Origin of the sequence: Bradyrhizobium sp. th-b2 (assembly GCF_000426785.1) — a bacterium.
GTDB classification, from domain to species: domain Bacteria; phylum Pseudomonadota; class Alphaproteobacteria; order Rhizobiales; family Xanthobacteraceae; genus Bradyrhizobium; species Bradyrhizobium septentrionale.
This window is the reverse complement of sequence record NZ_AUGA01000005.1, coordinates 222,400-277,364: the sequence shown is the minus strand read 5'-3', so window position 1 is coordinate 277,364 and position 54,965 is coordinate 222,400. Positions and strand designations below refer to the sequence as shown.

56 protein-coding genes and 2 pseudogenes (2 of these 58 only partly in view) are annotated in these 54,965 nt (G+C 65.0%); 39 read left to right on the top strand and 19 right to left on the bottom strand.

What is annotated here, in order from left to right:
- Together K359_RS0110860 and K359_RS0110855 are read left to right on the top strand one after the other, a co-directional pair.
- Positions 1-846: the 3' portion of a LysR family transcriptional regulator gene (locus K359_RS0110860; RefSeq protein ID WP_371261144.1), read on the top strand. It extends 69 nt beyond the left edge of the window; the window shows 846 of its 915 coding nt (coding positions 70-915); its start codon lies off the left edge, out of view; it ends in the stop codon at positions 844-846.
- Between the two features lie 204 nt (positions 847-1,050).
- The gene (locus K359_RS0110855) at positions 1,051-1,599 is read left to right on the top strand and encodes a carboxymuconolactone decarboxylase family protein (RefSeq protein ID WP_029079364.1); all 549 of its coding nucleotides are present in this window, start codon (positions 1,051-1,053) and stop codon (positions 1,597-1,599) included.
- Between the two features lie 63 nt (positions 1,600-1,662).
- Here K359_RS0110855 and K359_RS0110850 read toward each other — a convergent pair whose 3' ends face one another.
- Positions 1,663-2,658 (bottom strand): GlxA family transcriptional regulator, encoded by a 996-nt coding sequence (locus K359_RS0110850; protein ID WP_029079363.1) that lies wholly within the window; start codon positions 2,656-2,658, stop codon positions 1,663-1,665.
- Between the two features lie 64 nt (positions 2,659-2,722).
- Here K359_RS0110850 and K359_RS0110845 point away from each other — a divergent pair, with 64 nt between their 5' ends.
- Positions 2,723-3,436 carry a DJ-1/PfpI family protein gene (locus K359_RS0110845; RefSeq protein ID WP_029079362.1) on the top strand — a complete coding sequence of 238 codons (714 nt, stop codon included), beginning with the start codon at positions 2,723-2,725 and terminating at the stop codon, positions 3,434-3,436.
- Here the strand turns inward: K359_RS0110845 and K359_RS51675 are convergent.
- Positions 3,433-3,911 (bottom strand): annotated as a pseudogene (locus K359_RS51675) (hypothetical protein). The gene K359_RS0110845 and the pseudogene K359_RS51675 overlap by 4 nt on opposite strands.
- A 248-nt stretch (positions 3,912-4,159) precedes the next feature.
- Here K359_RS51675 and K359_RS0110835 point away from each other — a divergent pair.
- The 5 genes and pseudogenes from K359_RS0110835 (at position 4,160) to K359_RS0110820 (ending at position 9,781) form a co-directional block, all read left to right on the top strand.
- Entirely contained in the window at positions 4,160-5,224 is a 1,065-nt protein-coding gene (locus K359_RS0110835; protein ID WP_029079361.1) for an amidohydrolase family protein, read from the top strand.
- A 74-nt stretch (positions 5,225-5,298) separates the two neighbouring features.
- Positions 5,299-6,363 (top strand): annotated as a pseudogene (locus K359_RS51670) (amidohydrolase family protein); the annotation flags it as partial.
- Positions 6,364-6,378: 15 nt separating this feature from the next.
- Complete coding sequence (locus K359_RS61165) at positions 6,379-6,792, top strand: Rieske (2Fe-2S) protein (RefSeq protein WP_156928449.1); 414 nt, start codon at positions 6,379-6,381, stop codon at positions 6,790-6,792.
- Positions 6,793-7,026: 234 nt separating this feature from the next.
- The gene (locus K359_RS0110825) at positions 7,027-7,644 is read left to right on the top strand and encodes a glutathione S-transferase family protein (RefSeq protein ID WP_029079360.1); all 618 of its coding nucleotides are present in this window, start codon (positions 7,027-7,029) and stop codon (positions 7,642-7,644) included.
- Between the two features lie 61 nt (positions 7,645-7,705).
- Entirely contained in the window at positions 7,706-9,781 is a 2,076-nt protein-coding gene (locus K359_RS0110820; RefSeq protein WP_029079359.1) for a pyridoxamine 5'-phosphate oxidase family protein, read from the top strand.
- Positions 9,782-9,816: 35 nt separating this feature from the next.
- On the opposite strand, the gene K359_RS0110815 is transcribed toward K359_RS0110820, so the two are convergent.
- Both K359_RS0110815 and K359_RS0110810 read right to left on the bottom strand, forming a co-directional pair.
- A complete protein-coding gene (locus K359_RS0110815) occupies positions 9,817-10,173 on the bottom strand; it encodes a hypothetical protein (RefSeq protein WP_198031134.1) in 357 nt (118 codons plus the stop codon).
- Positions 10,174-10,321: 148 nt separating this feature from the next.
- On the bottom strand, positions 10,322-10,897 hold the full coding sequence (locus K359_RS0110810) for a TetR/AcrR family transcriptional regulator (protein ID WP_029079357.1): 576 nt from the start codon (positions 10,895-10,897) through the stop codon (positions 10,322-10,324).
- Between the two features lie 125 nt (positions 10,898-11,022).
- Here K359_RS0110810 and K359_RS0110805 point away from each other — a divergent pair, with 125 nt between their 5' ends.
- From K359_RS0110805 to K359_RS0110795, 3 genes are all read left to right on the top strand, one after another.
- Positions 11,023-12,000 carry a zinc-dependent alcohol dehydrogenase family protein gene (locus K359_RS0110805; RefSeq protein ID WP_029079356.1) on the top strand — a complete coding sequence of 326 codons (978 nt, stop codon included), beginning with the start codon at positions 11,023-11,025 and terminating at the stop codon, positions 11,998-12,000.
- Positions 12,001-12,216: 216 nt separating this feature from the next.
- Entirely contained in the window at positions 12,217-13,029 is an 813-nt protein-coding gene (locus K359_RS0110800) for a uridine kinase (RefSeq protein ID WP_029079355.1), read from the top strand.
- Positions 13,030-13,042: 13 nt separating this feature from the next.
- Entirely contained in the window at positions 13,043-13,867 is an 825-nt protein-coding gene (locus K359_RS0110795) for a molybdenum storage protein subunit alpha (protein WP_029079354.1), read from the top strand.
- A 148-nt stretch (positions 13,868-14,015) separates the two neighbouring features.
- Here K359_RS0110795 and K359_RS0110790 read toward each other — a convergent pair whose 3' ends face one another.
- Positions 14,016-14,414 (bottom strand): hypothetical protein, encoded by a 399-nt coding sequence (locus tag K359_RS0110790; protein ID WP_245284573.1) that lies wholly within the window; start codon positions 14,412-14,414, stop codon positions 14,016-14,018.
- 210 nt (positions 14,415-14,624) lie between these two features.
- On the opposite strand from K359_RS0110790, the gene K359_RS0110785 reads away from it, so the two are divergent.
- Complete coding sequence (locus tag K359_RS0110785; RefSeq protein ID WP_029079352.1) at positions 14,625-14,996, top strand: cupin domain-containing protein; 372 nt, start codon at positions 14,625-14,627, stop codon at positions 14,994-14,996.
- A gap of 25 nt (positions 14,997-15,021) precedes the next feature.
- Here the strand turns inward: K359_RS0110785 and K359_RS0110780 are convergent, their stop codons facing one another.
- From K359_RS0110780 to K359_RS0110760, 4 genes are all read right to left on the bottom strand, one after another.
- Positions 15,022-15,258, bottom strand: a complete 237-nt coding sequence (locus K359_RS0110780) for a hypothetical protein (protein ID WP_029079351.1) — start codon at positions 15,256-15,258, stop codon at positions 15,022-15,024.
- 298 nt (positions 15,259-15,556) lie between these two features.
- Positions 15,557-16,675 carry an acyl-CoA desaturase gene (locus K359_RS51665; RefSeq protein WP_156928448.1) on the bottom strand — a complete coding sequence of 373 codons (1,119 nt, stop codon included), beginning with the start codon at positions 16,673-16,675 and terminating at the stop codon, positions 15,557-15,559.
- Between the two features lie 236 nt (positions 16,676-16,911).
- On the bottom strand, positions 16,912-17,121 hold the full coding sequence (locus K359_RS0110765; RefSeq protein WP_029079350.1) for a cold-shock protein: 210 nt from the start codon (positions 17,119-17,121) through the stop codon (positions 16,912-16,914).
- Positions 17,122-17,422: 301 nt separating this feature from the next.
- Positions 17,423-18,031, bottom strand: a complete 609-nt coding sequence (locus K359_RS0110760; protein WP_029079349.1) for a TetR/AcrR family transcriptional regulator — start codon at positions 18,029-18,031, stop codon at positions 17,423-17,425.
- Between the two features lie 112 nt (positions 18,032-18,143).
- On the opposite strand from K359_RS0110760, the gene K359_RS0110755 reads away from it, so the two are divergent.
- The 8 genes from K359_RS0110755 (at position 18,144) to K359_RS0110720 (ending at position 24,905) form a co-directional block, all read left to right on the top strand.
- The gene (locus tag K359_RS0110755; protein ID WP_029079348.1) at positions 18,144-18,839 is read left to right on the top strand and encodes a PspA/IM30 family protein; all 696 of its coding nucleotides are present in this window, start codon (positions 18,144-18,146) and stop codon (positions 18,837-18,839) included.
- A gap of 77 nt (positions 18,840-18,916) precedes the next feature.
- Entirely contained in the window at positions 18,917-19,192 is a 276-nt protein-coding gene (locus tag K359_RS0110750) for a YiaA/YiaB family inner membrane protein (protein WP_029079347.1), read from the top strand.
- 182 nt (positions 19,193-19,374) lie between these two features.
- Complete coding sequence (locus K359_RS0110745) at positions 19,375-20,430, top strand: hypothetical protein (protein WP_198031133.1); 1,056 nt, start codon at positions 19,375-19,377, stop codon at positions 20,428-20,430.
- Complete coding sequence (locus K359_RS0110740) at positions 20,427-21,302, top strand: ThiF family adenylyltransferase (RefSeq protein WP_029079345.1); 876 nt, start codon at positions 20,427-20,429, stop codon at positions 21,300-21,302. Before K359_RS0110745 ends, K359_RS0110740 begins: the two co-directional genes overlap by 4 nt.
- Complete coding sequence (locus tag K359_RS0110735) at positions 21,299-22,498, top strand: hypothetical protein (RefSeq protein WP_029079344.1); 1,200 nt, start codon at positions 21,299-21,301, stop codon at positions 22,496-22,498. Before K359_RS0110740 ends, K359_RS0110735 begins: the two co-directional genes overlap by 4 nt.
- Positions 22,495-23,616 (top strand): hypothetical protein, encoded by a 1,122-nt coding sequence (locus K359_RS0110730; protein WP_029079343.1) that lies wholly within the window; start codon positions 22,495-22,497, stop codon positions 23,614-23,616. The genes K359_RS0110735 and K359_RS0110730 overlap by 4 nt, the downstream gene beginning before the upstream one ends.
- The gene (locus K359_RS0110725) at positions 23,613-24,608 is read left to right on the top strand and encodes a hypothetical protein (protein ID WP_029079342.1); all 996 of its coding nucleotides are present in this window, start codon (positions 23,613-23,615) and stop codon (positions 24,606-24,608) included. The genes K359_RS0110730 and K359_RS0110725 overlap by 4 nt, the downstream gene beginning before the upstream one ends.
- A 90-nt stretch (positions 24,609-24,698) precedes the next feature.
- Complete coding sequence (locus K359_RS0110720) at positions 24,699-24,905, top strand: hypothetical protein (protein ID WP_029079341.1); 207 nt, start codon at positions 24,699-24,701, stop codon at positions 24,903-24,905.
- Between the two features lie 152 nt (positions 24,906-25,057).
- Here K359_RS0110720 and K359_RS51660 read toward each other — a convergent pair whose 3' ends face one another.
- Both K359_RS51660 and K359_RS0110710 read right to left on the bottom strand, forming a co-directional pair.
- Complete coding sequence (locus K359_RS51660; protein ID WP_245284572.1) at positions 25,058-25,597, bottom strand: DUF2478 domain-containing protein; 540 nt, start codon at positions 25,595-25,597, stop codon at positions 25,058-25,060.
- A gap of 108 nt (positions 25,598-25,705) precedes the next feature.
- Positions 25,706-27,115: an aldehyde dehydrogenase family protein gene (locus K359_RS0110710; RefSeq protein ID WP_029079340.1), complete on the bottom strand. Its 1,410-nt coding sequence runs from the start codon at positions 27,113-27,115 to the stop codon at positions 25,706-25,708.
- A 335-nt stretch (positions 27,116-27,450) separates the two neighbouring features.
- Here K359_RS0110710 and K359_RS0110705 point away from each other — a divergent pair, with 335 nt between their 5' ends.
- Positions 27,451-27,831: a hypothetical protein gene (locus tag K359_RS0110705; protein ID WP_029079339.1), complete on the top strand. Its 381-nt coding sequence runs from the start codon at positions 27,451-27,453 to the stop codon at positions 27,829-27,831.
- A 230-nt stretch (positions 27,832-28,061) separates the two neighbouring features.
- Here K359_RS0110705 and K359_RS0110700 read toward each other — a convergent pair whose 3' ends face one another.
- Positions 28,062-28,913 (bottom strand): SDR family oxidoreductase, encoded by an 852-nt coding sequence (locus K359_RS0110700; protein ID WP_029079338.1) that lies wholly within the window; start codon positions 28,911-28,913, stop codon positions 28,062-28,064.
- 201 nt (positions 28,914-29,114) lie between these two features.
- On the opposite strand from K359_RS0110700, the gene K359_RS0110695 reads away from it, so the two are divergent.
- The gene (locus K359_RS0110695) at positions 29,115-30,611 is read left to right on the top strand and encodes an aldehyde dehydrogenase family protein (RefSeq protein ID WP_029079337.1); all 1,497 of its coding nucleotides are present in this window, start codon (positions 29,115-29,117) and stop codon (positions 30,609-30,611) included.
- A 467-nt stretch (positions 30,612-31,078) separates the two neighbouring features.
- On the opposite strand, the gene K359_RS0110690 is transcribed toward K359_RS0110695, so the two are convergent.
- Positions 31,079-31,462 (bottom strand): winged helix-turn-helix domain-containing protein, encoded by a 384-nt coding sequence (locus K359_RS0110690; protein ID WP_029079336.1) that lies wholly within the window; start codon positions 31,460-31,462, stop codon positions 31,079-31,081.
- Between the two features lie 102 nt (positions 31,463-31,564).
- Between K359_RS0110690 and K359_RS0110685 the strand changes: the two genes are divergently transcribed.
- Both K359_RS0110685 and K359_RS0110680 read left to right on the top strand, forming a co-directional pair.
- Entirely contained in the window at positions 31,565-32,692 is a 1,128-nt protein-coding gene (locus K359_RS0110685) for an alkene reductase (protein ID WP_029079335.1), read from the top strand.
- A 225-nt stretch (positions 32,693-32,917) separates the two neighbouring features.
- Positions 32,918-33,436, top strand: coding sequence for a GFA family protein (locus tag K359_RS0110680; RefSeq protein WP_029079334.1), 519 nt, complete (start codon positions 32,918-32,920; stop codon positions 33,434-33,436).
- Positions 33,437-33,486: 50 nt separating this feature from the next.
- Here K359_RS0110680 and K359_RS58720 read toward each other — a convergent pair whose 3' ends face one another.
- On the bottom strand, positions 33,487-33,801 hold the full coding sequence (locus K359_RS58720) for a hypothetical protein (RefSeq protein ID WP_084518359.1): 315 nt from the start codon (positions 33,799-33,801) through the stop codon (positions 33,487-33,489).
- 272 nt (positions 33,802-34,073) lie between these two features.
- Between K359_RS58720 and K359_RS0110675 the strand changes: the two genes are divergently transcribed.
- Positions 34,074-35,738: a thiamine pyrophosphate-binding protein gene (locus K359_RS0110675; protein ID WP_029079333.1), complete on the top strand. Its 1,665-nt coding sequence runs from the start codon at positions 34,074-34,076 to the stop codon at positions 35,736-35,738.
- A gap of 274 nt (positions 35,739-36,012) precedes the next feature.
- Here the strand turns inward: K359_RS0110675 and K359_RS0110670 are convergent, their stop codons facing one another.
- Complete coding sequence (locus K359_RS0110670) at positions 36,013-37,398, bottom strand: LLM class flavin-dependent oxidoreductase (protein ID WP_029079332.1); 1,386 nt, start codon at positions 37,396-37,398, stop codon at positions 36,013-36,015.
- A gap of 239 nt (positions 37,399-37,637) precedes the next feature.
- Here K359_RS0110670 and K359_RS0110665 point away from each other — a divergent pair, with 239 nt between their 5' ends.
- Together K359_RS0110665 and K359_RS51655 are read left to right on the top strand one after the other, a co-directional pair.
- Positions 37,638-39,023, top strand: a complete 1,386-nt coding sequence (locus K359_RS0110665) for a M20 family metallopeptidase (RefSeq protein ID WP_035976417.1) — start codon at positions 37,638-37,640, stop codon at positions 39,021-39,023.
- Positions 39,024-39,480: 457 nt separating this feature from the next.
- Complete coding sequence (locus tag K359_RS51655) at positions 39,481-40,326, top strand: IclR family transcriptional regulator (protein WP_051346086.1); 846 nt, start codon at positions 39,481-39,483, stop codon at positions 40,324-40,326.
- A gap of 301 nt (positions 40,327-40,627) precedes the next feature.
- On the opposite strand, the gene K359_RS0110655 is transcribed toward K359_RS51655, so the two are convergent.
- Positions 40,628-41,683: a glutathione S-transferase family protein gene (locus K359_RS0110655; protein ID WP_084518345.1), complete on the bottom strand. Its 1,056-nt coding sequence runs from the start codon at positions 41,681-41,683 to the stop codon at positions 40,628-40,630.
- A 184-nt stretch (positions 41,684-41,867) separates the two neighbouring features.
- On the opposite strand from K359_RS0110655, the gene K359_RS0110645 reads away from it, so the two are divergent.
- The 7 genes from K359_RS0110645 to K359_RS0110615 all read left to right on the top strand — a co-directional run bounded on the left by K359_RS0110645 (position 41,868) and on the right by K359_RS0110615 (position 47,504).
- Positions 41,868-42,284 (top strand): hypothetical protein, encoded by a 417-nt coding sequence (locus tag K359_RS0110645; protein ID WP_029079328.1) that lies wholly within the window; start codon positions 41,868-41,870, stop codon positions 42,282-42,284.
- Entirely contained in the window at positions 42,281-43,144 is an 864-nt protein-coding gene (locus tag K359_RS0110640; RefSeq protein ID WP_198031132.1) for an alpha/beta fold hydrolase, read from the top strand. Before K359_RS0110645 ends, K359_RS0110640 begins: the two co-directional genes overlap by 4 nt.
- Before the next feature lie 30 nt (positions 43,145-43,174).
- Entirely contained in the window at positions 43,175-44,092 is a 918-nt protein-coding gene (locus K359_RS0110635; RefSeq protein WP_029079326.1) for an amino acid ABC transporter substrate-binding protein, read from the top strand.
- Positions 44,093-44,264: 172 nt separating this feature from the next.
- Positions 44,265-44,996 (top strand): amino acid ABC transporter permease, encoded by a 732-nt coding sequence (locus K359_RS0110630; RefSeq protein ID WP_029079325.1) that lies wholly within the window; start codon positions 44,265-44,267, stop codon positions 44,994-44,996.
- Positions 44,997-44,998: 2 nt separating this feature from the next.
- Positions 44,999-45,691 carry an amino acid ABC transporter permease gene (locus K359_RS0110625; protein ID WP_029079324.1) on the top strand — a complete coding sequence of 231 codons (693 nt, stop codon included), beginning with the start codon at positions 44,999-45,001 and terminating at the stop codon, positions 45,689-45,691.
- 19 nt (positions 45,692-45,710) lie between these two features.
- Entirely contained in the window at positions 45,711-46,442 is a 732-nt protein-coding gene (locus K359_RS0110620) for an amino acid ABC transporter ATP-binding protein (protein ID WP_029079323.1), read from the top strand.
- Positions 46,443-46,643: 201 nt separating this feature from the next.
- The gene (locus K359_RS0110615; protein WP_029079322.1) at positions 46,644-47,504 is read left to right on the top strand and encodes a D-amino-acid transaminase; all 861 of its coding nucleotides are present in this window, start codon (positions 46,644-46,646) and stop codon (positions 47,502-47,504) included.
- A gap of 123 nt (positions 47,505-47,627) precedes the next feature.
- Here the strand turns inward: K359_RS0110615 and K359_RS0110610 are convergent, their stop codons facing one another.
- From K359_RS0110610 to K359_RS0110600, 3 genes are all read right to left on the bottom strand, one after another.
- Complete coding sequence (locus K359_RS0110610; protein WP_029079321.1) at positions 47,628-48,086, bottom strand: carboxymuconolactone decarboxylase family protein; 459 nt, start codon at positions 48,084-48,086, stop codon at positions 47,628-47,630.
- Positions 48,087-48,122: 36 nt separating this feature from the next.
- Complete coding sequence (locus tag K359_RS0110605; RefSeq protein ID WP_029079320.1) at positions 48,123-49,739, bottom strand: MDR family MFS transporter; 1,617 nt, start codon at positions 49,737-49,739, stop codon at positions 48,123-48,125.
- 471 nt (positions 49,740-50,210) lie between these two features.
- Positions 50,211-51,359 (bottom strand): HlyD family secretion protein, encoded by a 1,149-nt coding sequence (locus K359_RS0110600; RefSeq protein ID WP_029079319.1) that lies wholly within the window; start codon positions 51,357-51,359, stop codon positions 50,211-50,213.
- Between the two features lie 140 nt (positions 51,360-51,499).
- On the opposite strand from K359_RS0110600, the gene K359_RS0110595 reads away from it, so the two are divergent.
- The 5 genes from K359_RS0110595 to K359_RS0110580 all read left to right on the top strand — a co-directional run.
- Positions 51,500-52,411 carry a LysR family transcriptional regulator gene (locus K359_RS0110595; protein ID WP_029079318.1) on the top strand — a complete coding sequence of 304 codons (912 nt, stop codon included), beginning with the start codon at positions 51,500-51,502 and terminating at the stop codon, positions 52,409-52,411.
- Positions 52,412-52,635: 224 nt separating this feature from the next.
- Positions 52,636-53,220, top strand: a complete 585-nt coding sequence (locus tag K359_RS51650; RefSeq protein WP_245284571.1) for a tripartite tricarboxylate transporter substrate-binding protein — start codon at positions 52,636-52,638, stop codon at positions 53,218-53,220.
- A 123-nt stretch (positions 53,221-53,343) separates the two neighbouring features.
- Positions 53,344-54,603 carry a tyrosine-type recombinase/integrase gene (locus tag K359_RS0110585; protein WP_029079317.1) on the top strand — a complete coding sequence of 420 codons (1,260 nt, stop codon included), beginning with the start codon at positions 53,344-53,346 and terminating at the stop codon, positions 54,601-54,603.
- Positions 54,600-54,731 carry a hypothetical protein gene (locus tag K359_RS65765; RefSeq protein WP_256375144.1) on the top strand — a complete coding sequence of 44 codons (132 nt, stop codon included), beginning with the start codon at positions 54,600-54,602 and terminating at the stop codon, positions 54,729-54,731. The genes K359_RS0110585 and K359_RS65765 overlap by 4 nt, the downstream gene beginning before the upstream one ends.
- Positions 54,732-54,780: 49 nt before the next feature.
- A protein-coding gene (locus K359_RS0110580; RefSeq protein WP_063618920.1) for a hypothetical protein crosses the window boundary here: on the top strand, positions 54,781-54,965 show its 5' portion. It continues 97 nt past the right edge of the window; the window shows 185 of its 282 coding nt (coding positions 1-185); its start codon is at positions 54,781-54,783; its stop codon lies off the right edge, out of view.

Sequence of the window (54,965 nt, the reverse complement as noted above, 5' to 3'; positions counted from 1 at the left end):
CGGCTCGGCATCCAGCAGCCGCCGCTGAGCCAGCAGATCCGCGCGCTGGAGACCGCGATCGGCGCGCCGCTGTTTCGCCGGCAGCCGCGCGGGGTCGAGCTGACCGCCGCCGGCCGCGCCTTCGTCGACAAGGCGCGCGCGATCTTGCGCGACGCCGACCTCGCCGTGGAGGCCGCGCGGCGGGCGAGCCGCGGCCAGGAAGGCCAGCTTGCGATCGGCTTCACCTCTTCGGCCGCCTTCCATCCCTTCGTCACCGGCGTGATGCGTGAAATGCGCGAGCGTGCGCCGGCGATCACGCTCTCGCTCGAGGAGGCCTCGACCGGCGAGCTGATCGAGGCCGTCGAGGCCGACCGTCTCGATGCGGCTTTCGTGCGCTCGCCGAGCGAGCGGCTGGAGAATTTGACGATCACCCATCTGCTCGATGAGGAGATGCTGGTCGCGCTGCCCGACCACCATCCGCGCGCCCGCAAGGACACGCGCCGCCGGATTGCGCTGGCCTCGCTCGCCGACGAGCCGCTGATCCTCTACCGCCGCCCGACCGGGCCGGGTCTCTACGACAGCATCATCGCCGCCTGCCGCGCGGCGGGCTTCAGCCCGAAGGTGGCGCAGGAGGCGACGCGGATGGTGTCGACGCTCAGCCTCGTCGCGGCGGGGCTCGGGATTTCGATCGTGCCGGAATCGATGGCGCGGCTGGAGACCGCAGGCGTGTCCTATCTCCGCCTCGATCGTGCCGCGGGTCTCGTTGCGCCGCTGGCGCTGGCCCGCAAGAAGGGGCCCGCCGGCGGCACGCTGGGTCGCCTGCTCGGCATTGTCACGCGGCGGGTGAGGGATCGCGCCGGGGTTTGACGCAGGCCTGCGTGATGGTGCCGAACGTTAGCGCGGGCCCAGCAATGTCGCCTGAATGGCGCGGAACGTGGGGTGTTTGGCGAACGCTCGCGTCCGGGCAACGCTAGATAGCCTGCATCGAACCCGGTTGCCCGTACGCTGGTCGCAACAGCTCGGTTGCACGCCGAGGCTCGGGTTCAATCAACACAGCGAAAGGCAATTCCGATGGCACGTTTTCCGGTCCATACGCGCGACTCCGCGCCTGAAGCCTCCAGACCCGCGTTGCGCGACGTCGAGGCGCGGTTTGGCATAATCCCCAACCTTGCGGCGGCGATGGCAACGTCGCCCGTGCTCATCCAGAGCTTCATCGGCATCTTCGACAAGGTTCACAGCGGCAGCTTCACCGAGCAGCAGATCCAGACCGTGCTGCTCACCGACGCGGTGACCAATGGCTGCACCTGGGCGGTCGCGCTGCATTCCGCGCTCGGGTTGCAGGCCGGTCTTGCCCCGGCCGATGTCGAGGCGATGCGCGCCGGCCGCTCGCCTGCCGACAAAACACTCGGTGCACTCTCGACGCTGGCGAGGTCGCTGATCGAAAAGCGCGGGCGGCTCGACGATGAGGAGATCGAGCGATTCCTGGCGGCCGGGTTCTACAAGGACCTCGTGCTTGAAGTGATTACCATCGTGGCGGCATCGACCATCACCAACTACACCGGCAGCGTGACCAACCCGCCGCTGGAGGCCGCATTGCAGGCGCATGCCTGGAATGGCTGAGCCGATCTCGTCTGCCGTCAATCAACGCACGCCGGCTGTGAGGCCGGCGCGCTTCTATGATCGCTAGCGCGCAAATCTGGCGCGGTAGTCCTGCGGCGTGGTGGCCAGCAATCGCATAAAGCTGCGGCGCATCGTCTCCTCCGATCCGAAACCGCAGCGCTGTGAAATCCGTTTGATCGGCAGCTGCGTCTCCGAGAGCAGATGCCGCGCCCCCTCGACCCGCAACCGCTCGATCGCGCGCGCCGGCGTCAACCCGGTCGCATCGGCATAGTGCCGGCTGAAGCTGCGCTCGCTCATGCCGGCCTGCCTGGCGAGCGTTGCAAGCGAGAGGTCATCGGCCAGATGGTTGCCGATCCAGTCGTGCAATGCGCTGAACCTGTCGTCGGTTGCTTGCAGCGACAATAGTTCGCTGAACTGTGCCTGCCCACCCGGCCGCTTGAAGAACACCACGAGATAGCGCGCGACGGCGAGTGCCGTCGCGCGGCCGAGATCTTCCTCCACCAGCGCCAGCGCGAGGTCGATCCCCGACGTGACGCCCGCCGAGGTCCAGAACGATCCATCGCGCACGAAGATCGGGTCGGGCTCGACGCGGACAGCGGGAAAGCGCTCGGCGAGTTCTGCGCAAAATTGCCAATGGGTCGCGGCGCGTCGCCCGTCGAGGGCGCCTGTTGCGGCGAGCAGGAACGCGCCGGTGCAGACCGACGCGGTGCGGCGCGCTTGCGTGGTGCGTCTGCGCACCCAGTCGACCAGCACGGCATCCGCCGTTGCGGCGTTGACGCCGTCGCCGCCCGGAATCACCAGCGTGTCGACGGCGGTATCGATCGCGGAAAGCGGATGCACCGCAACGCCGACGCCGGCCGATGCTTCGACGGTGGGACCGTCCTTGCCGACAACGCGGACTTCATAGGGCTCGGCGTTGCCCGCCTTGGCCATCAGCGCGTTGACGGACGCGAACACCTGCAGCGGCCCGGTGACGTCGAGGAGTTGCACCGCCGGATAAGCCAGCACTTCGATCGGGCGTCTTGCTTTTGGCGGAAAATGTGGGGGCTTTGGCGTCATCGCCGAAACCTGCCGCGCTAGATTCGCTTTGTCCATAGCGCAAGAGAAGTTCGAGGGAAGTTCGATGATTGCTCACGATGTCCACTTGCGGATCGGATCGCTCCTGTTCGAAGGCGTCGATCAAATCGATTTGACCGGGCCGTTCGAGGTGCTGTCGCGGATTCCGAATTCGACCTACCGCATCTACGGCAAGACTTTGGAGCCGGTGCGCGACATCAAGGGATTGCGGCTGACGCCGGACGCTACGCTTGCCGATGCGCCGCCGCTCGATGTGCTGCACGTGCCTGGCGGCTTCGGTCAGGAGGCGCTGATGGAGGACGCCGAGGTTCTCGACTGGATCCGCGCGCAGGCGGCAGGGGCATGCCGCATCTTTTCGGTCTGCACGGGGGCCCTGATCTGCGGCGCGGCCGGGCTTCTCAGGGGACGCAGGGCGACGACGCATTGGGCGTCGTTTCATCTGCTGCCGTTCTTCGGCGCTATGCCCGTGAACGAGCGCGTGGTGGTGGACGGAAGCTATGTCTTCGCCGCCGGCGTCACCGCGGGCATCGATGGCGCGTTGCGGCTGGCGGCCGAATTGCGCGGCGACGATGCCGCGCGGGCGATCCAGCTCTATATGGCCTATGCGCCGGAGCCGCCGTTCGACTGCGGCACGCCGGAGACCGCGCCACCTGAGATCCTGCAGCAGACGCGCCAGGCGACGCGTGCGATCACGGCGCAGCGGGAAGAGACCGCACGCCGTGTGGCTGCAAGGCTGGGTGTTGTCGTTGGAGGAAACTAATTCCCCGGCTCGAAGCTGCAGTCGGCGCCGCCGCCGGCCTTGCCCTTGATCACGGCGGGATCGAGCGTGCAGGACAGCTTTGACAGCGCCTCGTAGATCGTGCCGGCGGCGCCGTCGGGCGGCAGCCGGCGAGCGCTTCGGTCGCGAAGATCGCGTTGGCTGCGCTTCCCTTCACGGTGTGGGTCTTGCTGCCGAAGGTCAGTTCGCAGGAGCGCGAGGTGATGTCGACATTGCTGGCGCGGCAGACCACCTTGTCTGCGGTGACGATGATCTTCTTCGTGGCGGGGACATTGCCGTCGCCGTTGAAGAACGCGGCGACCGCCGCCTTCTCCGCAGGCAGCAGCGGCGAATAGGGCGCCACCACGCCGGCGAGCGCCAGCGCGACCGAGCCGGACGCCGTGGCGGGCGCGGCCGCTGCGGCGGACGCGGCCAGCGACAATGAACATGCGAGGATCGTCAATCGGCCAAGTCTCATTCCAAGCCTCATTCCTGTCTCCTGTCGCTGCGCCTTCCGCGGCGCGGAATCGCTAGCACGCCTTGCGGCCACAATGGGTGACGCCATTCACCGGCCATCCTGCAACTTCGCGTGAGGCGCCGGTTGCGCGCACAGGGCAGGGCGGCCCCGCGCGGATCGGCTTGCACGATCGCGCCATCGGCGGCACAGTCCGCTCTGCGGCCAGCGATGCCGCCAACAATGAAGACAAAGACAATCCGAGGAACGCTATGGCGGCCACGCGCATCGACTGCGACATCCATCCCGCGGTGGGAGGAACGCGCACCACGCTGCTGCCTTATCTCAGCGATCACTGGAAGGAACAGGTCGTCAGCCGCGCCATCGACGGGCTCGACCTCAATTCCTATCCGCCGTCGATGCCGCTGTCCGGCCGCGCCGACTGGCGGCCTTCCGACGGAAGCAAGCCCGGCAGCGATCTCTCCATGGTGCAGCGCGGCGCGTTCGATCAGCTCGGCGCCAGCCACGCCATCTGCAACGTCGTCTATGGCGCGCAGGCGGTGTTCGATTCCTACATGGCGGCAGACTTCTGCAAGGCGATCAACGACTGGATCGCCGCCGAGTGGCTCGCCAGGGACACGCGGCTGCGCGCCTCGATCGTGGTGCCGATCCAGGCGCCGGACCTTGCGGTCGAGGAGATCGAGCGCAGGGCCGGCGATCATCGCTTCGTCTCCGTGCTGGTGCCGTCGCAGGGCGAGACGCTGCTCGGTCGGCGGCATTACTGGCCGATCTATCAGGCCGCGGAGAAGTACAGATTGCCGATCGCGATCCACGCCGGCAGCGCTTACCGGGGCGCGCCGAGCTCGATCGGCTGGCCGTCCTATCGCTACGAATATTATCTCGCGGAAGCGCAGGCGTTCCAGGCGCAGGCGCTGAGCCTGATCTATGAGGGCGTGTTCGGGAAGTATCCGGGATTGACTGTGGTGCTGATGGAGTCCGGCGTCAGCTGGCTGCCGGCGTTCATGTGGCGCGCCAACAAGACCTGGCGCGGCGTGCGTGTCGAGGTGCCGTGGGTCGAGCGCGAGCCGGCCGCGATCATCCGCGATCATTTCCGCGTCACCATGCAGCCGTTCGATGGCCCGCCGGATGCGACCGGCGTTGCCGATGTGATCGACCAGATCGGCTCCGACAAGATGTTCCTGTTCGCGTCCGACTATCCGCACTGGCAGTTCGACGGCGACGATCCGATCCCGCGATATCTGCCTGACAGTATCGTCAAGCGGATGTGCGAGGATAATCCGCTGGAGACCTTTCCGCGCCTGAAGCTCGATTCCTAGTTCGCGCGCATGATCCGGAAAAGTGGGAACCGGTTTTCCGATAAGATCATGCGCCAAACAAAAAGGAGGATCGCATGAGTGATGTCATCGACCGCCCGATGCTCGACCAGGAGACCACCGCCGCGACGCGGCTGAAGATCATCGATTGCGACATTCATCCGAGCATCCACGCGCACAGCGACCTCAACGAGTTCCTGCCAAAGCGCTGGCAGCAGCATCTGAAGGAATATGGTAGCCATCTGCGCACGCCCTATATCGGCACCACGCCGTATCCGCGCTCCTCGCCGCTGATCGCGCGGCGCGACGCCTGGCCGCCGACCGGCGGCGTGCCCGGCTCCGATCTCGATTTCATGCGCAAGCAGCACCTCGATCCCTTCGACGTCGAGTTCGGGATTCTGCAGGTGCTAGACCTCTTCATCTTCTCGCAGCAGAATCTGGAATTCGGCGCCGCGATCCAGCGCGCTATCAACGATTGGCAGCTCGCCTTCTGGGCGCATCGCGATCCCAGGCTAAAGGCCTCGATCCTGGTCGGGCAGGATGGCTCCGACCTCGGCCTCGCCGAGATCGAGCGCTGCGCCAAATCAGGCGAATACATCCAGATCAACGTCTCGCCGCGCGCCAACGAGCCGCTCGGCCGCCGCCGCTACTGGCCGATCTATCAACGCGCGCAAGAGCTCGATCTGCCGCTCGGCATCCATGTCGGCGGCTATGGCGGGCACGCGCCGACCGGCGGCGGCTGGCCGTCCTATTATTGCGAGGAGCATCAGTCGAACGCGCACACGGTGGCCTCGAACCTCACGAGCTTGGTGCTCGAAGGTGTTCCCGAGCGCTTCCCGAAGCTGAAGATCGTGTTCATCGAGGGCGGCTTCGGCTGGATCCCCGCGACGATGTGGCGGATGGACCAGCATTTCGAGCGCTTCCGCAGCGAGGTGCCGCACCTCAAGCGCAAGCCGAGCGAATATGTGAAGGAGCATTTCTGGTTCACCACCCAGCCGATCGACGAACCGGATGAAGCAAGGCATCTGCGCCAGCTGATCGAATGGGTCGGCATCGACCGGCTGCTGTTCTCGTCGGACTATCCGCACTGGGACTATGACGACGCGCGCTACGCCTTCAAGACACCGCTGACGGAGGCCGATACAAGTTCTAGGATCATGGCCCGCCACATCGTCGCGCGCACCAGCGAAATCCCCGCCGGCGGCAACAAGGTGTTCGGCCTTGAGGGCCGCGATATCGTCGTGTTCCACGTCAATGGCGAGTTCTTCGCGTTGCTCAATCGCTGCCCGCATGAGGGCGCGCCGCTCGAGAAAGCGGCCTGCGTCGCGCGGCTGACCTCGCCCGAGCCCGGCATCTATCAGCGCGACCGCGTCGGCGAGATGCTGCGCTGTCCGTGGCACGGCTGGGAATTCGACATGCGCAACGGCCAGTCCTGGTTCGATCCGAAACGGTTCAAGATCCGCTCCTATCCGGTCGCGGTCGAAAGCGGCGCGGAGTTGCAGAAAGGGCCGTATGTGGCCGAGACGTTCCCGGTGCACATCGAAGACAATTACGTGATCGTCGAGGTGTAAGGGCCGCCGCCACGAAACCGTCACGCCCGGCGTTGTGCCGGGCATCCACGTCTTTGCTTGGTTGATGGAAAAGACGTGGGTGGCCGGGACGGCCCGGCCATGGCGAGAAATGAGATCGTTGCACTATTTGCAATAATGAAGTGCCGTTGTCGGCGATTATAATGTGACGTGCAATGGGCCACCTTGAGGAGGCGGTCGGGAATGGATCCCGTCCACGACATCAGGAACGGCATCATGAAGCTCTATCACTTTGCTCTTTCCGGCCACGCGCATCGCGCCCGTCTCTTCATTTCCCTGCTGGGCATTCCGCACGAGCTGGTCGAGGTCGACCTCAAGTCCGCCGCGCAGAAGACGCCGGAATACCTCGCGCTCAATCCGTTCGGCCAGGTGCCGGTGCTGGACGATGACGGCACCATCATTGCCGATTCCAACGCGATCCTGGTCTACCTCGCGACCAAGCTCGGCCGCACCGACTGGCTGCCGCAGGATGCAAAGGGCGCCGCCGCCGTGCAGCGCTGGCTGTCGGTCGCCGCCGGCGACCTCGCGTTCGGGCCTGCTGCGGCGCGGCTCATCACCGTGTTCGGTGCCAAGCACAATCCGGACGACGTGATCGCCCGCGCCCACCTCCTGCTGAAGCGGCTCGAGGCGCATCTCGCGGGTCGCGACTGGCTGGTCGGCACAGGGCCGACGATCGCCGATGTCGCGCTCTACAGCTATCTGTCGAGCGCGCCCGAGGGCAATGTCGATCTCTCCGCCTACTCGCGCGTTAACGCGCTGCTGCGCCGGATCGAGGCGCTGCCGGGCTTCGTGCCGTTCGCCAAGACCCGCGTCGGTCTGGCTACGGCAGCGTAACGTGCCGACCGGGCGTGCCTTCGGGCGCGCCCGTCCAACCCCCGAAGGGGAGGGCTGCGAGATGAGCGACAGGCGAACCAAGAACAAGCTGGCTGTCTGGCATGCCGGCGAGAAGGCGATCCAGCAGAAGGTCGGCGTCGCCGAGAAGATGGAGGCCGTCGGCCAGCGCGCGGTGCGGGACTTCATGCCCGATCAGCACCGCGAGTTCTTCGCGCAAATTCCCTTCATCGTCGTCGGCAGCGTCGACCGCAGCGGCGATGCATGGGCCTCGCTGCTCGCCGGCCGGCCCGGCTTCATCGCCTCGCCGACGCCGCACAGCCTCCAGATCGATGCGCGGCCCGACCCCAGCGATCCCGTCAGCGAGGGCATGCGCGACGGCGACGCGATCGGATTGCTGGGGATCGAGTTGCACACGCGGCGCCGCAACCGTGCCAACGGGTTGCTTGGTGCATCGTCGGGCAAGGTGCTCAACTTCGAACTCGATCAGAGCTTCGGCAATTGTCCGCAGTACATCCAGCTGCGCGATTTCCGCTTCGTGCGCGAGCCGGATCAGCCGTTCACCGGAGAGATCGAGCGGAGCGCGACGCTCGATCAGGCCGCGCGCGACATGATCAAGGCGGCCGACACGTTCTTCGTGGCGTCCTATGCCGAGCGCGAGGACCGTCGCCAGGTGGACGTCTCGCATCGCGGCGGCAGAGCGGGCTTCGTGCGGGTTGGCGACGACGGCACGCTGACGATTCCCGATTTCGCCGGCAATCTGTTCTTCAACACGCTCGGCAACATCCACCTCAACGGCAAGGCCGGGCTGGTGTTTGCCAATTTCGAAACCGGCGACCTGCTGCAGCTGAGCGGCGACGCCGAGGTGATCCTGGACTCGCCGGAGATCGCGGCGTTCCAGGGCGCCGAACGGCTCTGGCGCTTCCGCGCCCGCCGTGTCGTGCGCCGGCGCGGCGCACTGCCGCTGCGCTGGGCGCTCCGGGCGGACGGCTGGTCGCCGAATGCGTTGATGACCGGCGACTGGGCGCAGGCCGCTGACCGCATCCGCGCGGCCGAGCTTGCGACGCAGTGGCGCCCATTCAAGGTCAGCAAGATCGTCGACGAGAGCCGATCGATCCGCTCGTTTCACCTGCAGCCGGACGACGGGGCAGGGCTGCTTCCGCACCAAGCCGGACAGCATCTGCCGGTCCGCCTCTCGATCCCGGGGACGGACAAGCCTGTCATCCGCACCTACACGCTGTCGGTCGCGCCGTCGGACGGCATGTACCGCATCAGCGTGAAGCGCGACGGCCTGGTGTCGCAGCATCTCCACGACCACGTCCATGTCGGCGACATCATCGAAGCGCGCGCGCCGGGCGGCGGCTTCACGATCGATGCGCGCGAGAAGCGCCCCGCGGTGCTGCTTGCCGGCGGCGTCGGCATCACGCCGATGCTCGCGATGCTGCGCCACGTGGTCTACGAGGGCCTGCGCACCCGCGGCGTCCGGCCGACTTACGTGTTCCAGGCCGCACATACGAAGCAGGACCGCGCGTTCGGCGACGAATTGCGGCAACTGGCTGAGGCCGCCGGCGGCGCCGTGCGGATCATGCGCGTGCTCGGTGACGTCGATGGCGCCGAGCAGGGCACGGATTACGACGCCGCGGGGCGGATCGACATGGCGCTGCTGTCGCGCGTGCTGCCGTTCAACGACTATGACTTCTATCTGTGCGGACCGCCGCAGTTCACGCAATCGCTCTATGACGCCCTGCGCGGCTACAACATTGCCGACGGCAGGATACACGCGGAGGCGTTCGGTCCGTCGTCGTTGGTGCGGAAGCCGGACGTGGTCACCGCGGCACCGCCGCGCCGGCCGCCCGCAACCACGCCGGTCCCGGTCGCCTTCACCGCATCGCTGAAGGAGGCGCGCTGGACGCCGGAGTCGGGAACGCTGCTCGAACTGGCGGAAGAGCGCGGTCTCAGCCCCGCGTTCAGTTGCCGCGAAGGCAATTGCGGAACCTGCCGAACCCGATTGCTGGCAGGTGCGGTCACTTATGTGAAAGAGCCCAGCGCTGAGGTGGCCGCCGACGAGGTGCTGATCTGCTGCGCCGTGCCGGCGAAGCCGGAGGCCGACGGCGAGGACCGGATCCAGCTCGATCTCTGATCAGCGGCCCTCGCCGATCTGCGCAGCGCCGTTGCTTAGCCCATGCTGCCCGGCATGAAGCAGCGCGGTCGCGGGTGGCCATCCAAATAATACGGCCAGACCATGGTGCGGCCGGCGCGGTTCGGTCCGGTAACCACGGCGTCGTCGGGAACGTCGACCCACTCACCCTCGAGGCGCACACGATAGTGGCCGTCCTTGGTGTCCCAATCGGCATCGTCGACGCGTCGCGCGTCGCTGCCGTCGCAGCAGGGTCCCTTGCCGCTTTGCAGGCTCTCATACCAGCCGTTCAGCTCGGGATGCTGGTGATCATGGGCTAGAGCCGGACCGAACGCTGGCAGCGCCAGCAGCGCGGTGAATACAAGAAGCGTCGCACGCAAGAACGGTTTGTCCATCTGATCCCCAGATCCGGAAAGCCCAAGGCAGCCAATCCGGACATGGTCATCGGAAGCTCTACATCAATAAGATTATGAGTGTCATATATTCACATTCATGCGAGGGCGCGCGCGGCGTGCTATCCGGCAAGGCCGGGGGTCGTCAAAGTCAGGCGAGCAGGCCCATCACCTGGTCGATCACGGCCTTCACCTGTTTCGACTCCGGCCGCTGGTGCGCGAGCGCCAGCAGGCCGGCATGCACCACCATGATCGTGTGCGCGGTGACGTCGGGGTCAAAGCCCTTCCTGAACTGGGTGCGATCGGCGCGCAGCCGCGTGCGCAACAGCTCTTCGAGCCGCCTGTTGTAGCGCTCGATGCTCTTGCGGACCTCGGCCTGATCGAGCGAGCCGTCGGTCGCGGAATTGATCGACAGGCAGCCGTGCTGTCCCTTCTCGCCCGAGCAATAGGGGATGAACCCGGTGAGCCACTGCCTGATGGTCTCGCGCGCGGGCCCCGGCTGCGCCAGGGTGCGCTCGCCCCAGCCCAGAATGCCGTCGTGGTAGCGGTCGAGCACCCTCAGGAACAGCGCGCTCTTGTCGCCGAAGGCCGCGTAGAGGCTGGGCTTGGCGATGCCGCTCGCCGCCGTGATCTCGTCGAGCGAGGTTGCCTGAAACCCCTTCTGCCAGAACACCTGACGGGCGATTTCCAGGACATCGTCCGGATCGAAGCTGCGCGGCCTTGCCATACCGCTGTTTTATGTACTCCCGCGTCGGATGTGAAGCCTTCACCTTGCTGTGAGAGCAGTCCGAGCCATTGACGCGAGCCTCATTCTGTACTTACAAGTACATAACGAAATCGGGAGATGGCGCCATGAAGGCGGTTCAGGTTGTTGCGTTCGGACGTCCTGCTGATGTGGTCAAGCTCAACGAGGTGGCTGATGTGGGCAGCCCCGGCCCCAACGAGGTGGTGGTCGCCGTCGAGGCGGCGCCGATCAACAACTCGGATTTCATGATCATGGCGGGACGCTACGGCTATCTTCCGTCGCCGCCGGCCACGCTCGGCATCGAGGGCGTCGGGCGGGTGATCGCCGCGGGATCGCAGGTGAAGAACCTCAGGGCGGGCGACCGCACGCTGATTCCGTTCACGATCCCGACCTGGACCGAACGCGTCAAGTTCACGGCGTCGTGGCAGCGTCCGCTGCCCGAAAGCGCCGATGTCCAGCAGCTCTCCATGATCGGGGTCAATCCGGCCACTGCCTATCTGCTGCTGACCGATTTCGTCAAAGTCGCGCACGGCGGCTGGGTGATCCAGAACGGCGCCAACTCGGCGACCGCGCGCGCCGTGATCGGCATCGCCAAGTCGCTCGGCCTCAAGACGGTCAACGTCGTGCGGCGCGAAGAGGTCTTGGATGAAGTCAAGGCGATCGGCGGCGATATCGTGCTGGTCGACGGGCCCGACCTTGCCAAGCGCGTCGCCAGGGAGACCGGTGGGGCGCCGATCCAGCTGGCGCTCGACGTCGTCGGCGGCACGTCCGCCTTGAACCTGATGAACTGCCTGGCATCGAAGGGCGTGCTGGTCATCTACAGCGCGATGAGCGGACAGCCGTTCTCAGGTTCGGCCCTGAGCGTGATCTTCAATGAAGTGTCGGTGCGCGGCTTCTGGCTGGGACATTGGGGCAAGACCGCGACGGACAAGGCATTGGCCACGATGTACGATCATCTCGTGCCGATGGTCGCGTCCGGAGCGATCAGCGCGCCGGTCGTCGGGACCTACGGCCTCGAGGGATTCTCCGAAGCCATCGCCAAGGCCGCGGCATTCAAGGGCAAGGTGATCTTCACGCCCAACTAGATTTTAGCGGCCGGTATCGGCTGCCTATTTTATGTACTGTCCGGGCAGAGCAATCCGGCCAAAGCCTGTATCCAGCGTCCGACCGCCGCGTCCATAACCGGAACGCGATGGCGTGCCCGCGCCATCATTGCCATTGCATCTTGAGACCCGGCCGGCTTACCGCTACCAGTGCAATTCGGAAGCGATGCCAGGCGCATCGGAAAAGGAACGTTTCTCATGGCAAACACGACGTCGGAGCTTGAAGGGCTCCTGATGCAGCGGTCGCTGACCGATCCGCAGCTTTTGGCCGCGGCAGAAGCGGCAACGGACTTCCGGATCCTGCCGGATGCCACCGTGATCAAGATCGGTGGCCAGAGCGTCATCGACCGCGGCCGCGCCGCCGTCTATCCGCTGGTCGACGAGATCGTCGCGGCCCGGAAGGCCAACAAGCTCCTGATCGGGACCGGGGCAGGCACCCGCGCCCGGCATCTCTATTCGATCGCGGCCGGGCTTCGCCTGCCGGCCGGCGTGCTGTCGCAACTCGGCGCCTCGGTCGCCGATCAGAACGCCGTGATGCTGGGGCAGTTGCTGGCCAAGCACGGCATCTCCGCAGTCAGCGGCGCCGGGCTCTCGGCCGTGCCGCTCTATCTCGCCGAGGTGAATGCGGTGATCTTCAGCGGCATGCCGCCCTACGGGCTCTGGATGCGCCCCGCACCCGAAGGCATGATCCCGCCCTACCGCACCGACGCCGGATGCTTCCTGGTCGCCGAGCAGTTCGGCTGCAAGGCGATGATCTATGTGAAGGACGAGAACGGCCTCTATACCGCGAACCCCAAGACCTCGAAGGGCGCCACCTTCATTCCGAAAATCTCGGTGGCCGAGATGAAGGCGAAGGGATTGCAGGATTCGATCCTCGAATTCCCGGTGCTCGATCTGCTCGCCGCTGCGCGCCATGTCCGCCAAGTGCAGGTCGTCAATGGCCTTGTCACCGGCAATCTCACCCGCGCGCTCGCGGGCGAGCATGTCGGCACCATCATCACCGCGAGCTGAGAGAGACACGACCATGGATGACACCATCAAGCACGTCGCCTCGCCGCTCGCGCGCCAGACCCTGCTCGACAGCGATCTCACCCGTCCCGTCGCCGGCGGACGCCCGATTGCCCTGCTGCCCTGGGTGCAGGTGGTGAAGATCGGCGGCCGCTCCATCATGGATCGCGGCCATGAAGCGATCCTGCCGATCGTCGACGAGCTGCGCTCGCTGTTATCAGAGCACCGCCTCTTGATCCTGACCGGCGCCGGCATCCGCGCCCGCCACCTCTACAGCGTTGGCCTCGACCTCGGTCTGCCGGTCGGCTCGCTCGCGCCGCTCGCGGCGAGCGAGGCCGGCCAGAACGGTCATATCCTGGCCTGCCTGCTCGCGCCGGAAGGCGTCTCCTATATCGAGCACCCGACCATCGCGAGCCAGCTTGCGATCCATCTCTCCGCGGCCCGCGCGGTGGTGGGCAGCGGCTTTCCGCCCTACCACCATCACGAATTCCCCGACTCGCGCATCCCGTTGCATCGTGCCGACACCGGCGCATTCCTGCTCGCCGATGCGCTCGGCGCGGCCGGCCTCACCATCGTCGAGGATGTCGACGGCGTGTACACCGACGATCCCAACGGTCCCGACGGCAAGAAGGCGCAGCTGCTGCGCGAGACCAGCGTCGCCGATCTCGCCAAGCTGAAGGGCACGCTGCCGTTCGATCCTGCGCTGCTCGAGGTGATGAAGAACGCGCGGCATATCGAGCGCGTGCAGGTCGTGAACGGCCTCGTTCCCGGCCGGCTCACCGCAGCGCTGCGCGGCCAGCATGTCGGCTCGATCATCCGCACCGGCGCGCGTCCGGCCTGACGCGTTTCGGGCGAAGCGGTCGCGCGCCGAGCGAGCCCCGTTCCGATTGTATCGGAACGGAGCTCTCGATTCTTTTTTGACGCGTTTTCTTCACGCGAACCGGTACCACTTCGCTCGAAAACGCTTTGGTCCAGCGCGCGACGGGCGATTACTTGATCGTCGCGTGCAGCGTGATGACCGAGGTGCCGGATGCCTTCGGGCCCTGACCCGTTGCCTTGATGGCGAAGGTGTCGCTGCCCTTGTACTTGGCCTTCGCCCTGTATTCGAAGGTCAATGTGTTGATCTTCTTCAACTTGCCGTAGGTCGGCTTTTGCGAGATCGCGGAGTCCGTCACCGTGCCGCGGATCCCGATCGGGATCAGGCAGCTTTGGCCTGACGCGACGTCGATATCGCCGGTCGAGTTCTCGCCCCAATCCGCCAATGTGACCGACATCGAGCATTCGGATACGGCCTGCGCCGCAAACGCCGGCATGACACTTGATGCTGCAATGCTGAGCGCCAGGGCGGCGATCCCCGGCAACCGCGTCGTCACGATGCTCATTCCCATGCAAGGCCCACTGCTGAAGGTTTCTTCGGTGCGAGAATCCTGCAACGTAGCAGCGAGGGTGGCAAGGCCTTCGGCCATTCTGTGTTGCTCCGGGAGCCGACGTGCTGAACCGTCGCTCCGACATCTTGTTGCCGTGGTGAGGCGCCCTCAAGGTCATCGGACCGCGACTTGATCGGGGGGATGGCTCACGTGACGCGAAAAGGGATTCCAATGGCTGATGGCAAGGACGGTCAGACAAACGCGCAACAGACCGGGTTTGCCGGGGTGACGCGCAAGACCCTCGAGCGTCTCGCTCTGCCCGGCGATGATCGCGAGCTCGTCGTTGCCGAGGTGACCTATCCGCCCGGCGGGGTCGCGCCGCTGCACCGGCATCCGGTTGGGGGAATTATCTTCATCGTCGAAGGTGTCGCCGAGTCCGCCTATGGCAGCGAGGCGCCGCGACAGTATCGGGCAGGCGAGACCTTGCAGGATCGCCCCGACCTTCCGCACACGCTGTTTCGCAACTGCGACCCGGAACGCCCGCTGCGCTTTCTGACGATCTACGCGCTTGAACCTGGGCGCGCCTACACGATGGAGCCGTGAGGCTCAGGCGTTTTCCGTGGCCTGTTCAGCTCATCATGAGCTTGATCTGGCCGCCTTCGATGGTTCCCGCCGCAAGGGCATCGCGAGCCATCTTTTCGATGGTCGGCCAATTCGTGAGCAGATACTTGTGCGCCTGCAGCTTCGTTGGGAATGTGGTTTGCAGGATGCAGGCCTGCCGCGCGTTTCCGTTCGCGATCTGAAAAGACACCGCCTGGGGTCCCTCATTGATCTCTTGTTCGGTCGGCTTGGGAAATTTGCGCATGCTGCTCCTTCGCGAAAATCTTCGCGCTCGTCGCCAATGGAATTCGGTCGTATCCCGGGCCGGGCGATCCGGTCGGGTGGCGGGCGAGGCTTAGTCGTCAGCCGTCCCGGCCGCGATCTTTTTGGCTTTTGCCGGGCGCCGCTGCGACGCCTGGTCGGGGCTCGGCGTGTTGCGCACAGCCTCGGTCAGCATCTCGCGCAATTCAGCCTTGGTTTTGGGTGGTTCTCGCTTGCTCGGCTTTTGCCAGTTGGTCATTTACCCTATATGGGGATGCCCGAGGCAAAATGCTACCGTCCGCTCAAGGTTTCGGGCTTACGGTAGCCACCGGAGGCGGAACGGCCAGAAGAAAACAAACCGATTCCACCAGGAGTTCATGGGCACGGTCGACGATATCGTCCAGCGATGGCGTCTTTGCGAACATGGCCTGGGCTTCAGCCAGCAACTGGTCACGCGTTGGCATGATGGGCAGATGCAGGTCGGCACGATGCTGCAACAGGAAAAGCGCGTCTCGCACCGACATTCCGGTCTCATGGACCGACGATTTGATCGCCTGCGCGATGTATTCGGGATTGAAGCGACCCGCGAGCTGCTCGGCCGTTCGCTTGATCACGCGTGATCCCAGGCGCTGCTCATTGCGGAGAACCAGCGCGGGCGGCGCCTTCAGATCCCAGACAACACCGAGCCAGGACAAGGCCACCAGAACATAATAGGTCACGTCAATCTCCCACCAGCGGAAGCCTTGCCGCGCACTGCTTTGGTAGGCGTGATGATTGTTGTGCCAACCCTCACCCATCGTAATCAGGGCCAGCAGCCAATTGTTGCGGGAGTCGTCGCCCGTCACATACCGCTTGCGTCCGTGAACATGTGCGAGGGAGTTGATGCAGAACGTGGCGTGATACACCAGCACGGTGCTCCAGAGGAAACCGACCACGAGCCCCGGCCATCCGCCAATGAGGAAGCACAGGACTGCGACCACGACCGCCGGCAAAAGCTCGAACCTGTGCAGCCACATCAACTCTGGATACGCGGCAAAATCCGAGATTTTCGTCAGATCGGTTGCGTCGTGCTGTCGATAGAAAATCCAGCCGAGATGACTGTACACGAGGCCCGTGTGCAGAGGGGAATGCACATCCTGCTCGGTGTCCGAATGGAGATGGTGGTGCCGATGTTTCGCAGCCCACCAAAGCACGCTTTTCTGGGCGCTGCTCTGGGCAAGGAAGGCAAGGATGAATTGAAAGGCCCGGCTTGTTGAGTAAGCGCGATGCGAGAAGTACCGATGATAGCCCGCCGTGATCGCAAACATGCGCAGCCAATAGAGAACCACGCAGATTGTAATCGCTTGCCATGAGACGCCCGACCAGATCGCCGCCAGACATCCTGCGTGGACCAGCAGGAACGGGAGCACCTGCGGGTACATGATGTCGTCGTGTTGCGGCTCTGGATCGATATTGGTGGACACGCTCGCGACCTCGATTGCTTCAATGCGCGGGCCGCCCCGCAGGCGGACGGCTCAAGTCCCGGTCTTGGCGGGCATTGCGCGCGGTGTGATAAAGAGAAGCCCGCGGCCGGGTGACCAGTCGCGGGGTCGCGAAACCAGAGGCTCTGCCAGTACATCCGTGGTCAAAGCAGCATGGCGCCGATTGCGGCGGCAGCTTACGCGGCGCGCAGATTGTCCGCAGCAGATTTGCCGGTCCGGCGGTCTGCAACGACTTCAAAGGAAACCTTCTGTCCCTCGTTGAGGGTGCTCATGCCGGCGCGTTCAACGGCGCTGATATGAACGAAGACATCCTGGCCTCCCTGGTCCGGCTGAATGAAGCCGAAACCCTTTTGGCTGTTAAACCACTTCACAGTTCCCGTATTCATGGGAGATCGTCCTTCAATAGATGCGTGTTTGGAACCGCACTCGAGAGCGCAGCAGGCTTATTCGAAGTTTTGGGGGGAGGGTCGTCAGTCAGGCGCGCTACCAGCGGCGAGGCCAAGTCGTTCGGCCGAAACTCGAATGACGGTACATGGCTACTATTCGATCATTCCGCAAGTGGCTTCCCCCTTCCTGACCTCAATCGCTACGTCCGCCTTGCCCCTGGGGCAACAGCTGAAATCCACGTCTCCCTGCGGCAAGTCGTCCGCTTGACCGTACAGCGGGGACATCGCGCGTGCGCGTGCGCTACTCCTTCTTCGCCGTCAGCCCGTCGACCATCGCGCGTGTCAGGGTGCCGATCTCGCTGCGCAGTGCGTTGATCGGCACCGCGATCAGCTTGTGCTCCAGCCCGAGCGCGACCATGCCGTGCACGGCGGAGAACAGGCTGCGCGCGGTGACGCCGAGCTGCGCCGGCGAGCGCTGCGGGAACAGTGCGGCGAGCGGCTTGTAGATGTGGCGGAACAATTCCATCTGTTCCGTGATGGCCCATTCCGGCACCGGCTTGCCGGGCTGCATGCGGTGCTCGAACAGCGCGCGCCACAGTTCGAGATTGTCGGCGGCGAAGTCGCAATAGGCCACCGCGATGCGCACCAGCATCTCACGCGGCGCCGCCGCCCCGCCGATCTCGGCCAGCGACAGCGAGGCGTCGAGCCGGGCCAGCGTGCGCGAGCCGACGCGCAGGATCAGCTCGTCGACATCCTCGACCAGATTGTAGACGCCGCCGTTGGCGACACCGATTTCCTGGGCCAGTTCGCGCGTTTTCAGGCCGCCGAGACCCTTTGTCGCAATCGCCCGTTCCGCCGCCTCGATCAGCGCTTCCCGCAGTTTCGCACGTCGTTCCAATGCTTTGGACATGTTTTACCCGCCGTTAACCATATTCTTGAGCGTCGCTCAAATAATACTTGAGCAATGCTCAGCATGTGGTACAAGAGATTCATGAGCGATGCTCATAACAGGGAGTGACCAAATGTTCAAAACTGTTTTGACTCTTTTCCGCGGCAGCGTGGCGGTCGCCGAAGAGGAACTGCAAGACCGGACCGCGCTGGTCATCCTCGACCAGCAGATGCGCGATGCGGCCGCCGCCGTCGACCGCTCGAAGCGGACCTTGGCACTGGCGATCGCCGGCGACCAGCAGGAGGGCCGGCGGCTTGACGCCACCAACGCCCGGATCGCCGATCTCGAGGTGCGCGCGTCAGCGGCGCTCGAGGGCGGCCGGGAAGACCTCGCCCGCGAAGCCGCGCAGGCGATCGCCAACCTCGAAGCCGAACGCGATGCCGCGATGACCGCGCGCACCCTGTTCGCCACCGAGATCACACGGCTGAAGCGTCACGTCGGCAACGCCGAGGCGCGGATCGCCGAGCTTGATCGCGGCCGGCGCCTCGCCCGCGCCTCGGAGGCGGTGCGCTCGCTGCGCCGGAGCGGCATCGAGGCGGCGCGTCCCTACGAATCGACGCTGCCGGAAGCGGAGGCGACGCTGAAGCGGCTGCGCGAGCGGCAGATCGAGATCCAGGCGGCCGACGACGCGCTGTTCGAAATCGATACCGCCTCGGGGCCGCTTGTCGTCGCCGAGAGGCTCGCCGAGCAGGGCTTTGGCCCGCGCATGAAATCGACCGCCGACGACGTGCTGGCGCGGCTGAAAGCCAAGCGTCCGCCCCAAACCTGAAACCTCAAGCCTGAAGCCTGAAGCCTGAAACCTGAAACCAAGCCAACTTCAAACCGGATATCATCAAGGAGACGACCATGAACCAGACCATCCAACCCCACAGCGGCGCCTGGGTCACCTTCACCTACGCGTCCTTCGCAGCCTCCGCCTTCCTCGTCGGCATCGGCGTGTTCTTCCTGCCGATCGATCTCTGGATGAAGGGCTATCTGACGATGGGCATCGTGATGCTGATCCAGACCTGCGTGACGATGACCAAGACGGTGCGCGACAATTACGAGAGCGGCAAGTTCGTCAACCGCATCGAGGATGCCAAGGCCGAGCGCCTGCTGATGGAAGTCTCCAAGGCGGCATGAGAGGCGGCCTGAGCCGGAGCCAAGACGAAGCGGCGGGTGTTTTGCACCCGCCGCTTTCGTCGTTGGGGGCAACTTGTTCCGTTTCCGGAACGGCTTGTTTACCCTGCGGCCAACAGCGGCAGGTTGCGCTCATGGCTCTTTAACAGGCCTGAGTGCAGAGATCGCGCCCGAGGGACAGAGAAATGGCGTCCACGGATGATCCGACCCCGGCCTCGCGCGGCGGCAGGGGCTTTGCGAAGGCGCGCGCGGCCTTTGACGGCCTGCGCAGCCATGCCGGCTTTTGGCTGAAGGCGCTGTCGCAGCCGACCATCGATCTCACCTTGCGCACCCAGGCCGGCCAGCGCACCCGCATCGTCGAATCGCCCGGCGTGTCGCTGCCGACGGCCGAGCTCGACGCGCTGGTCGCGCAGCTGCGCATCGTTGCCGCCAAGACGCTTCCCGAGGAGAGCCTGACCTACGGCATCTTTTCCGGCGAGCCGGAGCGGCTGTCGCGCGCCGTCGTCACCCTGATCTCCGAGGAGGACACCGGGCGGCCGATCGCCTTCAACGCGCTGTCGGTGATGGACGTGCCGCTCGACGGTGAGCCCGCTGAAGTCACCCATCTCGGCCTCGTCATGGTCGATCCCGATGTGCGCGGGCAGGGGCTGTCCTGGGTGCTTTACGGCCTGACCGCGCTGGTGCTGTTCGCCCGCGACGGGCTGCGGCCGAAGTGGATTTCGAACGTCACCCAGGTGCCGGCGGTGGTCGGCATGGTGAGCGACACGTTCTCGGACGTGTTCCCGTCGCCGCAGCCGGGCGCGCGGCAGAGTTTTGCGCATTTGCAGCTCGCGCGCGGCATCATGGCACGGCATCGCGCGGTGTTCGGCGTCGGCGAGGAGGCCGGCTTCGACGAGGCGCGCTCGGTCATCACCAATGCCTATACCGGCGGCTCGGACGCGCTGAAGAAGACCTTCGAGATCGCAGCGAAACATCGCGATGCCGTCTACAACGAATTTTGCGCGCGCGAGCTGGATTACGGCCGCGGCGACGACGTGCTGCAGCTCGGCCGCGTCGATCTTGCCGGCGCGCGCCGTTACCTGATGAGCGAAGTGCCGTCGGGCTCGCTGCCGGCGCTGCTCGCGGCGTCCGGGATGCTGGCGCTGCAGCGGCTGGTGTTGCCGGTGGTCTACTGGCTGGACGACAGCCGCGCCTTCGGCACGCTGCGGCCGCGCAGGCACGAGAGCGGGGGGACGCGATGAATTTCGACTATTACTCCTTCACCGGCCGCAACATCGGCTTCATCGACGAGCACGAGCAGCAACTGCTGCGCCAGGCGCGGGTGTTCGTCTGCGGCGTCGGCGGCATGGGCGGCGCAGCCTTCATGGCGCTGGCGCGCGCCGGTGTCGGCAAGTTCGTGATCGCCGACATCGACCGCTTCGAGGTCTCCAACCTCAACCGCCAGGTGTTCGCCTTCGCCGACGAGGTCGGCCGCGAGAAGGCGGAGGTCGCCGCCGAGGCAGCCAAACGCATCAACCCGACCATCGAGATCGAGGTGCTCGGCGAGAACTGGACCGATGAGCTCGCCGGGATCGCCGCGCGTTGCCCGGTCATCGTCAACGGCATGGACGACATTGCGGCCGGCGTGCATTTGTACCGGACGGCGAAAGCCGCTGATGCGACCGTGATCGACGCCTATATGTCGCCGCTGCCGTCGGTGATCGTGGTGCGCCCGCACGATCCGAGGCCCGAGGAGCGCCTCGGCTTTCCGACTACGGGCAAGGACTGGACTGATATCACCGAGGACGACCGCCGCGCCGCGATGCGTGCCGAGATCGAGCACGTGATGCTGCACTCCTCGTCGCGCAATTATGTCGATCTCGCCATTGCCGGCGAAGTCGCGGCCGGCCGCCGCAGCCGGATGTCGTTCGCGCCGATGGTGATCTCGACCGGCATGCTGATGGCCTATGAGGCGGTCGCGCTGATCCTGGGCCGCACCTCCGGCACCGATTGCCGCGGCTGGTTCCTCAATCCGCATCGGCCTGCGATCGAGCGGCCGCGCAATGCGCTGGTCGCCGCCCTGATGCGCCCGCTGGTGCGCCGGGCGATCGAGCAATTGACGGGCAGCACATGACCTCGGGGGCGATTGCCGATTCCATCGTCAATCTCTGCGGCGCCATCGGCCTTGCGGTGGCGATGATGACGTTCTACCGGCGCGATCCGAAGAGCCCGCTGACCCGCCGCCTGCTGCTCGCGCTCGGCGTGATCGCGATCCTGTTCCTCGACCGCGGCCTTGCGTGGTGGACCGGAAGCCGCCTGCTCGACCGCCTCTCGGTGATCCCGGCCGCACTGATCCCGCTCGGCGCCCTGATCGTCACCGAAGGCATCTTGCGGCGCCACGCGCCGCGCGCAGTCAAGATCGCAGCGCTCGGCGGCGGCATCCTGCTCGGCCTCGGCGGCCTGTTCGGGCTGCAACGCTTCGCGATGCCTTACGCGATCACGCTGGCGCTGTTTCAGCTGCTTGCTTTCGCCACCTGCGCGCTGCTGCTGGCGACGCGCGACCGCTCCTCGCTGATGGCCTCGGAAAACCGCAGCATCGGCCGCATGGCGGTCGGCGCGCTGGTGGTGATCCCGTTCATCCTGACCGACTTCCGCACGCTATTCCCGGACATTCCGGTCCGGCTCGGCGCGCTCGGTGCGCTGCTCACCGTGACCGTGATGTTGATCGCCGGCGGCGGCGCCGAGACCCGCCGCCACGGACTTGCGATGATGGCACTGCGGCTGATCTCTTCCGGCCTTCTGGGGCTCGCCGCCGCCTTCATGGCGCCCGACGTCGACGCCGCGCAGATCGTCCGGTTCGTCGCGGTTGCGATTGCCGGCGTGCTGACCATCGGGCTGATGACGGACGCGCTGCGCGCGCTGTTCGAATCGCAGGAGCCCGGCGTGCTCAACTCGGTGGCGGCGTCGCCGGCACAGACAAGGGAGCAGTTGATCGCCGAGCTCGCGCGGCATCCGATCTTCGAAAGCGCGCGGCGCTTTCGCGAGAACGAGCTGGCGTCTTACGATCCGCCGCTGCTCCGCGATTTCCTGTCGGCGAGGCGCGTGCTGCGCCGGTCCGAGGCGCCGTGGGGGCTGGCGGCGGTTGATCCTGCGGCCGAACGCATGGTCTCGCTGATGACGGCCAACAGCGCCTCCCATGTCATCGTGCTCGCGCATGATCCGCTCGATCTGATCGTGCTCGCCGTACCCGTGACCGCGGCCGATCCCGCCACCGAAACGGCGCTGGCGCTGGTGCGGCGGCTATTGGCGCTGACCCCGGAGGCCAAATGACGCTCGAGATCAGCGAGGGCGACCGCAAAGCGGCATTCGACGCCGCGCTCAATGCCTATGGGCCCGACAGTCTCTACGTGCCGCCGCTGTGGAGCGATTTCGAGCGGATGTTCGATGCCGCGAAGAACCCGTTCGTTACCGAGGGCCACGGCCGCTACGCGCTGTTCTCCGCGCATCGCGACGGACGGCCGGTCGGCCGCATCGCCGCCTCGATCCACGACGCCTCCAACCGCAAGCACGGCACCCGCCACGGCGCATTCGGCTTCTTCGACTGCATCGACGAGCCCGAGGTGGCCGATGCGCTGCTGCGCGCCGCCGAGCAATGGCTGTCCGCGCGCGGCATGAGCCGCATCGCCGGCAATTTCAATCTCACGGCGATGCAGCAGATCGGGGTGATGACCGACGGGTTCGACCATGCGCCGTTCACCGACATGATGTGGTCGCCGCCGCATATCGCGCGCCACCTCGAACGCGCCGGCTATGCCGCCACCTTCCCGATGACGACGTTCGAGATCGCGCTCGACGGCGGCAAGCCGGAGCAATTGCTCGGCGACAAGCAGCGCGCGGTGCTGGCCGACAAGGACTTCGTCTGGCAGCCGATCAGGCGTTCCGCCTTCAAGGTGCGGCTGGAGGATGCCCGCCTCATCCTCAATGACGGCTTTGCTGACAACCCGATGTTCGTGCCGCCGACCGCGGCCGAATATCTGTTCCAGGCCGGCGACATGATGTGGATCATCGACAAGCGGATTTCGACCGTGGTCTATCACCGCGGCCGGCCCGCCGGCGCGATCATCGCGATCCCCGACCTCAATCCGTTGATCAAGGCGATCGGCGGCCGGATCGGGCTATCAGCGCTGTTCAGGTTCGTGCAGCACCGCATCATGAACACGCGCGCCGTGCTGATCTATCAGTCGGTCTGCCGCGACCTGCACAATCGCGGCCTCAACGGCGCGATGCTCTATCGCACGGCGCTGGCGTTGCAGGAGGCCGGCTACCGCACGCTCGGCGGCACCTGGATCGCCGATATCAACGGTCCGTCGCTGCGCCAGGTCGAGAAGGTCGGCGCCCAGCCGCTGCACCGGCTGCATCTGTTCTCCAAACGGCTGGCGGCGGCATGAGCGAGCTGACGCCGGATCTGTTGCGCGAGCTGGTCGCGGAGGCGCGACTGGCGCCGAGCGTCCACAACATCCAGCCGACACGCTGGCGGCTGCTCGCGGACGGGCGGCTGGCGCTGGTCGACGACGTCGGCGTACGCGCGCCGGTCGCGGACCCCGCGGGGCACGACGTGCTGGTCTCGCACGGCGCGGCGCTCGAAGGCATGAGCCTCGCGCTCAACCGCCGCGGCCTTGCCATCACCGGTATGACGACGATCGAGCAGCCGCTGTCGCCGCAATTTACCGCGCTCTGCAGCTTTGCGGTCAGGCAGGGCGTTGCGCCCGATCCGCTGGCCGGCCATGTGGCGCGCCGCATGTCGTGGCGCGGCAAGTTCGTGGCGTCGCCTGATGATGCGGCGGCGCTAGCACAGCTTGCCGCCGCGCGGGACGACGTGTTCTGCATTGGGGATCGCCAGGCGATTGGCGAAATCGCTGATTGGGCCGACCAGGCCGAGTTCTCCTTTGTTCGGGGCGACGATTACCGGCAGGAACTGCTCGCATGGATGCGGCTGTCGCCGAGCCATCCGCATTATCTGCTGGACGGTCTCAACCGCGATGCGCTCGCCATGAATGCGGTCGAGGCCAGCGCGGCCCGCTTCGTGCTTGGCGGCCTGTTCAGGCCGCTCGATCGTCTTGGCATCGCCGCATCGCTGCTCGCCGACAGCGCCAAGACCGCCTCGGCCTCGGCGATCGTGCTGTTCTGCCGCCCCGTCGGTGAGGATCCACTCACGACGGGACGGCATTTCTATCGGATCTGGCTGGAGATCGATCGCGCCGGGTTCGCGGCGTGCCCGATCTCGGCGCTATCAGACCATCCCGACTTCAACGACCGGCTGCGAAAACTCGGCAAGTTTGGCGGAGATCTGCGCCTCGTCAATGTGTTCCGCGTCGGTCGGCCGCCGAAACCGCTGAAACCTCGGCATTTCCGCCTGCCGGTCGACCGTCTCATCGTCTAGCATTGCCGAAAATTAGCTGCGATACCCGCTGTCAAAGCTTCATCGGGTCGTGCTATGACGCCGCCCGCTAACCAATGACCGGTGGGTATGATGTCGAAGCAATCGCTGCGCGAGGAGGCCGAGCGCCTGATCCGCGAGACCATGGAAAAGCGGAACCTCGTCATCAAGCAGGGCACGACCCGGATCGAGGCCGTTTGCGGCAAATGCGGCGCGCCGAACCGGGTGCAGGCGGAAAAGGGCCAGTCCCGCGTCAAGTTCGCCTGCAAGGAGTGCGGCCACAAGCAGGAGACGCTGTGAGTGCACGTCATCTGAAGACCGTAGGGTGGGTTAGCTAGCCCATCCTCCGATTCCGTTTGTCCCGTCATCCCCGCGCAAAGGCGAAGCCTTTGCGCGGGGATGACGGTGACAGTGCGGAGATTGGGTTACGCCTACGGTTCACCCACCCGAAGTTACTTGAACGCTTCGCACACCGTGATGTGATCCGGCGCGACCCGGGCTGCGGTCCGCAGCGACGCGGTGCGCCACCAGGCGTCGAGCGCGTGGCGGTCGCAGGCGAGCTTCACGCTCATCCCGCCGGCGGAACTGACCCAGTCGGCAAAGCTCTGATGTGACACCGCGATCACGACGGGAATGTCGGCGTCGAGCGCGCGCTCGATCAGGAAGCCGAGGCCCTTGCCGTCACGTTCCCGCTTGCCGAAGCGGTTGATGATGACGAGATCGGCGCCGGCCGAAAGCGCGTCGGCGACGCGGAGGCCGGCATCCTGCAGCCGCGACAGATCGAGCTTGCAGCCGCTGGCACCAGGGCTCGTGGTACTTGGGCTCGGCGGCTGCGCCAGCAGCAGCGTCTCGCCGCTATGGACCAGCACGGCCGACAGGCTGGAATCCGCGCATTGGCCTGATTGCACCATGCCGACCACGCGCGCGCCCTGCGCCTTCAGATGACAGGCGAAGTCGCGCAGGATGGCATCGGGATCGTCGTGCTTCGTCATAGACCAGGGCAGCAAGATCGCATTGGGCGTCGAACATGATGGGCTCTGTTCGTTGTGGACGGGGAAGGCGGCCGCGGCGCCAGGGCGTCGCGGCCGCGTGTTGTCGGATCAGGCGGCCGGCGGACCGTTGATGATCTGCAGCTGGGTGAATTCGGCGAGGCCTTCCTCGGCGAATTCGGTGCCGATGCCCGACTGCTTGGCGCCGCCGAACGGAATGTTCGGGGCCATGTCGAGGTGCTTGTTGATCCACACCGTGCCGGCCTCGATCTGGGTCGCGATCTCATGCGCGCGCTTGATGTCCGACGACCACACCGACGCGCCGAGGCCGTAGGTGGTGGCGTTGGCGCGCCGGATCACGTCGTCCTTGTCGGAGTACTTGATGACCGGCAGCACCGGGCCGAACTGCTCCTCGTCGACCAGCTTGGAGCCTTCCTTGATGTCGCGCACAATGGTCGGCTCGATGAAATAGCCGGGACGGTCCATCGCGGCGCCGCCGGCGATCACGTTGCCGTTCTTGCGGGCATCGTCGAGGAACGCCTTCACCTTCTCGTACTGCATCTTGTTCTGCAGCGGACCCAGCTTGGTGCCCTGCTTGGAGCCGTCATCGACCACGGTGTTCTTGGCGATCGCGACCAGCTCGTTGCAGATTTCGTCATAGACCGACTCGTGGACGTAGAGCCGCTTGATGGCGAGGCAGACCTGGCCGGAGTTCTGGAACGCGCCCTCGAAGATGCCGGGCGCGACCTTCTTCGGATCGACGTCGTCGAGCACGATGCCGGCATCGTTGCCGCCGAGCTCGAGCGTGATCCGCTTCAAGGTCTGCGATGCGCTCGCCATCACCTTCTGGCCGGTCGCGGTCGAGCCGGTGAAGGAGATCTTGCGGATGTCAGGGTGCTTGGTCATGTGATCGCCGAGATCGTTGGCGTCGGCGATGAAGTTCAGCACACCCTTCGGCAGGATGTCCTTGACCAGCTCGGCAAAGCGCAGTGAGGCCAGCGGCGTGGTCGGCGCAGGCTTCACCACCAGCGTGTTGCCGGCGAGCAGCGCCGAGGGCAGCTTGAATGCCAGGATCAGCAGCGGATAGTTCCAGGGAATGATCGCGCCGACCACGCCGAGCGGGCGACGGTAGGCCTCGACTTTGCGGTCGCCGGAATTCTCGACCACGCGCATCGGCAGATCGAGCGAGCCGAGATAGCGGAAGAAGCCGGCCATGCCCATGACCTCGCCGGTGGCGTCGGCGAGCGGCTTGCCCTGCTCGCTGGTCAGGATGTGGGCGAGCTCGTTGGTGTTGGCCTCGATCGCCTCGGCCATCTTGATGATGAGCTTGCGGCGCTCTTCCATCGGGGTCGCGGCCCAGGCGGGGTAGGCGGCCTTCGCGGCGGCGACGGCCTTGTCGAGCTGGTCCTTGGAGGCGCGCGGGCACTGCGCCACCACCTCTTCGGTCGCCGGATTGAGCACCGGCATGGTCTGGTCGCCGGGTACCATCTTGCCGTCGATGAGAAGCTTGTAATCACTCATAGGCTTTGCTCTCCCTGGTCAAACGGGCCCTTATAGGCCTCGCTATATCCGTGTATATATCACGGTCGCAGGAAGGAAGCCACGGCCATCCACGGCCCGCCCCTCACTGCCGGACCGAGTCAATTCTCTGGAAATGACGAAGAAAAAATCAGCCTGATCTTTGCGGTGATTTATTCGCGGTTGCCGGCCCAGCGTCAACGGGGCAGCCGCCAGCTTCAATCTATTCTAACGCCGCGCGCGACTGCGCCGGATGGGCCGCAGGATACATTGGGGCTGGACGCTGGCCGTACCAGCGATATATTGAACAGAATATAACGATGATCCGGAGTGCCGGTATGCAGATCGAAACCCAGGAGCTCACCACCTGCGAAGTCGCGCCCGACGGCTGCGCTATTTCGCTAGGATTCGTGGACGGCAAGGGCGACCCCGCAACCATCCGCCTGTCGATCAACCAGGTCGGCGCGCTGGTCATGACGCTGCCCGGGCTGATCAGCAAGGCGCTGCAGACCCGCTTCGGCGACCAGACCTTGCGTTACGCCTATCCGTTGGATTCATGGGTGATCGAGCAGTCGACCGATGCGAGCCAGGGCATGGTGACGCTGAAGACATCGGACGGCTTCAGTGTCTGCTTCTCGATCCCGCGCGCGCAGCAAAGCGAGCTCGGCGAGGCGCTGGTGGCGCAGCCCGCCACGCCGGTGCGCGTGCGGGCGAATTGAGCAAGGTGCGTAGGGTGGGTTAGGCGAAGCCGTAACCCACCGTCTTCTTTCGTTACGCGGAGGGTTGGTGGGTTACGCTCGGCCAACCCACGCTCCGGACTATCACCGTCATCCTGAGGAGCGCTCTTGCGCGCGTCTCGGTGGAGCGAAGCGATACCCATCAAATAGCGGGCCGCAGGAGAGAATATGGGTTTCGCTTCGCTCTACCCATCCTCGCGATTCCCTGCCTCTTACTTCCCCTTCACGAAGGCGGCGAACGCGTCGCCGAAATCCGGATGCCAACGCGACAGCGGCGGGCGGTTCTCGACGATGTCGCCGGCGGCCCAGAGGATGCGGCGTTCGTCGAGTGCACGCGGCACGTCGTTATCCGGGCAGAGGATGTAGAAATCGCCGGCCTCGAGGCGCTCGATCATGAAGTCGACGGTCTGCTCCGATGTCCAGGCGCCGGCCGGCTTCTCGGTGCGGCCGCGCGCAGTCAGCCCGGTGAAAACGAAGCCGGGGATCAAGAGATGCGCCGATATCCTGCAGCCGTCGGTGTTGCGCAGCTCGTGCTGCAGCGCCTCGGTGAACGCCTTCACGCCGGCCTTGGAGACGTTGTAGGCGGGATCGCCCGGTGGCGTGGTGATGCCCTGCTTGGAGCCGGTGTTGATGATCAGCCCCGGCCGGCCGCGCTTGATCATGTTGGGTACGAAGGCCTGCGTGCCATTGATCACGCCCCAGAGATTGACGCCAAGGATGCGCTGCCAATTGTCCGCGGGGCCGAACATCGCGCTGCCGGGCTGGATGCCGGCATTGTTCATCAGGATGTCGGTGCCGCCGAATTTCCTGGCGACACTGGCCTCGAGCTCCGCGACCGCGTCCGCGCGGCTGACGTCGACGGCAGCCGTCATGATATCGGCTGCGCCGCCGGGCGCCGCAGATGACAGTCTTGTCGCTGCCGCCTTCAGCCTGTCATCGCCGAGGTCGGCGATGCAGACCTTCATGCCGGCTTCGGCGAACCGCAACGCGGCGGCAAGCCCGATGCCGGACGCGCCGCCGGTGATCACGGCAACATGATTGGCTGATATCACGGGGTGGGGCATCGGTGATCTCCGGACACATAGGTGGCTACTGTTCAAATCCTATCATAGCGCGCGAACCATATGCGCAGGCGCATGGGAGGGTTTCATGCGCGCCGCCCTCGACAACGCCGGCTGCGCTTTACGGTTTCGCGCCTGCGCTGTAGAATCGCCGATATAACGCTTCAAAAAGACCTCAGCCGACATTTTACAGGGAGTGCAAACATGGCTGTTTCGCAGGCTATTCCGATCACGCGCCATCCTTATGCCGATGGCTCCTACAAGAAGATGCTGATCGACGGCAAATGGGTCGACGCCGCCTCCGGCAAGACATTCGAAACACACAATCCCGCGACCGGCGAGTTGCTCGCGACCGTCGCTGAAGGCGATGCCGAGGACATCAACCGCGCAGTCGCGGCGGCGCGCCGCGCCTTCGAAGGGCCGTGGAGCAAGGTGAAGCCGTTCGAGCGGCAGAACCTGCTGCTCAAGCTCGCCGAGCTGGTCGAAGCCAATTTCGAGGAACTGTCCCAGCTCGACACGCTCGACATGGGCGCGCCGATCAGCCGCACCCGCGGCAACAAGCTGCGCGCGCTCGGCATGCTGCGCTACTACGCCGGACAGGCCACCGCGATCCACGGCGAGACCATCGAGAACTCGCTGCCCGGCGAGATCTTCTCCTACACGCTGAAGGAGCCGATCGGCGTGGTCGGCGCCATCATCCCGTGGAACGGGCCGTTGACCGCCTCGATCTGGAAGATCGGCCCTGCGATCGCAACCGGCTGCACCGTGGTGCTGAAGCCGGCGGAGGAATCGCCGCTGACCTCGCTGCGCATCGGCGAGCTCTGCATGGAAGCCGGCATTCCGCCCGGCATCGTCAACGTCGTGCCGGGCTATGGCGAGACCGCGGGCGCCGCGCTTGCCTCGCATCCCGATGTCGACAAGGTCGCCTTCACCGGCTCGCACATCACGGGCCAGTCGATCATCCGCGCCTCGGCCGGCAACCTCAAGCGGGTCTCGCTCGAGCTCGGCGGCAAGTCGCCGGACATCGTGTTCGCCGATGCCGATCTCGACGCGGCGGTGCCGGGGGCGGCGATGGCGGTGTTCGCCAATTCCGGCCAGATCTGCAGCGCCGGCACGCGGCTGTTCGTCGAGCAGAAGGTCTATGACGAGTTCGTCGGCCGCGTCGCCGAGTTCGGCAAGAAGCTGCAGGTCGGCAACGGCCTCGATCCCAACACCCAGATCGGCCCGCTGGTGTCGAAGGATCAGCTCGACCGCGTCTCGGACTATCTCGACATCGGCCAGAAGGAAGGCGCCAAGGCGCTGGCCGGTGGCGGCCGCCTCACCGAGGGCGCGCTGTCGAAGGGCTATTTCGTGCAGCCGACGGTGTTTGCCAACGTGCAGGACAACATGCGCATCGCGCAGGAGGAGATTTTTGGCCCGGTGATCTCGGCGATCTCGTTCAAGGATCCGGACGAGCTGATCAAGCGCGCCAACGCTACCACCTTCGGCCTCGGCTCCGGCGTCTGGACCACCAATGTCAGCAAGGCGCACCAGGTCGCCAAGGCGCTGCGCGCCGGCTCGGTCTGGGTCAATTGCTACCAGGCGATGGACCCCGCGGTGCCGTTCGGCGGCTACAAGATGAGCGGCTACGGCCGCGAGTCCGGCAAGCAGCACGTCGAGGAATATCTCAACGTCAAGGCGGTCTGGATCAAGACGGGTTAGCGCTCGCTTTTTTCTTACCTCTCCCCGCTTGCGGCAGTGCAATCGCATTTGGAATGAACTGATTTTTCCGCACCGTCATGGCCGGGCTTGTCCCGGCCATCCACGTCTTTCTTCGCGTGGAAACGAAGACGTGGAGGCCCGGGACAAGCCCGGGCATGACGAGTTTGCGGGAACACCGATCGCCGCAGCTTCCAAATGCGATAGCCCTGCCGCTTGCGGGGAGAGGTCGGATTGCATCGCCAGATGCAATCCGGGTGAGGGGGTTCTGGTCTCAAGGTTCGGCGCGCTCGCGGAGGGAAGCCCCTCGCCCCAATGCCTGCATGATTTCGGAATATTAGAAATGTATCCCTGATTTGCCCGATGTGTCAAGTTGCCTGGTCGAATGCCGGCGTTCGCCGGCTACTTTGCATGGGGTTGTTTTCGATATTTTCGCAACGCGCCCCTGCGACGGCCGCAGGTTCTTGCGTTTACCGCCCCGCGGCCTTCTTCGGCTTGCCGATGTCGCTGCGCAGCGCCTCGAGGTCCTTGCGCACGGCGCTCGCCGCATCGCGCTCGATCTTGCGGTAACGTGCCACCAGGGAGAGGCCGAACGGGGTCAGCACCGCGCCGCCGCCATTCTTGCCGCCGGTCTGCCGTTCCACCGCCGCCTGCCGGCAGATGCGGTTGATCTCGTCGACCAGGTCCCAGGCGCGCTTGTAGCTCATATCCATGGCGCGGCCGGCAGCCGAAATCGAGCCGCACTCCTTGATCCGTTCGAGGAGCAGAATTTTGCCCGGGCCGATCCGGTCTTCGGCATCGAGATCGATGCGGACGCTTAACGAGGGGAGCAATGTGGCGCTCTGTTTCGACATGGCAAGCCTGCTAGTCTGTTCGGTAGATTGCCACTACCTGCTTTTGCGAACAAGATGAACCCGTGAGATAACGGTCTATTACAAAGAATAATCGGGGTAGGCATGAGTTCTCCGTCGCTGTTTTCGCCGCTCAAGGTCGGTCCCTATGAGCTGAAGCACCGTGTCGTGATGGCGCCTTTGACGCGGATGCGGGCGGCGCGGCCGAGTCTCGCGCCGCGGCCGCTGAACGCGGAATATTATGCGCAGCGCGCCACGCCGGGCGGCCTGCTCATCGCGGAAGCCTCACCGGTGGTCGCCACCGGCTTCGGCAATCCCGGCGTCCCCGGCATCTACAGCGAGGCCCAGATCGCGGGCTGGCGCGAGGTGGTGGATGCGGTGCATGCCAAGGGCGGCTTGATCTTCCTGCAGCTCTGGCACGTCGGCCGCGTCTCGCATTCCTCGTTCCAGCCTGATGGTGCGCTGCCGGTGGCGCCGTCGGCGGTTGCGATCCCGCCCGAGTTCAGGGCGATGACGGCTGACGGCAAGGTGGTCGACTACGAGACGCCGCGCGCGCTCGAGACCGGCGAGGTCGCCCTGATGGTCGAGGCCTACCGCGAGGGCGCGAAGAACGCGCTCGCCGCCGGCTTCGACGGCGTCGAGATCCACGGCGCCAATGGCTATCTGATCGAGCAGTTCCTGCAATCGCGCAGCAATCTGCGCACCGATCAATATGGCGGATCGATCGAGAACCGCGTCCGCTTCCTGATGGAAGTGACACAGGCGGTGACGGAGGTGTGGGGCGCCAACCGCGTCGGCGTGCGGCTGTCGCCCTACGGCATCGCCAATGGCAGCGGCGAGGCCGATCCGATGCCGCTCTACAGCCACACCATCAAGGCGCTCGACAAGTTCGGGCTCGCCTATCTGCATTTCATCGAGCCGCGCGCCTCCGGCACCGGTCGCGCCGACGTCAACTGGCAGAACGTGCCGTCGGCGATGGTGCTGTACCGCCCGATGTGGAGCGGCGTGCTGATATCAGCCGGCAACTTTGTCGGCGACAGCGCGGAGCGCGCGCTCGCCGAAGGTCATGCCGACGCGATCGCCTTCGGCCGCTATTTCATCTCCAACCCGGACCTGCCGCGCCGCCTGCAGCGCGGCTATCCGCTGACCCCGTATCACCGCCCGACCTTCTACGCCGGCGAGGAAAAGGGCTACACGGACTATCCCGTCCACGACGAGATGGCGCAGGCGTAGACGCGCGCTTGTTCTCATAGCCTGGACGAGCGCAGCGCAATCCGGAGCCTTGCATCTGCGGATATGCCGTTCCCGGATTACGCTTCGCTGCATCCGGGCTACAATGGTTCCATCTTCGTCTTTGCGAGCGAAGGGAAGCAATCCATATCTCCCGGTGCGCGGAGAGATGGATTGCGTCGTCGCTTCGCTCCTCGCAATGACGGTGAGCAAATGGAGCGCATCCCGATGTTTCCGGAAGACGACGAGTTCACGTCGAGCAAGAAGCCAAAACCCGTCGCACTCGCAAAGCCTGCGGCCGGGCAATGCCTGTGCGGCAAAGTGCGGTTCGAGATCGACGTGCCGGCGCGCTGGGCCTGGCACGATCACACCGCCGCCAGCCGCCGCGCCCATGGCGCGGCCTATGCGACCTATGTCGGCAGCTGGAAGAAGCGCTTCCGCGTCACGCAGGGCGCGAGCGAGCTCTCGCGTTACGAGGATGCCGCCAGCAAGACGGCGCGCAGCTTCTGCGCCAATTGCGGTACTCCGATTTTCTACGAACGCGCGCGTTCGCCGCACATGGTCAACATCCCGCGCGCGCTGTTTTCGGGCCGCACCGGCCGGCAGCCGCTCTATCACATCGCGATCGAGGAGCTGCAGGAATGGGCCTATGCCGGCGAGCCGCTGGTGCCGCTGAAAGGCTATCCCGGCGTGGTCTGGCAGCGCTCTAAAAAGAAGAAGCGCAGCGATCGCGAGGGGATGTTCTAGGCTCTGAAGCCGTCGAAGAAAGAGAGGGGCCGAAGCCCCTTTCCCAGTGCTTACCAGCGGTGCCAGTGATGCCGATGGTGCCAGCGATGCCAGTGGCGCCAGTGGTAGCCGTGACGCCAATGCCTGTGCCAGCCCCAGGGACGATGCCAGCCGCCGTAGCCGTAACCACCCCAATACTGCGGATGGTAATAGCCGCCACCGTAGTAATGGCGGTGCCAGCAACGGCCCCATTCGTTGCAGACGTAACCGGCGGGGACGACGGCTCCCGCCGCAGGGACTTCGATTGGCGTCGCAGGCGCCGGCGCGCCGGAGAGAGCAACACCACCGAGTGCGGCGATGCCAGCAAACGCTGAAACGAGTTTCATGAATATCACCTCCTTTAACATCCGTTGGAGGCGATGAGCCGCGAGCCGGTTCGGCGCATTACGCAGGTTTAATACCGATCAAGCTTCGTTGAATGGATCGCCGATCGCTGATGCGGGATTTTGCGCCCGCCTGACCGCAACGCGAACGATCGTCTCCATGAGGCGCGCGCCTGAGGAATGCAGCCATGAGCACCCGCTCGATTGCTCCCGTCACGCAAGTTTGGTCATCTCCGTCGTCCCGTCGGTCAACGACGCCGGGGCCTGGAGGGAACATGAAGAATCGCATCACCGGCCGTTCGGCATTTCTGGCGCTGCTGAAGGATGAGGGCGTCACCTATCTGTTCGGCAATCCCGGCACCACCGAACTGCCGATCATGCACGCGCTGAAGGACCATCCCGATCTCACCTATGTGATGGCGATGCAGGAGAGCCTGGTGGTTGCGATGGCCGACGGTTTCAGCCGCGCCTCCGGCAAGCTGGTGGCCTGCAATGTCCACGTCGCGCCGGGCCTCGGCAATGCGATGGGCTCGCTCTTCAACGCAAGCTTCACCGGCACGCCGCTGATCCTCACCGCCGGCCAGCAGGAGCAGGGCCATGGTCTGACCGAGCCGGTGCTGTTTGGCCCGCTGGTGCAGATGGCGACGCCGCTGGTGAAATGGGCGGTCGAGGTGACGCGGCTCGAAGATCTGCCGCGCATCGTGCGCCGCGCCGCCAAGATCGCGACCACGCCACCGACCGGGCCGGTGTTCATCTCGCTGCCCGGCGACATCCTCAATGCCGAGGCCGGCATCGAACTCGGCCGCTCCACCCGCATCGACACCCGCGTCAGGCCGTCGGAGGATTCCTTGAAGGCGCTGGCCGCGCGAATCCTGAAAGCGGAGCGTCCGGTGATCGTCGTCGGCGACGAGATCGTGAAAAGCGACGCGCTGCGCGAGGCGGCCGATCTGGCCGAGACGCTGGGCTGTCCGGCCTGGCAATCGCCGACGCCCTATGGATCGCATTTCCTGTCCGACAGTCCGAGCTTCATGGGCGCGATCGCGCGGCTGCAGAAGGTCGCCCGCGACGTGCTGGCGCCGCATGATCTGCTGATCGCGCTCGGCGGCGATCCGCTGCGGATGTCGGTCTATAGCGAGGTCGATCCGTTGCCGGACGGGCTCTCGATCGTGCAGGTCGGGCTGGTCGACAGCGATCTTGCCAGGAATTATGGCGCCGAGATCGCGGTGAAGGCCGACGTCAAGGAAACGCTGCGCGCGCTGGTGCCGGCGTTGAAGGAACTCGGCGGCGGCGCGCTGGAGACACGCGCGAAGCAGGGCCTCGCGGCGTTGTCGACGAAGAACTGGGCGGCGAAGCGCAAGGCGCTGGTCGAGCAGATATCGAAGGCGAGCCAGAAATCGCCGATCGATCCGGACTGGCTGGCGCTGCAGGTCGTGGAAGCGATGCCCGACAATGCGATCCTGGTCGACGAGGGGCTGACCTCGTCGCGCCAGATCATCGGCTTGCGGCCGCATCGCGACCGCTACGGCTATCATGCGCTCGCTTCGGGGGGCATCGGCTGGGGCCTGCCGGCCGCGGTCGGCGTCAGCCTCGCCAATCCGCAGCGTCCGGTGGTGTGCTATTCCGGCGACGGCTCGTCGATGTATTCGATCCAGTCGCTATGGACCGCGGCCAACCACAAGCTGCCGCTGAACTTCGTGATCGTGAATAATGGCGGCTACCGCATCATCAAGCAGCGCCTGCTCGCCTTCCATGGCGACGACAATTACGTCGGCATGGATTTCATCGATCCGCCGGTCGATTTCACCGGCGTCGCGCGCGCGCTCGGGCTCGAGGCGATCAAGGTCACCGATCCGCAGGAGTTGAAGGGCGTGATGAAGTCGGCGTTCGCTCGGCCGGGCGCGAAGCTGATCGAGGTGGTGGTGAGCAATTCGGTGAACTGAGTTTTCGCCGCGCGCTCAATTTATCACCGTCACCCCGCGCAAAGGCTTCGCCTTTGTCGCCGGAGGAGCGCGAAGCGCGTCTCGAAGGGTCGACGGCCCGGCTGGTGGCCGTCGATCCTTCGAGACGCCGCTTCGCGGCTCCTCAGGATGACGGGACGAGCAGAATCGTAGGGTGGGTTAGCGAAGCGTAACCCACCGCCGGTCTCACCTGCACCACAAGCGTTTGTCGGGCGAAGATGGTGGGTTACGCCTTTGGCTAACCCACCCTACGCAGCTACTCCGCCGCAGCGCTCCGCTTCACCCGGTACCGGCTCGCCGGATGTGTCGCGTCGAGCCTTGCACGCCCCGCACCGAACAGCTTCTCGCGCAGCGTGCCCTTGGCATACTCCCGCTTGTAGCGGCCGCGCCTGGTCAGCTCCGGCACCAGCATGTCGGCGATATCCTCGAAATCGCCCGGCGAGATCGCGAACGCGATGTTGAGGCCGTCGACGTCGGTGTCCTCGAACCATTGCTCGATCTTGTCGGCGACCTGCTCGGGCGAGCCGACCACGACCGGGCCGGCGCCGCCGATGCCGACATGCTCGGCGACCTCGCGCACGGTCCAGACCCGGTCGGGATCAGCGCGGGTGACATTGTCCATCGCGGAGCGCCCTGCATCGTTCTGCACATGCCGCACCTCCTGGTCGAGCGAATAGGTCGAGAAGTCGACGCCGGTCCAGCCCGACATCAGCGCCAGCGCGCCCTCATGGCTGATATGGCTGCGATACTCGGCATACTTCGCCTTGGCCTCCGCTTCGGTCGGCGCCACGACCACGCACATCATCGAGAACATCAGGATCTCGGCTGCGTTGCGGCCCTTCTCGGCGGCAAGCTCGCGGATCGCCGAGACCCGCGGGCCGATCACTTTCGCTGAAGGCCCCGACATGAACACGCATTCGGCGTGCTCGGCAGCGAACTGCCGGCCGCGCGGCGAGGTGCCGGCCTGATAGAGCACCGGCGTGCGCTGCGGCGACGGCTCCGACAGGTGGATCGCGTTGAGCCGGTAGTTGCTGCCTTCGTGCTCTACGCGATGCACCTTCTTTGGGTCGGTGAAGATGCCGCGCGCGACGTCGCGGATCGCGGCGTCGTCCTCCCAGCTGCCTTCCCACAGCTTGTAGACCAGCTCCATATATTCGTCGGCGAGCTCGTAGCGGTCGTCATGCGCGGTCTGCTTGTCCTTGCCGGCGCCGCGCGCGGCGGAATCGAGATAGCCGGTCACCACGTTCCAGCCGACCCGGCCGCCGGTCAGATGGTCGAGCGTCGACATCCGTCGCGCGAACGGGTAGGGCGGCTCGAAGGAGAGATTGCTGGTGACGCCGAAGCCGAGGTTTTCGGTCACCGCGGCCATTGCCGGGATCAGCATCAGCGGTTCGTTTGCCGGGGTCTGCGCCGCGTTGCGCAGCGCCGCATCCGGATTGCCGGCATAGACGTCGTAGACGCCGAGCACGTCGGCGAGGAACAGCCCGTCGAACCGGCCGCGCTCCAGCGTCTTCGCCAGATCGGTCCAGTAGGACAGCTTGTTGTAGTCCTTGGTGCGGTCGCGCGGATGGGTCCACAACCCCGGCGACTGATGCGCCACGCAATTCATGGCAAAGGCGTTGAGCCGGATTTGCTTTGTCATTGTCGAAACCTTGAGCGCCGCTTCGATTGCTGCCCGGTCAGATGCCGGGCGTCCCTGCATCAACTTGTTGCGACTTCCCACGTTTTGGCAAGGCCCATTCGCATTTCACGCCCTTCCGGTCGTGATCCGATCCCGATAGGTTGCGCCTCTCCAGAGCATGATCCGGATGTGCGACGGAGCTTTCCGGCGGGATCATGCCAAGAGATCATGTCAAGACGGGACCGGACGAAGGAACAATCATGGCGACACGGGCCGACGCAATCGCAACGGTGCGAGAGCATTTTCAATCGGGACAGTTCTTGCAGGAGCTGGACCGCAGGGTCGGCTACCAGACCGAGAGCCTGAATGCCGACAAGGCCAGTGCGCTGCACGCCTATCTGGTGGAAAATCTGCAGCCGGCCTTCGCCGAGCTCGATTTCAAGACCCGGCTGATCGAATCGCCGACCGGCCGCGGGCCCTATCTGATCGCCGACTACCAGGAAGATGCGGCGCGGCCGACTGTGCTGACCTATGGTCACGGCGACGTCGTCGACGGCATGGTCGGCGAATGGCGCGACGGGCTCAATCCCTGGCAGACCACGGTCAGGGGCGATCGCGTCTATGGCCGCGGCACCGCCGACAACAAGGGCCAGCATTCGATCAACATGGCTGCGCTGCGGGCGGTGAAGCAGGCGCGCGGCGGCAAGCTCGGCTTCAATGCCAAATTCATCATCGAGACCGGCGAGGAGATCGGCTCGCCCGATCTGCGCGAGGTCTGCGAGGCGCATCGCGAGGAGCTGAAGGCCGATCTGTTCATTGCCTCCGACGGGCCGCGGCTCTCGGCGGAGCGGCCGACCATCTTCCTCGGCTGCCGCGGCGGCAACCGCATCCATCTCGACGTCAATCTGCGCGATGGCGGCAATCATTCCGGTAATTGGGGCGGTGTGCTCGCCAACCCGGCGACGATCCTGGCGAACGCAATCGCGAGCCTGGTCGACGGCAAGGGCCGGATGAAGCTCGAGATCCTCAAACCGCCGCCGATCTCGAACCGCGTCCGCGCCGCGCTCGCCGACGTCAAGGTCGAACCGACGGCGGACGAACCTCAGCTCGCGGAGGATTGGGGCGAGGAAGGCCTGACCGCGGCCGAGCGGCTTTACGCCTGGAACACGCTGGAAGTGCTGGCGATGTCGTCGGGCAATATCGACAAACCGGCCAATGCCATCCCCGGCAAGGCGAACGCGGTGCTGCAGCTCCGCTTCGTGGTCGGCACGAGATATCTCGAAGTGATCGATGGCGTGCGCGACTATCTGCACAACAACGGTTTCCCAATGGTCGAAGTCTCCGGCGCGCAGCGCTTCGGCGCCTCGCGTACCGACATGGACAGTCCGTGGATCGACTGGGCGGCGAACTCGATCCGCACCACCACCGGCAAGGCGCCGGCGGTGCTGCCGAACTTCGGCGGCTCGCTGCCGAACGACGTGTTCTCCGAAGGCCTCGGCCTGCCGACGATCTGGGTGCCGCATTCCTATCCGGGCTGCTCGCAGCACGCCCCCGACGAGCACATCCTGCTGCCGGTGACCGAGGAGGCGCTGACCATCATGGCCGGCCTGTTCTGGGATCTCGGCGAGACGGCGCGTAAGGGTTGAAGGGCGGCGCGCATTTTTCCCCGTCATCAAGTCGCTGTATTACGGGCCGCTCGCCGCGCTGATGTCGGAACTGTTCCGCCGGCGACACGTGCCACCGGGCTCGGCCTCAGCTACAATATTGGCGTCACATTGTTCGGCGGCATGGGTCCGGCGATCATGACCTAGATGTTTTGCGCCGATCGGCGAGCTCGCACCGGGCTATTACCTCACCGGCGTCTGCTTGCTCAGCCTGTGGGCGCTCTTCACCATCCGAAGGTTGCGGTTGGCTTGATTTCGTGATGCGAAATTCGAAAATCTTCATTGCTGCACAGCAGCGAAGATAGTTGAAATCAAAGTTTCATCTGACGAAAGTATACGATGTCCGGCGAGTGTCATCCGTTTTAGGATGACGCTTCGCCGGACGCGTTCCATTGGTCGTGTCCGGTTCAGACTTCGGATTGAGGGCAAGGAAGAAGGCATGAACGCCTCCACGACTGCGACGGCGCGGACCAGCCGCAAGAGGCCACCGCCGGAGCCGGGCCAACCCGACAAGTTCAACGCGATCCAGAAGGTCTGCGCGATCCTGCGCGTGCTGGCGCAGCGCTCGCCGCTGCGGCTCACCGACATCGCCGACACCACCTCGCTGAACAAGGCGACCGCGCTGCGCATCCTCAACTCGTTGATCGAGGAAGGTTTTGTCTCCAGGGTCACAGGTGCCAAGACCTATGAGCTCGGCCAGGAGGCGCGGGTGATGGCGGTCGGCGCGCGGCGTTCGGTCGACATTGCCGAGCTGGCGCAGCCGAGCCTGTTGCGTCTGTCGGAGCGCTCAGCCGATACGGCATTGTTGTCGGTGCGCTCCGGCGTCGAGGCGCTGTATCTGGCGCGCTCGGTCGGCAGCCATCCGCTGCAGCCGAATTATCTGCAGATCGGCAGCCGCCGTCCGCTCGGCGTCGGCGCCGGCGCGCTGGCGCTTCTGGTCTGGCTGCCGGATGCCGAGATCGAGGCCGTGATCGAGGTGATCGTGCCGCGGTTGGCGAAATCGCCGCGCATCACGCCAAAGTTCCTGCGCGAGCGGATCGCGATGGCGCGCAAGGCCGGTCACACCGTGCTGATCGACGCCGCATTCCCCGGCATGGGCGGCGTCGGCGTTCCCGTCCGCGACGACGCCGGCGAGGTGGTCGCCGCGCTCTCGATCGGTGCCGCATCCGACCGCATCCGCCGCCGCGAAGGCGATCTCGCCGACATGCTGAAGAAGGAAGCCCAGGTGCTGGCCCGCGCGATGGCCCAGGCGCCGAAGAACGGGCGTGTGGTGAAGGCGGGTTGAGACGGGTTGTCTACGAGTAGGCCGTTCCGCGGACTGACTTCACCTCTCCCGCTCGCGGGGGAGGTCGGATTGCATCGAAGATGCAATCCGGGTGGGTGCTTTCTCCACTAGGCGACTCGCGGTGATACCCCCACCCCAACCCTCCCCCGCAAGCGGGAGAGGGAGCGCAGTTCCGATGCGGCTGCAGCTCGACTTCCGCAGAGCCCCTTCATCCAGCGCCACCTGAGCGCCGGGCCGGCGCGGTGAGCACCAAGCAAACCCCCGCACGGTCGACCTCGCGCCTTGTCAGGAACCAAGCGGCTCAGTCGAGGCGATGCAGCCGGCCGCCGGTCGTCGGCAGGTGGACCACGACGGTGCCGACCAGCGGATTTTCCAGCAGGATCGACACCCGCTGCGGGTCCTCCGCAACCAATCTGCCCGCGATCGGCGGGGAATTGGCGTCGTTGATCTGGTAGCTCACGCGTGCGCCGCCAACGGCCGCAGAGACCGGCGCTTCGCGGGCTACTCTGAGCGCTTCGTCCCTGCCGATGTCATGGCGTATGCCGTGTCCGATCGCGCGCATTCTCGCCTCCCAGGCGCGCAGGCCCGGATGCTGGTCCAGCAACGCTGTCGTGCGTCCCTTCCCCCAGCGGATGAACGCGACATTGTGGAAGACTTGAAGATCGGCTGCACTCGGCTGCTCGCCTGCCAGAAACGGATTGCCGTTCTCCAGCTGCAGCTCCAGCAGCCTCAAGTGCCGATGCAGTGCTTCGGTCAAGCCGGGTATTGCCGCGCGGAACGCCTCGGGATCGAACGGCCGGCCCCGCAGCGCCGAGCGATCGGCGATGAAGGCCTCGCTGACATCCCAATCTCCTGAGAACAGCAGGCCCACGACCGTCGGAAACAGCTTCTCGTCCGCCCACAGACGATAGGTCTCCGTGGTGGCTCGGCCGCATGCAAAGATCGACGGGGCGGGAAAGCGGCGCTCGATCTCGTCCAGAATAAGCTCGCTGTCGCAATAGACGTCGCTGCCGATCTGAAGCACCGGGATGCGGCGGTATCCTCCGGTCAGCGCGATCAGTTCCGGCTTGGGCATGATCGACGGCTGGTTGCAGGCCCACCAAGTGAGGCCCTTGAGGCCGAGCGCGCCGCGGATTTTTTCGGAGTACGGCGAGATGTCGTACTGCTGAAGAATCAGGGCGTTTTGATCTGCCATCATAATTGGCTCTCTTTCGGCCTGGTTGCGGCCTGGGCGAAGGGCGCAGTCTCGAACTGCGCGCCCTTCTCGCGGAGGAGAGCGATCCTGATCTTCTGGGCGAGCGGCGAAAGCGGATGCTGATGCAGGATCACTTTGTGGGGCCGTGCGGGGCAGAGCCATTCTACGCTGCTCAGGTCACGGCGAACAAGGCGAGCGGGGAGGGCGCGGAGGTCCGCGCCATGGACTCGCAAGCCGCGTTTGGTCAAGCGAATAATCCAGGGAACCCAAGGGCATCGGCGCCTTGCGGGATCGCGCGCTTGCCGTCATCATGGCGCCGCCCCGCTGCAGGAACGCCGCCCGACAGATGACGCTATCGCCTGACGCCACCGACGACGCTGTGACGAGGGCGTTTGCCGGCCTTGCCGCATTGCTCGACCAGGCACCTTCGCTGGTCTCGCGGGGACGGCTGCTCGATTGCGACTGCCTGATCGGGGAGATGGCGCGGCCGTTTCATGCCGTGATCCGCGGCGGCCGCATCGTCGAGCTCACGCCGTCGCCGCTCCTGATGCGCTCGTGGCGCTTCTCCTATCGCGCCACGCCGCAGGCCTGGGCCGCGCATTGGCAGGCCGAGCCGAAACCCGGCTGGCACGATCTGCTGGCGCTGACCAAGCGCGGCGAGGCGGTGCTGGAAGGCGATCTGCATCCCTTCATGGCGCATCTGCAATATTTCAAGGACCTGCTGGCGCTGCCACGGCAGCATTTTGCGGCGGTCCTCTCATGAGCGGCCGCCGCATGAACGGTCACATCGAGCCGATGGTCGGCCGCTACGTTCACGTCGAGATCGGCGGCGAACTGCACCGCATCTATTTCGAGGAGAACGGCGGGGGCATTCCGCTGGTCTGCCTGCACACGGCGGGCGCCGATGCGCGGCAGTGGCGGCATCTGCTCGTTGACGCTCAATTTGCCGAAAATTTCCGCATCATTGCCTTCGATATGCCCTGGCATGGCAAGTCGAATCCGCCGATGGACTGGACCGGCGATGAATACCAACTCACCACTGCGCGCTACACCGAGACCATCCGCGCCTTCTGCCGTGCGCTCCATCTGGAGAAGCCTGTCGTGATGGGCTGCTCGATCGGCGGCCGCATCGTGCTCAACCTCGCGATCGAACATGCCGCCGAATTCCGCGCGCTGATCGGGCTCGAGGCTGCCGATTTCCAGGCGCCGTGGTATGACACGAACTGGCTGAACCGCCCGGACGTTCACGGCGGCGAAGTCTGCGCCGCGCTGGTGTCGGGGCTCATTGCCCCGCAGAGCCCGGAGCCTGCGCGGATGGAAACGCTGTGGGCCTACAAGCAGGGCGGCCCCGGCGTGTTCAAGGGCGACCTGTATTTCTACCGTGTCGATGGCGACCTGCGCGGTCGGGTCGCGTCAATCGATACTAAAGTATGCAAGCTGTACCTGCTCACGGGCGAGTATGATTTCTCCTGCACGCCTGAGGACACAAGGCGGACGGCAGCGGCAATAGGGGGCGCCAGCGTTACGATCATGGAGAAGCTCGGTCATTTTCCGATGAGCGAGAATCCCGAACAGTTTCGCCGCTATATCGCACCCGTCCTCGCCGACATTCTCATGCAGTAAATCGATCGTTTCCACGCAAGGAGTAGACGTATGACATCCAAATATCTCATCGGCTTCGCGCTCGCCGCCGCGCTCGGCGCGAGCCAGGCGCAGGCCCAGGAGCTGACCGGAACGCTGAAGAACATCAAGGACACCGGCGCCATCACGCTCGGCTACCGCGATTCCTCGATTCCGTTCTCCTATCTCGACGACAACCAGAAGCCGGTCGGCTACGCCATGGACATCTGCTACAAGATCGTCGATGCCGTGAAGAAGGAGCTGAAGCTCGACAAGCTCGAGGTCAAGCTCAACCCGGTGACCTCGGCGACGCGCATTCCGCTGATGGCCAACGGCACCGTCGATCTCGAATGCGGCTCGACCACCAACAATGCCGAGCGCCAGAAGCAGGTCGCCTTCACCAACTCGCACTTCCTGACCGCGAGCCGCTACGTCACCAAGAAGGCGAGCAAGATTAATTCGATCGACGATCTGAAGGGCAAGACGGTGGTCTCGACCGCCGGCACCACCAACATCAAGCAGCTCACCGAGGCCAACCTCGCGCGCGGGCTGAGCGTCAACATCATCCCGGCCAAGGATCATGCCGAGGCCTTCCTGATGGTCGAGACCGATCGCGCCGTGGCCTTCGTGATGGACGACATCCTGCTCGCGAGCCTGGTCGCCGGCTCGAAGTCGCCGGACGACTACGTCATCTCCAAGGACGCGTTCTCCAAGCCGGAGCCCTACGGCATCATGCTGCGCAAGGATGACGCGCAGTTCAAGAAGGTCGTCGACGCCGCCACCGCCGCGCTCTACACCAGCGCCGAGGGTGAGAAGATCTACGCCAAGTGGTTCAACCAGAAGATCCCGCCGAAGGGCCTGAACCTCAACGTGCCGCTCGGGCCGGAGCTGAAGAAGCAGTTCACCAAGCCGTCGGACTCACCCGATCCGGATGCGTATCTGGTCAACTGATCGTAATGCTGCGTTTGACCCGTCGCCTCTCGGCGGCGGGTCCTGAGAGTTAAGTATGTCCGGCCATTTTTGGAGGAGAATGGCCGGACATTTGCATAGTCGCCAAGCGCGACGTAGACGCCGCGCGTGATGTCGGCGTAATCCGTGATTGGCGCGGGAGCGCGGGGGACCTGTGAACTACAATTGGAACTGGCACATCTTTCTCGAGCCGAACCCGATGGGGACCGGCACCTATCTCGACATGTTGCTGGCGGGACTGGTGGTCACCATCAAGGTGTCGGTGCTCGCCTGGATCATCGCGCTGGTGTTCGGCTCCGTGGTCGGCGTGCTTCGCACATTGCCGTCGAAGACGGCGTCGTGGATCGGCTTCTGCTGGGTCGAGTTCTTCCGCAACATGCCGCTCTTGGTGCAGCTGTTCCTGTGGTTCTTCGTGCTGCCCGAGCTGCTGCCGCGGGCGGCCGGGCTCTGGATGAAGCAGATGCCGAATGCACCGTTCTGGACCGCCGCGATCGGTGTCGGCTTCTTCATGTCGGCGCGCGTTGCCGTGCAATTGCAGGCCGGCATCGGCTCGCTGCCGCGTGGCCAGAAGCAGGCCGCAACGGCGCTGGGTCTCACCACGCTGCAGACCTATCGCTACGTGCTGCTGCCGATGGCGTTCCGCATCATCCTGCCGCCGCTGACCTCTGAATTCCTCAACACCATCAAGAACAGCGCGGTCGCCATCACCATCGGCCTGATCGAGCTGACCGGCCAGGCGCGTTCGATGCAGGAATTTTCCTTCCAGGTGTTCGAGGCCTTCACGGCGGCCACCGTGCTCTATCTTCTCCTCAATTTCGTCGTGGTGACCGCGATGCGCTTCCTCGAGCGCTACGTCGCGATCCCCGGCTACATCGCGGGGAAATGACGATGCTCGGCAGTTTCGATTTCGACGTCATCCGCCGCTCGCTGCCCTATCTCTTTTTCGAGGGCATGCGCTTCACGTTGACCCTGACGGCGCTCGCCGCGTTCGGCGGCCTCGTGTTCGGCACGCTGATCGCCTTGATGCGGTTGTCGAGCTACAAGGTACTCGGGCGCATCGCCGGCTTCTATGTCGACTTCATCCGCTCGCTGCCGCTGGTGCTGGTGATCTTCTGGTTCTACTTCCTCGTCCCCTATATCGGGCAGTGGGTGACCGGTGCGTCGCGGCCGATCACGGTCGGCGCCTTCGCCTCCTCGCTGATCACCTTCATCATCTTCGAGGCGGCCTATTTCTCCGAGATCATGCGCGCCGGCATCCAGTCCATCTCGCGCGGCCAGCCGGCCGCCGCCAACGCGCTCGGTCTGACCTACAGCCAGACCATGCGCTACGTCGTGCTGCCGCAGGCATTCCGCAACATGCTGCCGGTGCTGCTGACGCAGACCATCGTGCTGTTCCAGGACACTTCGCTGGTCTACGTGCTGTCGATCCCGGATTTCCTCGGCGCCGCCAGCAAGGTTGCGCAGCGCGACGGCCGTCTGGTCGAAATGTACCTGTTCGCCGCGCTGGTCTACTTCGTCGTTTCCTGTGTCGCGTCCTTCTTCGTCCGCCGCCTGCAGGCGCGTATTGCCATTGTTCGCTGAACAAACAAGTTGAGCCATCATGATCGAGATCAATCACGTCAACAAATGGTACGGGCCGAGCTTCCAGGCGCTGAAGGACTGCACCACCAGCGTCGCCAAGGGCGAGGTGGTGGTGGTCTGCGGCCCGTCCGGTTCGGGCAAGTCGACCCTGATCAAATGCGTCAACGCGCTGGAGCCGATCCAGGGCGGCGACATCATCCTCGACGGCATCAAGGTCAACGACCCCAAGACCGATTTGCCGAAGCTGCGCTCGCGCGTCGGCATGGTGTTCCAGCACTTCGAGCTGTTTCCGCATTTGCGGATCCTCGATAATCTCTGCCTCGCGCAGGAGAAGGTGCTGGGCCGCAAGCATGACGACGCCGTGGTCACCGGCATGAAGCTGCTCGATCGCGTCGGGCTTAAGGATCACGCCAAGAAATTCCCCGCCGAATTGTCCGGCGGCCAGCAGCAGCGGGTCGCGATCGCGCGCGCGCTTGCGATGAACCCGATCGCGATGCTGTTCGACGAGCCGACCTCAGCGCTCGACCCCGAGATGATCAGCGAAGTGCTCGACGTGATGGTCGACCTCGCCCGCGAGGGCATGACCATGATGGTCGTGACCCACGAAATGGGTTTTGCCAACAAGGTCGCCGACCGCGTCATCTTCATGGACCGCGGCGAGATCGTCGAGGACGCCAAGAAGGCCGACTTCTTCGGCAAGCCCCGCAGCGACCGCGCGCAGAAGTTCTTGTCGAAGATCTTGCAGCACTGAGGCGCTGACCCATCCACATCGTCATTCCGGGATGCGCCCGCTGGGGCGCAGGCCCGGAATCCATACTCACGATGGTGGTTATGGATTCCGGGCTCACGCCTGACGGCGTGCCCCGGAATGACGGCGGCCGGGGTTTATCCCCGTTAACAATTTGCGTATACGAAGGCCTGAAACTAGTCCTTCGTCCGCAGGAGAACTCGCGTGGAAAAGATCGCTTACGTCAACGGTTCGTTCGTGCCGCATTCCGAGGCCAAGGTCTCGGTATTCGACCGCGGATTCCTGTTTGCCGACGGCATCTACGAGGTGGCCGCGGTGCTCGAGGGCAAGCTGATCGACAACGCCTCGCATCTGGCGCGGCTCAAGCGTTCGGTCGGCGAGATCCAGCTCGCGCTGCCGGAGACGCTGGAGCGGATCGAGGCGATCCAGAAAGAACTCGTTGCGCGCAATAACCTCGTCAACGGCATGGTCTATCTCGAGGTCACCCGCGGCGCAGACAAGGGACGCGACTTCCCGTTCCCGAAGGCGGACGTCAAGCCGACGCTGGTGATGTTCACCTCGGAAAAGGACATCATCAACGCGCCTTCGGCCAAGACCGGCATCAACGTCATCACGGTGCCCGACATCCGCTGGGAGCGGCGCGACATCAAGAGCGTGGCGCTGCTGGCGCAGGTGCTGGCCAAGCAGGCCGCGGCCGCGGCCGGCGCCGGCGAAGCCTGGATGATCGAAGACGGCAAGGTCACCGAGGGCGGCTCGTCCTCGTCCTTCATCGTCACCCAGGACGACGTCATCGTGACCCGGCAGAACGGCAACGAGATCCTGCCCGGCTGCACCCGCAAGGCGGTGGTCAAGCTCGCCGAGGAGCGCCAGCTGCGCATCGAGGAACGCGCCTTCACGGTCGAGGAAGCACTCGCCGCCAAGGAAGCCTTCATCACCAGCGCCTCGGTGTTCGTGCAGGGCGTGGTCGCGATCGACGGCAAGAAGGTCGGCACCGGCAAGGTCGGCCCGATCACCGACCGCCTGCGCGAGATCTATGTCGATTTCGCCAGGGCGACGGCGGTTTAAGCCGGTCCTGCCGCAACGTTGGTGCGTAGGGTGGGTTAGCGCAGCGTAACCCACCGACTTTGCTCTCCGCGGAGAGAATGGTGGGTTACGCCTTCGGCTAACCCACCCTACGGTCCTGTTGTGTTACGCCGCGACCTTCACCTTCACCGGATGCACCGCGCGGAAGCCGATCGCGATCCGGTTCCAGGCGTTGATGGCGCCGATCAGCGTGGTCAGGTTGACGAGCTCGCTGTCCGAGAACTGCGCGCGCACCGCTTCATAATCGGCGTCGGGCGCGTGCGTTTCCGATACCAGCGTCAGCGCTTCGGTCCACGCCAGCGCCGCGCGCTCGCGCTCGGAGTAGAGCGGGGACTCACGCCAGGCGTTGAGCAGATAGAGCCGCTGCTCGGTCTCGCCGTGCTTGCGGGCGTCCTCGGTGTGCATGTTGATGCAGTAGGCACAGCCGTTGATCTGCGAGGCGCGGGTCTTGACCAGTTCGATCAGCGATTGCTCGAGACCGCTCGCAGTGATCTGGGTTTCCACCGCGACCAGCGCTTTGATCGTCTCGGGTGCGGCCTGGTAGAAATTCATGCGGGGCTTCATGGTCGTTCTCCTTGGTTGGGGTTGGGGGGATGAAATCTAGTGCGCGCCGCCGCCGCCGAGCTGGCCGGGCTTCTTCAGGACCAACGTCGCCGCCAGCGCTATGATCAGCGCCACGCCGAGCAGATAGAAGGTGTCGCTGAAGGCGAGGATGTAGGCCTGCTTCTGCACCACACCGCCGATCGCGGCGATGGCACGGTGGGCGGCGGTGGCCTGATCGGCGACGCCGTGATTCATGAAATACTGCGTCATCTGCTCGATCCGGGTGCGGGTGGCCTGCTCCAGCAGCGAGACGGACTGCATCAGGACATTGGAGTGATACTGCTCGCGCTTGGTCAAGAGCGTCTGCAGCACCGCAATGCCGACGGCGCCGCCGAGGTTCCGCATCATGTTGAACAGGGCGGAGGCGGAACCGGCGTTCTCCATCTCGATGCCCGCGGTCGCGACCGCCGACAGCGGAGCCATCACCAGGGCCTGGCCGATGGCGCGGACCACGTTGGGCCAGAACAGCTGATCGGTGGCGTAATCGTTGGTCATGAAGATGTTCATGAAGTTGGAGCCGGCGAAGACCGCAAAACCGATGCCGATGATGATGCGGGGATCGAAGCGCTGCATCAGCCGCGGCACCAGCGGGATCAGCAGCAGCTGCGGCAGGCCGGTCCAGGCCAGCACCATGCCGATCTGCTCGGCGTTGTAGCCCTGGATGCGCGCCAGATACTGCGGCAGGATGAACACCGAGCCGTACAGCGCGATGCCGAGCAGGAAGTTGGCCAGCATGCCGAAGCCGAAATTGCGGCGGGCGAGTAGGCGCAGGTTGAGCAGCGGCTTCTCGACGGTGAATTCGACGATCAGGAACGCGACCAGCGAGACGGCGGCGATCACCGACAGGCGGACGATGAAGGGCGAGCCGAACCAGTCGTCCTTGTTGCCTTCTTCCAGCACGGTCTGCAGCGCGGCAAGCCCGATCGCCATGGTGATGATGCCGAGCCAGTCGCCCTGGCGGATCAGCGACAGCTTCATCGGGCTCGGATCGAGCGAGACGTACAGCATCGCGATCATCACGGCGCCGGGCACGAGGTTGACATAGAAGATGTACTGCCAGCCCCAATTTTCGGTGAGATAGCCGCCGATGGTCGGGCCGATCGCGGGCGCGAACGTCGCCGACAGCGCGAACAGCGCAAGCCCGATCGGCTGCTTGGCCTTCGGCAGCAGCGTGATGATCAGCGTGAACGCCATCGGGATCAGTACGCCGCCGGTAAAACCCTGGATGGCGCGCAGCGCGATCATCTGCGGCAGGTCTTGCGCCAGCGCACACGCCGCGGAGAACACCAGGAACAGAACCGCATTGGTGAGCAGATAGATGCGCACCGAAAACACCTGCGCGAGCCAGCCGGAGAGCGGGATCACCACGATCTCGGCGATCAGATAAGAGGTCGAGATCCAGCCGCCATCGTCGATCCCGGCGCCGATCGCGCCCTGCACGTCGGCAAGCGAGGCGTTGACGATCTGGATGTTGAGCACCGCCATGAACGCCCCGAGCGTGGCGCCGATCACCGCGATCCAGGTTTTCGTGGGGATCGCAGGCGTTGCCGGCGTGGCGGGGGCGGTGTGGGTAGCAGCGTCGGCTGTATTGGCGGTGGGCTGGAGCGCGGTCATCGGAGTCTTCCCTGGCTGACCCAGGTAAGATGCATTAGGCAGCCGGTTTCGATAATCGAGGAAGGAATGGAAGGATTGTCCGGCCGACGTTGATAATCGCGTGCGTGACGAGCGGGGCCTGATGGCGGCGTCGGATGAGCAAGCTCCTTCAATCGTGAGGTGAGCACGCCTCTCAGGCTCCCTCCCCCCTTGTGGGGTAGGGTGGGGAGAGGGGTGCCCCGGGCATTGGTGCCAGAGGCTACGCGAACTGATTCAATTCTGCCGACGCGTTACTAGCGGCAGTCGCAATCCGTCCGACGTCAGCGCAAGCGGCACCCCTCTCCCCAACCCTCCCCCGCAAGGGGGGAGGGAGCCCTGTCGCCGGTGATCGCGGCACGACGAGAAGAGACGCAGCAGAAAGCAGACAGGAAGCGCGACCGACCACCGAGTGGGTGATCGATCGCGATAAGCCAGTCGAGGAGACGTTATGCGCTATCCGCCACTCGGCCGCGTCACTGATGCCAGCCGCCGCTTCTCTTCGCGCTCGGCCAGCACGGTCGCCTTGGTGTTGACGGTCGGGATCGCCGACATGCCCGGCCGCAGCAGGCCGGTGAGGCTGCGGTCGTCGAGCACGATCTTGACCGGCACGCGCTGCACGATCTTGGTGAAATTGCCGGTGGCGTTATCGGGCGGCAGCAGCGCGAATTCGAGACCGCTGGCCGGCGACAGGCTGTCGACATGGCCCTTCAGCGTGGTGCCGTGGAAGCTGTCCACGGTGAGCTCGACCGGCTGGCCGTTGCGCACATTGGTCAGCTGCGTCTCCTTGAAATTGGCGACCACATAGACCGCATCGAGCGGCACCACCGCCATCAGCTGCGTGCCGGCCTGCACATATTGCCCGACGCGGAGCGTGCGGGCGCCGACCGTGCCGTCGACCGGCGCGGTGATCCGCGCGTAGGACAGGTTCAGCTCAGCCTGCTGCTCGACCGCGCGGGCGCGGTCGGCCTGCGCGACGGCCTGGGCGCGCTGCGTGGTCAGCACCTCGACCTTGCGCTGCGCCGCCGACAACGCCGACTTGGCGTGCTGCAACTGCGCGGTGTTGGCGCGCAGCGCCGCGTCGGTCTGCTGCGCGCGTTGAATGGTGCCGGAGCCGGACTTCATCAGCCCGTCGTAGCGGGTCTGTTCTTCCTGCGCGAATTTCAGACTGGCCTCGGCGGCTTCGACGTCGGCGGTGCTCTGGTCGATGATCGGCTGCTGCAGCTCGAGCTGGGCATCGAGGTTGCGCACCGAGGCGTCGGCGGCGTCGACATCGGCCTTGGCCTGGCCGAGCGCCGTGCGGTAGTCGCGATCGTCGATCTGGGCCAGCAGCTGGCCGGCCTTCACCGGCTGGTTGTCGGTGACCAGCACGCGGGCGATGTAGCCCGGCACTTTCGGCGCGATGATCGTGGAGTCCGCCTTCACATAGGCGTCGTCGGTCGATTCGAGGTAGCGGCCGGTGGTGAGGTAGTCGTAGCCGAAGTCGGCGGCGGCGATGATGCCCAGTCCCGCGGCGAGGCCGAGCGCCACCCGCTTGATCGCCTTGCGGGACGGGAGAAGACGAATTTTAGCTGATTCTTCAGGGATATAGGTGGTGGTCGACATGGCGTCCTCCTGGTCGAAATCTGCGTCCTTCCAGAAAGGGCGCCTGCCAGGCCCCTCAGATGCAATATCCTCCCCGCTGTGATAATCCCGATAAAACTGGAAGCATTATCAAGCCGGCGCTGATAATCCGGACCTGCCGCATGGATCGCCTGACCAGCCTGACCGCCTTCGTCCGGGTCGTGGATTCCGGCGGCTTCTCGGCGGCCGGCCGCAAGCTCAACATGTCCACCACCATGGTGAGCAACCATGTGCAGTCGCTGGAGGATCGGCTCGGCGCGCGGCTGCTCAACCGCACCACGCGCAAGGTCAGCCTCACCGAAATCGGCCAGGCCTATTACGACCGCTGCGTCCAGATCCTCGCCGATATCGAGCAGGCCGATGAAGTCGCCAGTGCGCAGCAATCGGTGCCGCGCGGCACGCTGCGCATCTTCACCAACACCCATCTGGTGCAGTTCCTGTCGCCCGCGGTCGCCGAGTTCCTCGCGACCTATCCCGAGGTCAAGGTCGACCTCACGATCGGCGAGCGCACTGCCGATCTGATCGACGAGAATTTCGATCTCGCGGTGCAGATGATCCAGCCGCCGGACTCCAGCCTGATCGTTCGTACCATCGCGACCTGGCGCCATGTGCTGTGCTGCTCGCACGGCTATATCGCGCAGCACGGCAAGCCCGAGCAGCTTGCCGATCTCTCCGCGCGCAACTGCATGCGCCACGCCAACTATCCCTATGGCGATGATTGGCACTTCACCGACCGCAAGGGCACGCCGGCCGCGGTGCGGGTCTCCGGCAATCTGATCTCCAACAGCGGCGAGACGCTGAAGCTCGCGGCGCTGGCCGGCGTCGGCGTCTTTCTCGCGGCCGGTTTCCTGGTGCGCGACGAGCTGGAGTCAGGCGAATTGGTGCGGCTGTTGCCGGAGTACCGGCCGGTCGAGCTGACCATGAACGCGGTCTATCCGCACCGCCATCATCTCTCGGCCAAGGTCCGCACTTTCATCGACCTCCTGGTGCATCACGCCACCGAGCAGCAGAAGCTGATCAATCCGTATTCGTGAGCCGCGTGGAGAGAACCGCGCACGCAAATCTATCTCCGTCATCCCGAGGAGCGCGCACTTGCGCGCGTCTCGAAGGATCGACGGCCCGGCTGTGGCCGTGCATCCTTCGAGACGCGCTACGCGCTCCTCAGGATCACGGGACTAATAGCGCGTCATGACCACCCGGCATCCCTTGCATGGCGCCACCGTGTATGAAGGTCGCCTCACTCGCGCCGGGGCCTGCCATGCCGCTTCGTCTCCTCACATCGATTCTGTTCGCGTTTGCAGCAATTGTACTGCTGCACGTGCCGGCGTTCGCCGGCTATCCCGACCATATCGTGAAAATCGTGGTTCCGTTCGCGCCGGGCGGCGGCACTGATGTTGTGGCGCGCACGTTGGCGCAGGAGATGCAGAAGGACCTCGGCGTCACCATCATCATCGAGAACAAGCCGGGGGCGGGCACCATCATCGGCACCCAGAGCGTCGCGACCAGCCCGGCCGACGGCTACACGCTGCTGATGGCGACCTTCGCCAACGCCGTCAATCCGAGCCTTTACCGCAAGCTGCCCTATGACGCGCACAAGGACTTTGCGCCCGTGGCATTGGTGGCGCGCTCGTTCAACGTCGTCGTGGTCAATCCGGCTTCGCCGATCAAGTCGATTGCCGACCTGATCGCGGCTGCGAAGGCCGATCCGGAAAAGCTCTCCTACGGGACCTATGGCACCGGCACCTCGGCGCATCTCGCCGGCGAGTTGTTCAAGCACATGGCGTCCGTCAATCTCACCACCGTCCCCTACAAGGGAAAATTGATCGTTCCCCGGTATTCCTAAGCATTCCCCAACATCACGCTAACCCCTTAGCCCCTTTACAGTTCTTCTCTCTGGCGTACTCAGGCATCAGTAAGCCTCAGTACCCATCACCGGGACACAGCCGGGACACAGAAGGACCAAGACATGCCGCGCAAGCTCCGATCCGCCACTCTCGAAACCCGAACCGCCCGCGCCAAGCTGGCGCAGCAGCGCAAGCCGTACTGGATCGCCGTCGCGCCCGGCATCAGCTTGGGCTACCGCAAGAACGCCGGTCCCGGCGCGTGGAACGTCCGCGCCGCTGACGGCAAGGGCGGCAACTGGATCAAGTCGTTCGGCATCGCCGACGACCGCGAAGATGCCAACGGCGCGACCGTCCTCGACTTCTGGCAGGCCGCCGACAAGGCGAAGGCGCTGGCGCGCGGCGGGGACGCCGACGCCGGACGACCGGCAACGGTCGATGAGGCGTTGACGGACTACGCCGCCGACCTCGCCGTGCGCGGCGCGAACCCGGTCAACGCGAGCCAGCCGCGAAAGCATTTGACGGCGGCGCTTTTGAGCAAGCCGGTCTCGATGCTGGCGGTTCGCGAACTGCGGAGCTGGCGCAACGGCCTCACCGAGGTGATGAAGGCGAGCAGCGTCAACAGGATGTGCAAGGCGCTGAAGGCGTGCTTGAACCTCGCCGTCGCGCACGACGACAGGATCACCAACGCCAAGGCGTGGACCGTTGGCCTCGCCGCGATCCCTGAGGACGACGACACCGAAAGCAATCTGGCGCTGGTCGAGAAGAAGGAGCCCTTGCTGCACGCCGTCATCGCCGCCGCCTATGACGAGGCCGTCACCGCGCCCTATGACATCGATGCCGAGACCTTCGGCATTTACGTCGAAGTTCACGCCGCGACCGGCGCGCGCTCCAGCCAGATCGCCATGCTCGATGTCGGCGACCTCCACGCGACCAATGCGCCGAAGCTGATGATGCCCAGTTCCTTGAAGGGCAAGAACCGCAAGACCCGGACCCGCAAGCCGGTGCCCATCGCGCCCAGTCTGGCGCGGAAGCTGAAGGCGCTCGCAGCCGGACGCGATGCCAGCGAACCGTTGCTGCTGCTCGACGGCAGGCGCTGGAAGAATTCGGGCGAACATCGCCGCCCGTTCGCCGCTGCGGCGAAGGCCGCCAACCTGCCGGATGGCGCGACGATCTATTGCCTGCGACACACCGCGATCACGCGCGCGCTGCTCGCGGGCATCCCGGTTCGCTTGGTCGCATCGAGCTTCGACACCAGCGTTGCGATGATCGAAAAGACCTACAGCAAATTCATCTCCGACCACGGCGACGATCAGATGCGCAAGGCGGTGTTCGACATCGAAGCGCCTGCCGCTGGCAGCAACGTCCTGCCGATGGTTCGGTGATCGGTCGTTTGCAATTGCTGCTCGAAGCAAGGCTTGAGCGCCGCGTGCCAGTTGCAGTGATCGCGCTCGAACGAATTGTGGCGAAAATAAACAAACTTCGCGTTGACGGCTTTTGCGGGGTTGAGTGAAAGAAAAAAGCCGGTAATTCAGGGGTCGCCCAAATAATGGAGCGACAACATGGCACCCCGCACCACAACCCAAGTCACCCACCGCAAGATCGCCAAGCCCACCGATCCCGATGCCGATGTCCTCAGCGTCAGCGAGTTCTGCCGCAAGAACAACATCAGCCTGCAGACCTTCTACAAATTCATCAAGGATATGCCGGAGACGTTCACCATTGGAACGCGCCGGTTGATTTCGCG

Excerpts from the sequence above, each read along its gene's own strand:
- K359_RS0110685 (WP_029079335.1), top strand. The coding sequence starts at position 31,565 with ATGAGTTCTCCGTCGCTGTTTTCGCCGCTCAAGGTCGGTCCCTATGAG.
- K359_RS0110625 (WP_029079324.1), top strand. The coding sequence starts at position 44,999 with ATGCTCGGCAGTTTCGATTTCGACGTCATCCGCCGCTCGCTGCCCTAT.
- K359_RS0110620 (WP_029079323.1), top strand. The coding sequence starts at position 45,711 with ATGATCGAGATCAATCACGTCAACAAATGGTACGGGCCGAGCTTCCAG.
- K359_RS0110765 (WP_029079350.1), bottom strand. The coding sequence starts at position 17,121 with ATGAATACGGGAACTGTGAAGTGGTTTAACAGCCAAAAGGGTTTCGGC.
- K359_RS0110755 (WP_029079348.1), top strand. The coding sequence starts at position 18,144 with ATGTTCAAAACTGTTTTGACTCTTTTCCGCGGCAGCGTGGCGGTCGCC.
- K359_RS0110815 (WP_198031134.1), bottom strand. The coding sequence starts at position 10,173 with ATGGACAAACCGTTCTTGCGTGCGACGCTTCTTGTATTCACCGCGCTG.
- K359_RS58720 (WP_084518359.1), bottom strand. The coding sequence starts at position 33,801 with ATGAAACTCGTTTCAGCGTTTGCTGGCATCGCCGCACTCGGTGGTGTT.
- K359_RS0110790 (WP_245284573.1), bottom strand. The coding sequence starts at position 14,414 with ATGGGAATGAGCATCGTGACGACGCGGTTGCCGGGGATCGCCGCCCTG.
- K359_RS0110700 (WP_029079338.1), bottom strand. The coding sequence starts at position 28,913 with ATGCCCCACCCCGTGATATCAGCCAATCATGTTGCCGTGATCACCGGC.
- K359_RS0110725 (WP_029079342.1), top strand. The coding sequence starts at position 23,613 with ATGAGCGAGCTGACGCCGGATCTGTTGCGCGAGCTGGTCGCGGAGGCG.
- K359_RS0110785 (WP_029079352.1), top strand. The coding sequence starts at position 14,625 with ATGGCTGATGGCAAGGACGGTCAGACAAACGCGCAACAGACCGGGTTT.
- K359_RS0110820 (WP_029079359.1), top strand. The coding sequence starts at position 7,706 with ATGAGCGACAGGCGAACCAAGAACAAGCTGGCTGTCTGGCATGCCGGC.
- K359_RS51665 (WP_156928448.1), bottom strand. The coding sequence starts at position 16,675 with ATGTACCCGCAGGTGCTCCCGTTCCTGCTGGTCCACGCAGGATGTCTG.
- K359_RS0110735 (WP_029079344.1), top strand. The coding sequence starts at position 21,299 with ATGACCTCGGGGGCGATTGCCGATTCCATCGTCAATCTCTGCGGCGCC.
- K359_RS0110720 (WP_029079341.1), top strand. The coding sequence starts at position 24,699 with ATGTCGAAGCAATCGCTGCGCGAGGAGGCCGAGCGCCTGATCCGCGAG.
- K359_RS0110635 (WP_029079326.1), top strand. The coding sequence starts at position 43,175 with ATGACATCCAAATATCTCATCGGCTTCGCGCTCGCCGCCGCGCTCGGC.
- K359_RS0110835 (WP_029079361.1), top strand. The coding sequence starts at position 4,160 with ATGGCGGCCACGCGCATCGACTGCGACATCCATCCCGCGGTGGGAGGA.
- K359_RS0110640 (WP_198031132.1), top strand. The coding sequence starts at position 42,281 with ATGAGCGGCCGCCGCATGAACGGTCACATCGAGCCGATGGTCGGCCGC.
- K359_RS0110585 (WP_029079317.1), top strand. The coding sequence starts at position 53,344 with ATGCCGCGCAAGCTCCGATCCGCCACTCTCGAAACCCGAACCGCCCGC.
- K359_RS0110845 (WP_029079362.1), top strand. The coding sequence starts at position 2,723 with ATGATTGCTCACGATGTCCACTTGCGGATCGGATCGCTCCTGTTCGAA.
- K359_RS0110745 (WP_198031133.1), top strand. The coding sequence starts at position 19,375 with ATGGCGTCCACGGATGATCCGACCCCGGCCTCGCGCGGCGGCAGGGGC.
- K359_RS0110670 (WP_029079332.1), bottom strand. The coding sequence starts at position 37,398 with ATGACAAAGCAAATCCGGCTCAACGCCTTTGCCATGAATTGCGTGGCG.
- K359_RS0110825 (WP_029079360.1), top strand. The coding sequence starts at position 7,027 with ATGAAGCTCTATCACTTTGCTCTTTCCGGCCACGCGCATCGCGCCCGT.
- K359_RS0110710 (WP_029079340.1), bottom strand. The coding sequence starts at position 27,115 with ATGAGTGATTACAAGCTTCTCATCGACGGCAAGATGGTACCCGGCGAC.
- K359_RS0110680 (WP_029079334.1), top strand. The coding sequence starts at position 32,918 with ATGTTTCCGGAAGACGACGAGTTCACGTCGAGCAAGAAGCCAAAACCC.
- K359_RS0110595 (WP_029079318.1), top strand. The coding sequence starts at position 51,500 with ATGGATCGCCTGACCAGCCTGACCGCCTTCGTCCGGGTCGTGGATTCC.
- K359_RS0110850 (WP_029079363.1), bottom strand. The coding sequence starts at position 2,658 with ATGACGCCAAAGCCCCCACATTTTCCGCCAAAAGCAAGACGCCCGATC.
- K359_RS0110750 (WP_029079347.1), top strand. The coding sequence starts at position 18,917 with ATGAACCAGACCATCCAACCCCACAGCGGCGCCTGGGTCACCTTCACC.
- K359_RS0110695 (WP_029079337.1), top strand. The coding sequence starts at position 29,115 with ATGGCTGTTTCGCAGGCTATTCCGATCACGCGCCATCCTTATGCCGAT.
- K359_RS0110795 (WP_029079354.1), top strand. The coding sequence starts at position 13,043 with ATGGATGACACCATCAAGCACGTCGCCTCGCCGCTCGCGCGCCAGACC.
- K359_RS0110805 (WP_029079356.1), top strand. The coding sequence starts at position 11,023 with ATGAAGGCGGTTCAGGTTGTTGCGTTCGGACGTCCTGCTGATGTGGTC.
- K359_RS0110690 (WP_029079336.1), bottom strand. The coding sequence starts at position 31,462 with ATGTCGAAACAGAGCGCCACATTGCTCCCCTCGTTAAGCGTCCGCATC.
- K359_RS0110655 (WP_084518345.1), bottom strand. The coding sequence starts at position 41,683 with ATGGCTCTGCCCCGCACGGCCCCACAAAGTGATCCTGCATCAGCATCC.
- K359_RS0110665 (WP_035976417.1), top strand. The coding sequence starts at position 37,638 with ATGGCGACACGGGCCGACGCAATCGCAACGGTGCGAGAGCATTTTCAA.
- K359_RS61165 (WP_156928449.1), top strand. The coding sequence starts at position 6,379 with ATGGCCCGCCACATCGTCGCGCGCACCAGCGAAATCCCCGCCGGCGGC.
- K359_RS0110610 (WP_029079321.1), bottom strand. The coding sequence starts at position 48,086 with ATGAAGCCCCGCATGAATTTCTACCAGGCCGCACCCGAGACGATCAAA.
- K359_RS0110705 (WP_029079339.1), top strand. The coding sequence starts at position 27,451 with ATGCAGATCGAAACCCAGGAGCTCACCACCTGCGAAGTCGCGCCCGAC.
- K359_RS0110740 (WP_029079345.1), top strand. The coding sequence starts at position 20,427 with ATGAATTTCGACTATTACTCCTTCACCGGCCGCAACATCGGCTTCATC.
- K359_RS0110645 (WP_029079328.1), top strand. The coding sequence starts at position 41,868 with ATGACGCTATCGCCTGACGCCACCGACGACGCTGTGACGAGGGCGTTT.
- K359_RS0110730 (WP_029079343.1), top strand. The coding sequence starts at position 22,495 with ATGACGCTCGAGATCAGCGAGGGCGACCGCAAAGCGGCATTCGACGCC.
- K359_RS51650 (WP_245284571.1), top strand. The coding sequence starts at position 52,636 with ATGCCGCTTCGTCTCCTCACATCGATTCTGTTCGCGTTTGCAGCAATT.
- K359_RS0110780 (WP_029079351.1), bottom strand. The coding sequence starts at position 15,258 with ATGCGCAAATTTCCCAAGCCGACCGAACAAGAGATCAATGAGGGACCC.
- K359_RS51655 (WP_051346086.1), top strand. The coding sequence starts at position 39,481 with ATGAACGCCTCCACGACTGCGACGGCGCGGACCAGCCGCAAGAGGCCA.
- K359_RS0110760 (WP_029079349.1), bottom strand. The coding sequence starts at position 18,031 with ATGTCCAAAGCATTGGAACGACGTGCGAAACTGCGGGAAGCGCTGATC.
- K359_RS51660 (WP_245284572.1), bottom strand. The coding sequence starts at position 25,597 with ATGACGAAGCACGACGATCCCGATGCCATCCTGCGCGACTTCGCCTGT.
- K359_RS0110855 (WP_029079364.1), top strand. The coding sequence starts at position 1,051 with ATGGCACGTTTTCCGGTCCATACGCGCGACTCCGCGCCTGAAGCCTCC.
- K359_RS0110605 (WP_029079320.1), bottom strand. The coding sequence starts at position 49,739 with ATGACCGCGCTCCAGCCCACCGCCAATACAGCCGACGCTGCTACCCAC.
- K359_RS0110675 (WP_029079333.1), top strand. The coding sequence starts at position 34,074 with ATGAAGAATCGCATCACCGGCCGTTCGGCATTTCTGGCGCTGCTGAAG.
- K359_RS0110800 (WP_029079355.1), top strand. The coding sequence starts at position 12,217 with ATGGCAAACACGACGTCGGAGCTTGAAGGGCTCCTGATGCAGCGGTCG.
- K359_RS0110810 (WP_029079357.1), bottom strand. The coding sequence starts at position 10,897 with ATGGCAAGGCCGCGCAGCTTCGATCCGGACGATGTCCTGGAAATCGCC.
- K359_RS0110600 (WP_029079319.1), bottom strand. The coding sequence starts at position 51,359 with ATGTCGACCACCACCTATATCCCTGAAGAATCAGCTAAAATTCGTCTT.